This is a genomic window from bacterium 336/3 (assembly GCA_001281695.1).
Classification (GTDB): Bacteria; Bacteroidota; Bacteroidia; order Cytophagales; family Thermonemataceae; genus Raineya.
In genome coordinates this window covers 57,672-115,342 of the sequence record LJIE01000003.1, presented here as the reverse complement: position 1 = coordinate 115,342, position 57,671 = coordinate 57,672, and the positions used below count along the sequence as shown (strand labels likewise).

Annotated in this window: 45 protein-coding genes and 4 pseudogenes (2 of these 49 cut by a window edge); 39 read left to right on the top strand and 10 right to left on the bottom strand. The window is 32.6% G+C overall.

What is annotated here, in order from left to right; translation table 11 throughout:
• The 5 genes from AD998_20585 to AD998_20565 all read left to right on the top strand — a co-directional run.
• On the top strand, positions 1 to 780 hold the end of the coding sequence (locus AD998_20585; GenBank protein ID KOY84584.1) for a multidrug transporter AcrB. Its footprint begins 2,460 nt before the window's first position; the window shows 780 of its 3,240 coding nt (coding positions 2,461–3,240); its start codon lies beyond the left edge, outside the window; it ends in the stop codon at positions 778 to 780.
• Positions 761 to 2,191: an RND transporter gene (locus AD998_20580; GenBank protein ID KOY84583.1), complete on the top strand. Its 1,431-nt coding sequence runs from the start codon at positions 761 to 763 to the stop codon at positions 2,189 to 2,191. The genes AD998_20585 and AD998_20580 overlap by 20 nt, the downstream gene beginning before the upstream one ends.
• A 459-nt stretch (positions 2,192 to 2,650) precedes the next feature.
• A complete protein-coding gene (locus AD998_20575) occupies positions 2,651 to 3,190 on the top strand; it encodes a hypothetical protein (protein ID KOY84582.1) in 540 nt (179 codons plus the stop codon).
• Between the two features lie 69 nt (positions 3,191 to 3,259).
• Positions 3,260 to 4,048, top strand: a complete 789-nt coding sequence (locus tag AD998_20570) for a short-chain dehydrogenase (protein ID KOY84581.1) — start codon at positions 3,260 to 3,262, stop codon at positions 4,046 to 4,048.
• A gap of 519 nt (positions 4,049 to 4,567) precedes the next feature.
• On the top strand, positions 4,568 to 5,998 hold the full coding sequence (locus tag AD998_20565; GenBank protein KOY84580.1) for a hypothetical protein: 1,431 nt from the start codon (positions 4,568 to 4,570) through the stop codon (positions 5,996 to 5,998).
• Positions 5,999 to 6,511: 513 nt separating this feature from the next.
• On the opposite strand, the gene AD998_20560 is transcribed toward AD998_20565, so the two are convergent.
• Entirely contained in the window at positions 6,512 to 6,874 is a 363-nt protein-coding gene (locus AD998_20560; GenBank protein KOY84579.1) for a hypothetical protein, read from the bottom strand.
• Between the two features lie 272 nt (positions 6,875 to 7,146).
• Here AD998_20560 and AD998_20555 point away from each other — a divergent pair.
• From AD998_20555 to AD998_20510, 10 genes and pseudogenes are all read left to right on the top strand, one after another.
• A pseudogene (locus AD998_20555) lies at positions 7,147 to 7,407 on the top strand (hypothetical protein).
• 5 nt (positions 7,408 to 7,412) lie between these two features.
• Complete coding sequence (locus tag AD998_20550; GenBank protein KOY84578.1) at positions 7,413 to 7,970, top strand: hypothetical protein; 558 nt, start codon at positions 7,413 to 7,415, stop codon at positions 7,968 to 7,970.
• A 348-nt stretch (positions 7,971 to 8,318) separates the two neighbouring features.
• Entirely contained in the window at positions 8,319 to 9,662 is a 1,344-nt protein-coding gene (locus AD998_20545) for a chemotaxis protein CheY (GenBank protein ID KOY84577.1), read from the top strand.
• A gap of 163 nt (positions 9,663 to 9,825) precedes the next feature.
• Positions 9,826 to 10,107: a hypothetical protein gene (locus AD998_20540; protein ID KOY84594.1), complete on the top strand. Its 282-nt coding sequence runs from the start codon at positions 9,826 to 9,828 to the stop codon at positions 10,105 to 10,107.
• A gap of 168 nt (positions 10,108 to 10,275) precedes the next feature.
• The gene (locus AD998_20535; GenBank protein KOY84576.1) at positions 10,276 to 11,976 is read left to right on the top strand and encodes a K+-transporting ATPase subunit A; all 1,701 of its coding nucleotides are present in this window, start codon (positions 10,276 to 10,278) and stop codon (positions 11,974 to 11,976) included.
• A gap of 17 nt (positions 11,977 to 11,993) precedes the next feature.
• Complete coding sequence (locus AD998_20530) at positions 11,994 to 14,054, top strand: potassium transporter KtrB (GenBank protein ID KOY84575.1); 2,061 nt, start codon at positions 11,994 to 11,996, stop codon at positions 14,052 to 14,054.
• A gap of 58 nt (positions 14,055 to 14,112) precedes the next feature.
• Positions 14,113 to 14,670 carry a potassium-transporting ATPase subunit C gene (locus AD998_20525; protein KOY84574.1) on the top strand — a complete coding sequence of 186 codons (558 nt, stop codon included), beginning with the start codon at positions 14,113 to 14,115 and terminating at the stop codon, positions 14,668 to 14,670.
• An 81-nt stretch (positions 14,671 to 14,751) separates the two neighbouring features.
• Positions 14,752 to 15,801, top strand: coding sequence for a hypothetical protein (locus tag AD998_20520; GenBank protein ID KOY84593.1), 1,050 nt, complete (start codon positions 14,752 to 14,754; stop codon positions 15,799 to 15,801).
• 49 nt (positions 15,802 to 15,850) lie between these two features.
• Positions 15,851 to 16,978, top strand: coding sequence for a histidine kinase (locus tag AD998_20515; protein KOY84573.1), 1,128 nt, complete (start codon positions 15,851 to 15,853; stop codon positions 16,976 to 16,978).
• Positions 16,975 to 18,669, top strand: a complete 1,695-nt coding sequence (locus tag AD998_20510) for a histidine kinase (protein KOY84572.1) — start codon at positions 16,975 to 16,977, stop codon at positions 18,667 to 18,669. The genes AD998_20515 and AD998_20510 overlap by 4 nt, the downstream gene beginning before the upstream one ends.
• A gap of 229 nt (positions 18,670 to 18,898) precedes the next feature.
• Here AD998_20510 and AD998_20505 read toward each other — a convergent pair whose 3' ends face one another.
• From AD998_20505 to AD998_20490, 4 genes are all read right to left on the bottom strand, one after another.
• Positions 18,899 to 21,565, bottom strand: coding sequence for a hypothetical protein (locus AD998_20505; GenBank protein ID KOY84571.1), 2,667 nt, complete (start codon positions 21,563 to 21,565; stop codon positions 18,899 to 18,901).
• Positions 21,566 to 22,289: 724 nt separating this feature from the next.
• On the bottom strand, positions 22,290 to 22,607 hold the full coding sequence (locus AD998_20500) for a hypothetical protein (GenBank protein ID KOY84570.1): 318 nt from the start codon (positions 22,605 to 22,607) through the stop codon (positions 22,290 to 22,292).
• Between the two features lie 293 nt (positions 22,608 to 22,900).
• Positions 22,901 to 23,293, bottom strand: a complete 393-nt coding sequence (locus AD998_20495) for a hypothetical protein (protein KOY84592.1) — start codon at positions 23,291 to 23,293, stop codon at positions 22,901 to 22,903.
• Positions 23,294 to 24,102: 809 nt separating this feature from the next.
• The gene (locus AD998_20490) at positions 24,103 to 26,259 is read right to left on the bottom strand and encodes a hypothetical protein (GenBank protein ID KOY84569.1); all 2,157 of its coding nucleotides are present in this window, start codon (positions 26,257 to 26,259) and stop codon (positions 24,103 to 24,105) included.
• Between the two features lie 707 nt (positions 26,260 to 26,966).
• On the opposite strand from AD998_20490, the gene AD998_20485 reads away from it, so the two are divergent.
• From AD998_20485 to AD998_20445, 9 genes and pseudogenes are all read left to right on the top strand, one after another.
• On the top strand, positions 26,967 to 27,545 hold the full coding sequence (locus AD998_20485) for an NADPH-quinone reductase (protein ID KOY84568.1): 579 nt from the start codon (positions 26,967 to 26,969) through the stop codon (positions 27,543 to 27,545).
• Between the two features lie 250 nt (positions 27,546 to 27,795).
• Positions 27,796 to 28,275 carry a hypothetical protein gene (locus AD998_20480; protein KOY84567.1) on the top strand — a complete coding sequence of 160 codons (480 nt, stop codon included), beginning with the start codon at positions 27,796 to 27,798 and terminating at the stop codon, positions 28,273 to 28,275.
• Between the two features lie 311 nt (positions 28,276 to 28,586).
• Positions 28,587 to 29,112 (top strand): annotated as a pseudogene (locus AD998_20475) (hypothetical protein).
• Positions 29,113 to 29,135: 23 nt separating this feature from the next.
• Positions 29,136 to 29,408, top strand: coding sequence for a hypothetical protein (locus tag AD998_20470; protein KOY84566.1), 273 nt, complete (start codon positions 29,136 to 29,138; stop codon positions 29,406 to 29,408).
• Between the two features lie 7 nt (positions 29,409 to 29,415).
• Positions 29,416 to 30,597, top strand: a complete 1,182-nt coding sequence (locus AD998_20465; GenBank protein ID KOY84565.1) for a hypothetical protein — start codon at positions 29,416 to 29,418, stop codon at positions 30,595 to 30,597.
• Positions 30,598 to 31,294: 697 nt separating this feature from the next.
• Positions 31,295 to 32,192, top strand: a pseudogene (locus AD998_20460) (manganese catalase).
• An 89-nt stretch (positions 32,193 to 32,281) separates the two neighbouring features.
• Positions 32,282 to 32,878, top strand: coding sequence for a hypothetical protein (locus tag AD998_20455; protein KOY84564.1), 597 nt, complete (start codon positions 32,282 to 32,284; stop codon positions 32,876 to 32,878).
• Positions 32,879 to 33,700: 822 nt separating this feature from the next.
• Positions 33,701 to 34,516, top strand: coding sequence for a transposase (locus tag AD998_20450; protein KOY84591.1), 816 nt, complete (start codon positions 33,701 to 33,703; stop codon positions 34,514 to 34,516).
• Between the two features lie 261 nt (positions 34,517 to 34,777).
• Complete coding sequence (locus tag AD998_20445; protein ID KOY84563.1) at positions 34,778 to 34,999, top strand: hypothetical protein; 222 nt, start codon at positions 34,778 to 34,780, stop codon at positions 34,997 to 34,999.
• A gap of 55 nt (positions 35,000 to 35,054) precedes the next feature.
• Here the strand turns inward: AD998_20445 and AD998_20440 are convergent, their stop codons facing one another.
• Positions 35,055 to 35,615, bottom strand: a complete 561-nt coding sequence (locus AD998_20440) for an AraC family transcriptional regulator (GenBank protein KOY84562.1) — start codon at positions 35,613 to 35,615, stop codon at positions 35,055 to 35,057.
• A gap of 133 nt (positions 35,616 to 35,748) precedes the next feature.
• Entirely contained in the window at positions 35,749 to 36,102 is a 354-nt protein-coding gene (locus tag AD998_20435) for a cupin (GenBank protein ID KOY84590.1), read from the bottom strand.
• A gap of 280 nt (positions 36,103 to 36,382) precedes the next feature.
• On the opposite strand from AD998_20435, the gene AD998_20430 reads away from it, so the two are divergent.
• The 9 genes from AD998_20430 (at position 36,383) to AD998_20390 (ending at position 45,604) form a co-directional block, all read left to right on the top strand.
• Positions 36,383 to 37,057: an ornithine aminotransferase gene (locus AD998_20430; protein KOY84561.1), complete on the top strand. Its 675-nt coding sequence runs from the start codon at positions 36,383 to 36,385 to the stop codon at positions 37,055 to 37,057.
• Between the two features lie 129 nt (positions 37,058 to 37,186).
• The gene (locus AD998_20425) at positions 37,187 to 37,669 is read left to right on the top strand and encodes a hypothetical protein (protein KOY84589.1); all 483 of its coding nucleotides are present in this window, start codon (positions 37,187 to 37,189) and stop codon (positions 37,667 to 37,669) included.
• 10 nt (positions 37,670 to 37,679) lie between these two features.
• Complete coding sequence (locus AD998_20420; GenBank protein KOY84560.1) at positions 37,680 to 38,270, top strand: hypothetical protein; 591 nt, start codon at positions 37,680 to 37,682, stop codon at positions 38,268 to 38,270.
• Positions 38,271 to 38,901: 631 nt separating this feature from the next.
• Positions 38,902 to 39,459 (top strand): hypothetical protein, encoded by a 558-nt coding sequence (locus AD998_20415; GenBank protein KOY84559.1) that lies wholly within the window; start codon positions 38,902 to 38,904, stop codon positions 39,457 to 39,459.
• A 166-nt stretch (positions 39,460 to 39,625) separates the two neighbouring features.
• Complete coding sequence (locus tag AD998_20410; protein ID KOY84558.1) at positions 39,626 to 42,307, top strand: ATPase; 2,682 nt, start codon at positions 39,626 to 39,628, stop codon at positions 42,305 to 42,307.
• 1,145 nt (positions 42,308 to 43,452) lie between these two features.
• Positions 43,453 to 43,962, top strand: coding sequence for a hypothetical protein (locus AD998_20405; protein ID KOY84557.1), 510 nt, complete (start codon positions 43,453 to 43,455; stop codon positions 43,960 to 43,962).
• A gap of 28 nt (positions 43,963 to 43,990) precedes the next feature.
• Positions 43,991 to 44,863 (top strand): arylesterase, encoded by an 873-nt coding sequence (locus AD998_20400; protein KOY84556.1) that lies wholly within the window; start codon positions 43,991 to 43,993, stop codon positions 44,861 to 44,863.
• 25 nt (positions 44,864 to 44,888) lie between these two features.
• Positions 44,889 to 45,347: a hypothetical protein gene (locus tag AD998_20395; GenBank protein KOY84555.1), complete on the top strand. Its 459-nt coding sequence runs from the start codon at positions 44,889 to 44,891 to the stop codon at positions 45,345 to 45,347.
• 44 nt (positions 45,348 to 45,391) lie between these two features.
• Positions 45,392 to 45,604, top strand: coding sequence for a hypothetical protein (locus AD998_20390; protein ID KOY84554.1), 213 nt, complete (start codon positions 45,392 to 45,394; stop codon positions 45,602 to 45,604).
• A gap of 120 nt (positions 45,605 to 45,724) precedes the next feature.
• Here AD998_20390 and AD998_20385 read toward each other — a convergent pair whose 3' ends face one another.
• The gene (locus AD998_20385) at positions 45,725 to 45,913 is read right to left on the bottom strand and encodes a hypothetical protein (protein ID KOY84553.1); all 189 of its coding nucleotides are present in this window, start codon (positions 45,911 to 45,913) and stop codon (positions 45,725 to 45,727) included.
• Positions 45,914 to 46,089: 176 nt separating this feature from the next.
• Here AD998_20385 and AD998_20380 point away from each other — a divergent pair, with 176 nt between their 5' ends.
• Positions 46,090 to 49,008, top strand: coding sequence for a hypothetical protein (locus tag AD998_20380; protein KOY84552.1), 2,919 nt, complete (start codon positions 46,090 to 46,092; stop codon positions 49,006 to 49,008).
• 103 nt (positions 49,009 to 49,111) lie between these two features.
• On the opposite strand, the gene AD998_20375 is transcribed toward AD998_20380, so the two are convergent.
• The gene (locus tag AD998_20375) at positions 49,112 to 49,414 is read right to left on the bottom strand and encodes a hypothetical protein (GenBank protein KOY84551.1); all 303 of its coding nucleotides are present in this window, start codon (positions 49,412 to 49,414) and stop codon (positions 49,112 to 49,114) included.
• Positions 49,415 to 49,962: 548 nt separating this feature from the next.
• Here AD998_20375 and AD998_20370 point away from each other — a divergent pair.
• Positions 49,963 to 50,337, top strand: a complete 375-nt coding sequence (locus AD998_20370; protein ID KOY84550.1) for a hypothetical protein — start codon at positions 49,963 to 49,965, stop codon at positions 50,335 to 50,337.
• A gap of 41 nt (positions 50,338 to 50,378) precedes the next feature.
• On the opposite strand, the gene AD998_20365 is transcribed toward AD998_20370, so the two are convergent.
• The gene (locus AD998_20365; protein KOY84549.1) at positions 50,379 to 50,957 is read right to left on the bottom strand and encodes a hypothetical protein; all 579 of its coding nucleotides are present in this window, start codon (positions 50,955 to 50,957) and stop codon (positions 50,379 to 50,381) included.
• Between the two features lie 550 nt (positions 50,958 to 51,507).
• On the opposite strand from AD998_20365, the gene AD998_20360 reads away from it, so the two are divergent.
• From AD998_20360 to AD998_20345, 4 genes and pseudogenes are all read left to right on the top strand, one after another.
• A complete protein-coding gene (locus AD998_20360; GenBank protein KOY84548.1) occupies positions 51,508 to 51,735 on the top strand; it encodes a hypothetical protein in 228 nt (75 codons plus the stop codon).
• Positions 51,736 to 51,740: 5 nt separating this feature from the next.
• Positions 51,741 to 52,778, top strand: coding sequence for a hypothetical protein (locus AD998_20355; protein KOY84547.1), 1,038 nt, complete (start codon positions 51,741 to 51,743; stop codon positions 52,776 to 52,778).
• Positions 52,779 to 53,220: 442 nt separating this feature from the next.
• Positions 53,221 to 54,930 (top strand): annotated as a pseudogene (locus tag AD998_20350) (hypothetical protein).
• 8 nt (positions 54,931 to 54,938) lie between these two features.
• Positions 54,939 to 57,671 carry the 5' portion of a hypothetical protein gene (locus AD998_20345; protein KOY84546.1) on the top strand. Its footprint extends 1,992 nt past the window's final position, so 2,733 of the gene's 4,725 nt are visible here — the first part of the coding sequence; its start codon is at positions 54,939 to 54,941; its stop codon lies beyond the right edge, outside the window.

Here is a 57,671-nt window from a genome sequence, read left to right as displayed (position 1 = left end):
ACCTCATCTGCCATTCGAGGGGTACCAGCAGCAGGTTATACGACTGGTGATGCCATTGATGCTATCAGGGAAGTAGCCAAGCAGGTATTACCTCAAGGTTATGACATTGCTTGGGAAGGACTTTCTTACGAAGAGGCTGGACGAGGAAATGAAGCTGTATATGTCTTTATTATGGTATTAGTCTTTGTGTATTTGGTATTAGCATCTCAGTATGAAAGCTTTATTATTCCATTAGCTGTTATATTTTCTTTACCTATCGGGGTTTTTGGTTCTTTTGCCTTCTTAAAGGTTATGGGTTTGTCTAATGATATTTATGCTCAAATTGGATTGATTATGTTGGTTGGTTTATTGGGTAAAAATGCTGTATTGATTGTAGAATTTGCTGTTCAGAAACATCAAGAAGGGGCATCTTTGGTGGACGCTGCTATTGAAGGTGCAAAAGTACGTTTTCGCCCTATTCTGATGACCTCTTTTGCCTTTATTGCAGGGTTGATACCTCTTGTAAGAGCTACGGGGGCAGGAGCCATTGGCAATCGTACGATTGGCTCATCAGCAATGGGTGGAATGATGTTAGGTACAATTATAGGGGTTCTCGTTATCCCTGGCTTGTATTACATCTTTGCAAAATTTGCAGGTAACAAAAAACTTATCAAAGATGAAGATGAAACGCCTCTTACAGAAGATTTTGTGGAAAATAATATGACTGAAAATCGTCTTCTAAAAAGATTCAAAAAGTTATTCAATAAAAATATTAAACAAGATGAAAACGGTAGTATATAATTTTTCGATAATCATTTTGATGATTGCTGTGGGTACTTCTTGTAAAGTACCCCAGTATACTGTCAAAACAAAATCTCAAGCTATACCTGATAGTTATAACAATAGCATATCAGATACAAATAATATTGCAAGAATTAAATGGAAAGACTATTTTAAAGATCAGAACCTAGTTGCTCTGATTGATACTGCCTTACAAAACAATCAGGAACTTCTTATTGTACAACAAGAAATAGCCATCAGCCTTAATGAAGTGAAAGCTCGTAGAGGGGAATATATGCCTTTTGTGGGCATTCGTGGAGGAACTGGTTTAGATAGAGCAGGTAGTTTTACTCGTTTGGGAGCTTTGGAAAAAAATGTAAGTATTGAACCTAATAAACCTTTTCCATCACCTCTTACTGATTTTTTAGTAGGCTTTAATAGTTCTTGGGAAATAGATGTTTGGAAGAAGCTCAGAAATGCTAAAAAATCAGCTTTTTCGAGGTATATGGCAACCCAAGAAGCTAAAAACTTCTTAACTACAAGACTTATTGCAGAAATTGCTAACTCTTATTATGAACTGATGGCTTTGGACAATTTACTGGAGATTGTTCAAAAAAATATAGAACTCCAAACCAATGCCTTGCAAATTGTAAAACAAGAGAAAGAATCTGCTAAAGTTTCTCAATTAGCTGTCAATCGTTTTGAAGCCCAATTGCTTAACACCACCAATTTACAGTATGAAATTCAACAGAGAATTGTAGAAACAGAAAATAGAATTCATTTTTTAATTGGAGGTTTTCCTAAAACTATTGCTCGAAATTCATCATCTTTTACCACCTTGTCAACAGATTCGTTATTTGTGGGTATTCCTAAACAACTTTTACAGAATCGACCTGATATACGCCAAGCTGAGTGGGAGTTGCAGGCAACAGGCTTGGATATTAAATCTGCAAAAGCTAATTTTTATCCAGCTTTTAGACTCAATGGATTTATTGGTATGCAGGCTTTTCAACCTCATTTACTCTTTAATCCTGAATCCTTGGTTCTTTCTTTATTTGGTGATGCTTTAGCACCTTTAATTAATAAAAATGCTATTCAGGCTAATTATTACAAATCATATCACAAACAGGCTCAAGCAAGGTATAAATATCAACAAACCATTCTAAATGCTTATTTAGAAGTAATGAATCAAACTTCTGCTATAAAGAATTACTCTGGTAGCTATCAGACTAAACAGAAAGAATCTGATATTCTTTCACAATCTGTTGATATTTCTAATGACTTATTTAAGTATGCCAGAGCAGATTATATGGAGGTCTTACTTACTCAAAGAGAAGCTTTGAACACAAAAATGGAACTTACTGAAATCAAATTAAAGCAATTAGTGACAAAAGTAAATATTTATAAAAGTTTAGGAGGAGGGTGGTATTAAGCTTTTTAGTGGTTAAGAAAAAACTTTCTTAAAATTTTAACCTTATGGAAATGTTAAGAAAGTTTTTCCAATACTCTTAATTTATTTAACAGTAGATTCCTAAGTCAAATAACTTGATGAAAATAGACTTTTTTATATTTTCTACAATTCCATAAGCAATTGTATATCCAAAGTGTAATTATGAAGTACTTTTTATAATTTACTATATTTAACTTTCGATTTATCATTACCAACAAAGTGTTATTTTCTCTCTTTTACTTTACTCTTCTAAAGAGCTTAAAAATGAATTTTCCAAACTGCCATTTTTTTTCTTTTGCAACGAGAACCTCTTTTATACTATATTTGAGCTGACGTTTTCAATTCTCCACTTCATCAATACCCAAAACGTTATCGGCAACCCTAAACGACAAATAAACAGAAATCGTGGACAACACTAATCTCATATCCCTTTTAAAAACAATGGTTGACATTAATGGTAACGACATTCAACTGATTGACAATTTATTTGAAAAAACAACAGCTAATAAGAATGAAATTTTAGTTGACTACAACAAGACAGCAAAACATTTATACTTTGTTGTTTCAGGATACATTAGAGTTTTTCATTACGAAAAGGGACAAGAAATAACTAATCATTTAGCTTCTGAAGATTATTTTGTAACAGCCTACAACAGTTTTACAACAAAAACACCATCAGAAGAAGTTATGCAAACTATTAGTGATTGTGAATTGCTGAAAATAACAAAAGACAATCTTGATTTTCTTTATAGAAAAAGTCATAATATGGCACTATTTGGAATTCTTATGTCAGATAAATATTTAGTATTCAATAATCAAAGGTCAAAAGACCTTATTACACTTAATGCAGAAGAAAAATATCTCAAACTCTTAAAAGAAGAGCCTCACATTTTACAGAATGTTCCTTTACAATACATATCATCTTATATAGGTATTGAACCACAGACATTGAGTAGAATTAGACGAAAAATAATTACTTAACTTTTGTTCAGTGGATTAGATTTTAAGTTAATGACCTTTACATCGTAATCAAAAATAAAAACAGATACGATGAAAAATTTAAAAAACAAAACAGCACTTATCACTGGTGCATCATCAGGCATTGGAGAAGCATTCGCTTACGAATTAGCCAAGCAAGGTGCTAATTTAATTATTACAGCTCGTTCAGCCCAAAAATTGGAAACTATTGCAACTTTAATAAGAAAAGCATACGATGTTAAAGTGTCAATCTTTATTGAAAATCTTGCTATTGGTGGAAGTGCGGAACAACTATTCAATGCAATTAAAAAGGAAAATTTGAACATTGACCTTTTGGTAAACAATGCAGGTTTTGGAAAATGGACGAATTTCTTAGACCAAAGTATTTCAACGTATGAAGAAATGATAGAACTTAATATAACATCATTAACAACATTAAGTCAACTTGTTATTCCAGAAATGCTACAAAGAAAAGAAGGTGGCATTATCAATGTAGCATCGACAGGTGCCTTCCAGCCTTGTCCTTACATTACAACTTATTGTGCATCAAAAGCATTCGTGCTTAGCTTTTCAGAAGGTTTGTACGGAGAATTTTATAAAAAAGGAATTACGATTACGGCATTATGCCCTGGAAATACAGCTACAGGATTTCAATCAACTGCAAAAGCAAACACAAAAGGTATGAGAGCTGACAGCTCTGAAACAGTAGCCAAAGAAGGAATAAAGGCTTTATTGAAAGGGAAAAGTTATAAAGTAGTTGGTACTGACAATTATATAACAACTTTACTACCTCGTTTTTTGACAAGGAAAGCCATTATAAACTTAGTAGCTAAAATGATGGGAAGTAAAGTAAATAACTGATAGTAGTCTGTCATCTCTACCCAATTCTATACTTTCAGGGAAAGTGGGATGAAACAAAGAGCAATGTTCACCTTCCTAAAAGGTTATTTCAAGGTTATAATCATGTGGAAATGTTAATAAAATGGTATTGGCTCAAAATATTTATTTAATCAGCTTAAGAAAAAAATAACGTATTTAAGAGAGTTATAGGTATTTCAGGATTCAAACTAGTCTAGAAAAATGTGCAATTTTTAAATTGAAGAATTATATTTCAATAAGGAACAGATATTCGTTTGATTCAAACATTGTTAGGGTATAAGGATTTGAGAACAACTTTCCAATACACTCATGTGAGTGAAAAAAGTATCAAAAAGATAAAAAGTTCGGTAGATAATTTATAAAAGTGTATCACATTGTTTTCAATATAAAGTACTGATAAACAAATTTATATATTGATGTGATTTTTTTAAAGAATATGTATATTTAAGATTGAAATGCCTACACATTCTGCTCATTAGTGGCTATTTAACTAGAAAATAGATGAAAAGAGTTACTTGTTTTTTATTTCTATTAATTTTTACAAGCTCTGTATTTGCCCAAAAGACAAGCAAAAAAATTGAAAATTTGCTTGAAGTTTATGCCCAAAACGGTAAACTAAATGGTTCAGTTTTGGTGGCAGACAGCAAAGATGTTTTGTTCAAAAAAGGCTTTGGAATGGCAGATTTTGACTGGCAGCAGCCCAATACGCCACAAACCAAATTTCGTATTGCGTCTATCAGTAAGCAATTTACGGCTTTGATGATTTTACAATTAGTACAAGAAGGTAAATTGAAATTGGAAGATAAAATTTCGACTTTTATTCCTGAATACCCCAAAGAAAAAGCCGAAAAAATCACGATTCATCATTTGCTTTCACATACATCAGGCATTGTGCATTATTTCCCTGATTTTTATCAAAAATTTAGTAAAAATAACTACACGCCCAACGAGTTGATGCACTTGTTCTGGGACATTGATTTGTTATTTGATCCCTCAACACAATTTCGTTATAGCAGTTTTGGTTATGTGGTTTTGGGGGTCATTTTGGAAAGAGTAACAGGCAAGAATTATGAAAGTAATTTGCGGGAACGAATTTGTAAGCCTTTAAAAATGAATAACACAGGCATAGACAATGACCTCAATATTATTCCGCAAAAAGCAAAAGGATACTTGGCTGCAGGCAATTTATTGAACTGCGAATACCGAAATATGACTACTGTTTTTGCAACAGGGCAAATTTATTCAACTGTTGAAGATTTGTACCTTTGGCATAAAGCATTGAACTCCGATTTATTATTGAGTGAAAAGTATAAAAAATTGCTTTTTACACCCAATAAAAATAATTATGGTTATGGTTGGCTGATGACTTCGCAAGAGCTTTCAAAAGATAAAAAAGTGAATACCATTTGGCATACAGGTGGTTACAATGGTTTTAATGCCATTATTTTGAGAGAAGAAAACGGCTATTTTATTACAATTTTGGCAAATGCCGAACCTACAGAAGTAGAAAATATTGCCAAAAGTATTTTGCAAATTTTGCACAATATACCCTCTGAAATTCCTAAAAAATCTCTTGCTCAAACCTTAGCAAAAATTATTGATAGTCAAAATATTAAGGTAGGTTTAGAGGAATACAAAAAACTGCAAAAAACCTCTGCAAATGAATACGACTTTGCAGAGGGGGCTTTGATTGGGCTCAGTGAATATTATGGTTTGCTCAAAAAAACAGATATAGTCATTCAACTTTTGGAATTTAATGCAATACAATATCCAAACTCGTCCTGGACATATTCCAATTTGGGTAGCATTTATGCACAATTAGGTAATGAACAAAAGGCAGTGGAATATTACGAAAAAACCTTAGCTCTTTTTCCACACGACAGTGTAGCCAAAACCTATTTGGAAAATGTGAAAAAGAGACAGGGAAAATAAACAGCTACCAACATTATATTTGCGAAAAAGTGGGTAGATGTGTTAATTTAGGCTTTTGTGCTTTTTATAAACTTTGTGTGTAGGGCAAGGAAAGTGATGTTATATGTCACACTCCGCAAACATTTTTCCGTTATGCCTATGCTGGAACAACCATAAACAAAATTGAAAACTAAAAATAGACATATCATAACAACAACTGGTTCAACAATTGATATAAACGGTAGAGCTGAAATTATTTGGGATAATATAACCAATGTAAAAATTGAGCAATTTTTTAAACTGTTTTGAAAAAAACTTTGCAATACACTCAGTGAAAAAATTATCAAAAAGAATAAAAGTCATTGGATAATTTATGAAAATATGTTGTGTATTCTGTATTGGTTAAAAGAAATTATATATCTATGTTTACCTATTCAGGCAATTATTCGCCCAGTTGCGGTTTGGCGAAATTACAAAAAAGATTGCTCCCTATGTTCGCTTTTTTGTAACTTCGCTACGACCATATGCGTCATGTTAACCCATGTCTTGCACTGAAAGATTACTATCCACAAACTGCTTTCCCCATTCGCAAATTTTATCCAATATTGGTAGGACAGACTTCCCAAAATCAGTCAATGAATATTCAACCCGTAACGGAACTTCATCAAACTGATTACGGACAATAAGACCATCATCAGCTAACTCCTTTAATTGCTGAGATAAGACTTTTTTAGAAATCATTGGTACAATGGCTGCTAACTTGCCAAACCTTTTTTTCCCGTTAGACAAATAGAATAGAATAATGGGCTTCCAACGACCACCAATTTTATCCACCGCTGCCGTTAGTGGACAATTATATGGGTTTCCTGTGTTCTTCTTTTTTTGAGTGGTTACCATGTGGTAAGTAGTTTATAGTGGTTTCGTTATGATACCAATACGCAAATTTATACCTTTGATTTATGATAACAACAATGAAAAACAGAATTTTTTCTTTGGTTGCTGTTCTACTCATTAGTATGACAACTTTTGCACAAACCAAAGGAATACGGAAATCCAATTCCGCTAATAAAAAACTCATGCTCTATATTGTGGACAATCTGTTCAACAAAGGCGATACTACATTTGCTGACAAATATTTTGTACCAGAATTTGCTAAAGAAGAAAAAGCATTTACCCAACAAATACGTACAGCATTTCCTGACTTGATAATCATCGTGGATATTATGGTTGCAGAGAATGGAATGGTTGCAGCAAGATGGATAGCCACTGGCACACATAAGGGTATATTTCTTGGCATAAGCCCAACCAACAAAAAAGTATCATGGAAAGGTTCATGGTTTTGGACTTTTAAAAATGGAATAGTTACAGATGGTATGGGTAAAGGCTCATGGGACGCATTAGGCTTAATTAAACAACTTCAAGCAAAATAATAATTATGAACAATATATATTCTTTAATAGACAGGACGTCAAAAAAAACTTTCATTTTTATTTTGGTAGTATTGTTAGTTGTATTCAATATTTTAATGAATACACCAGGTTTACCAACCAGTACCCCATCAATGCAAAAGATTTCACCAACATTTACACCCTTTGACTTACAGGCGAAAGGTTATAATGTTGAAAGTTTTACCAGCGACTTGGACAAATTAGGAACGAAAGGCAGGAGTTTTTATAAAAATTTTATGCTTTGTGATATTTTCTTTCCTACTATTTACGCCTTGACATTTTCATCACTTATTTTTTTAGTGTTTCATAACAGAAAAAATTGGTTGAAGTGGTTGTTTCTAATTCCGCTTCTCACAGGATTTGCGGATTATATAGAGAATATTTTTATTACTATATCATTTTCACGTTATCCTTCTTCTGACCATTTAGCTGTTACATTAGCAAGCATTGCGACACAGACAAAAATGTTATTTAATGCCTTATTGATTTTATCTTTGCTGTTGACACTTGGCACATGGATAGCAACTTTGTTCAAAAAGAAATAAACACGAATACACAACTCAGACTTAAGCATGGCAAATAGCAAAACTTAGAAAAATTTCTTTTCTATTCAGCTCTTTTAAAAGAGCTGAATTTTTTATAGATGAAAAATGAGTATAGAAAAAGGTGGTTTTTGACCTTATATAACTTTTATTCAGAGAAATCTATTACATGATTTTATTTTCTTTAATAGGTTATTGAATGAAAAAAAATTATATGAAAAGTTGTTGGCTGTTCATACTTCATACCATATAACAAAAATAAAATATTTTACGGATAGTTTTGTTTAGAGTTATATAATAGTCAACTTGAATTGATGATTATTATGTATGATTGTATAAAATGATATTCAAGTGCAAAAAACAGTTTTAATTGTAGATGATGAGGTAAAACTCAAAACATTACTAGCTCGTATCATTGAACTAGAAGGCTTTGAAGTAATAGAAGCTTCTGATTGTAAAAATGCTCTTAAAAAATTAGAGCAGAATCATATAGATGTCGTTTTATGTGATGTAAAATTACCAGATGGAAATGGTATAGAACTCAGTAAAACCATCAAACAAAAATATATTTCCATAGAAATTATTTTGCTAACAGCCTATGGTAATATTGCAGATGGTGTACAAGCCATTAAAAACGGAGCATTTGATTATATCACGAAAGGAGATGATAATCAGAAGATTATACCACTACTCTACAAGGCAATAGAAAAAGTAAATCTGAATAAAAAAGTTGATTGGTTAGAAAAAAGATTACATGATAAGGTATCTTTTTCTACCATTATAGGACATTCAAAGCCTATTCAGAAAGCTATCGATTTAGCACAAAAAGTATCTGTAATGGATACAACTGTACTACTAACGGGTGAAACAGGCACAGGTAAAGAAGTTTTTGCTCAGGCTATTCATCAGGCAAGTAAACGACATAAACAGAATTTTTTAGCTGTGAATTGTGCTGCTTTTAGCAAAGATTTACTAGAAAGTGAGCTTTTTGGACATAAAGCAGGAGCTTTTACAGGAGCCACCAAGGATCAAAAAGGAATTTTAGAGGAAGTCAATCATGGAACTATTTTTTTGGATGAAATAGGAGAAATGCATTTGGATTTGCAAGCAAAATTACTTAGAGTGCTGGAAAATGGTGAGTTTATCAAAATAGGAGAAAATAGACCTACTCAAATAGATGTAAGAGTTATTGCTGCTACCAATCGAAATTTAGAAAAAGAAATTGAGCAGGGACGTTTCAGAGAAGATTTGTATTATAGGATTTCTGTTTTTCAGATAGCTTTGCCCTCACTAAGAGAGAGAGTTATGGATATTGAAGACCTAACACATCATTTTGTAGATATTTTTGCATCAAAAATGAATAAAAAAGTTAAAAATATTACCAATAAATTTATACAAGCCCTTGAGCAACATACTTGGAAAGGTAATATCAGAGAGCTCAAAAATGTCATAGAAAGGAGCCTCATTTTAATGGAGCAAGATAATTTAGAACTCGAACATTTGCCTATAGATTTACAAATACATAACCCAACCAAAATTACTGCTTCTTCATCATTTGATTTGGCTCAAGTAGAAAAGGCACATATTCAAAAAGTATTGAATTATACTGGAGGTAATAAAACAGAAACTGCCAAGTTGCTAAACATTGCAGTGACCACTCTTTATCGAAAACTCACAGAATACCAAATCCAATAAAAGTATTTCAAAATGCTACACCAACCCTTTCATTTTGAAAGGGTTTTTTATTGGCTTATTTTCAAGGATTAAAATTAAAAACCTGCTAAACAATATCTTATAAAATACTTTTAAAAAAGGAACAAGAGTTGGGTATATGTTCATCAACCAACATTTTCTACCCATGAAAAACCAAAATGTAAGCATTTATACAAAAATGCAAAGGCTCACAAATGTTACCAAAAACTTAATTGTATCTGGTAAGTTACAAAGAGCTAAAAAATGCTTGAAAATAGCTGAATTCCTTTTCAAATATGGCAATACAGAAATTAAGAATGCTATTTCTAATGTGTTTGTTTTTTCCATCACATCTTTCTTAGAAGTAAAGCATTTGGAAGTGGGTAAAATATTGCCTCAGAACCTCCTAAAAGAATATCAACAACAAATTAACTCCAGTGGAATATGATAACTCTTGTTCTTACAACCATGGGCATTGCTTTTTATGGAATCTTTTCAAAATCTATTGATTGGTTTAAAAAAATCTAAAATTATGTTAGCTCTTTTTATTTTATCTATTGCAGTCTTTGGCTATATGTGCTATGTACTGCTCAAACCTGAAAAATTTTAAAACTTTATGAATACTGAAATTTTGGGAATAGTTTCGATGTATCTCATCACTATTCTAATAACCATTCCTCTAGGGCGTTATATTGGTAAGGTATTCAATGGAGAGAAAACCCTGACAGATAGGATTTTCAATCCATTAGATAGAATTTTTTATAAGTTAAGTGGAATCAATCCTCATCATGAAATGACATGGAAAGAGCATTTATTGGCTCTTTTGGTAATTAATGCATTTTGGTTTCTGATTTCTATGTGTGTACTCACTAATATGAGTTGGTTACCACTAAATCCAGACAATAATCCTTCTATGAATGCAGATTTGGCGTTTAATACATCTGTAAGTTTTGTCACCAATACAAATTTACAACACTATTCAGGTGAGAGTGGATTGTCTTATTTAGGACAGCTAATTTTAATGCTTTGGCAGTTTATCAGTGCTGCTACAGGGATGGCTATTGCAGGCGTTGTTTTTATAGCCATGAGGGAAAAAACAACCAGTAAGTTAGGAAATTTCTATTTTTTATTTGTACGTAGTGCAACACGCATTTTATTGCCTTTAGCTTTAATGGTTGCCACTATTTTGGTTTTAAACGGCATGCCCATGACCTTTGAAGGAAAAGATAAAATCATCACTCTAGAAGGTAATGAACAATGGGTTAGTAGAGGTTTTGTAGCTGCATTTGTAGCCATTAAACAACTTGGAACCAATGGCGGAGGCTTTTTTGGTGTAAACTCTGCTCATCCGTTTGAAAACGTAAGCTATCTTACAAATATGGTAGAAACCATTTCTATTGTTCTGATTCCAATAGCCATGATATTTGCAATGGGGTATATCATTAAACGTTCTAAACTAGCTTGGATGATTTATGGAGTCATGACAGCAGGTTTTCTACTTTTACTCATTCCTTCCATCTATTATGAAATACAAGGAAATCCTGCTATTGCTAAAATGGGAATTATGCAAACAATGGGAAGTATGGAAGGAAAAGAGGTTCGTTTTGGTTCTGCTGCTTCTGCTTACTGGGCTATTAGTACTACTTCTACTAGTAATGGTTCTGTCAATGCCATGCATGATAGCCTTACGCCTCTTACAGGGATGTTCACTTTACTTGGAATGATGGTAAATGCATTTTATGGAGGTGTAGGCGTTGGGTTTCTCAATTTCTATGTTTTTATCATTCTAACTGTTTTTGTAAGTGGCTTGATGGTTGGCAGAACACCTGAATTTTTAGGTAAAAAAATTGAGGCCAAAGAAATGAAAATAGCCATGATAGTTGCTCTGTTGCATCCTGTTCTTATTCTGGTAGGAACAGCCCTTGCAACATATTTACATGCTTCTTATCCAGTATTATATGCTTCATGGTTAGCCAATCCAAGTTATCATGGTTTTAGTGAAATGCTATACGAATTCACATCTTCTTCTGCTAACAATGGAAGTGGTTTTGAAGGTCTAGGAGATAACACTCCCTTTTGGAATATTGCCTGTGGAGTTGTAATGCTACTAGCTCGTTACATTCCTATTATAGCTCCTGTAGCGATTGCAGGTATTTTAGCTGAAAAGAAATATATTCCTGAAAGTGCTGGAACACTCAAAACAGATACCAAAATATTCGGATTAATGATATTTGCCATCATTGCTATTATTGCAGCTCTTTCATTTTTTCCAGTTTTGGCTTTAGGTCCTATTGCAGAATACTTTTCATTGTATTAATTCAAAAAATAAACCAAATGAAATCTCATCAAAATTCTTTGTTTCAAAAAGATTTGATTCAAGAAGCATTTATAGAATCGTTTAAAAAGTTACATCCTAAACAGATGTTTCGTAATCCAGTAATGTTTACTGTAGAAGTTGGCACATTTGTGATGCTTGTAGTTTGTATATGGGTATTGTCAGGAGAGACTACACAGGGTAGTTTTATGTATAACTTTTTCGTTTTCTTGATTTTATTATTTACTTTATTGTTTGCCAATTTTGCCGAAGCCATTGCAGAGGCAAGGGGTAAAGCACAAGCCGATAGTCTCAGAAAAACAAGAGAGGAGACACCTGCCAAACTTGTTTCTTATCCACCCAAAGGCAATTTTACACACCCTCCACAATCTGATGAAGGAAAGCCCATGATGATTTCCTCATCAAAATTAAGAAAAGGTGACATTATACTTTGTGAAACAGGAGATATTATCCCTAGTGATGGAGAAATAATAGAGGGAATCGCAACTATTGACGAAAGTGCCATTACAGGTGAGTCAGCTCCTGTAATTCGTGAAGCAGGAGGAGATAAAAGTTCAGTGACAGGTGGAACAAAAATACTTTCAGATAGAGTAAAAATATTGGTAACAACCAATCCAGGGGAAAGTTTTTTAGATAAAATGATTTCTCTTGTAGAAGGTGCTTCTCGACAAAAAACACCTAACGAAATAGCCCTAACAATTTTACTGGCAGGTTTTACATTGGTATTCATTATAGTAACAGTCACTTTAAAACCATTTGCAGATTACGCACAAACACCTATTACCATTGCAGCCTTCATTTCTTTATTTGTTTGTCTAATACCCACTACGATTGGAGGATTGCTTTCTGCCATTGGAATAGCAGGTATGGATAGAGCTTTGAGAGCTAATGTAATTACCAAAAGTGGTAAGGCTGTAGAAACAGCAGGTGACATAGATGTGTTGCTATTAGATAAAACAGGTACAATTACTATTGGAAATAGAAAAGCGACTCATTTTTACCCAGTTGGAGTAGAAGAAGCCTATTTTATCAAATTGGCTGTCATGAGTTCTCTTGCCGATGAAACTCCAGAAGGAAAGTCTATTATTGAACTTGCTGGAATCTCTACTCAACAATTTGATATTGCAAATGCACAATTTATCAAATTTTCTGCTGAAACCAGAACTTCAGGAATAGATATAGATGCTTTACGTATTCGAAAAGGGGCTTCTGATGCTATTAAAAAATTAGTTGAAAATGCAGGCAATAGTTATCCCGCTGAAATCATAACATTGGTTACCAAAATATCAAGTAATGGAGGAACGCCTTTGGTAGTAGCTGAAAATGAACAAGTAGTGGGAGTCATAGAATTGCAAGATATTATTAAACCAGGTATTCAGGAACGTTTTGAAAGACTCAGAAAAATGGGAATCAAAACGGTGATGGTAACAGGAGATAACCCACTTACAGCCAAATACATTGCTGAAAAAGCAGGTGTGGATGATTTCATTGCAGAAGCACGCCCTGAGGATAAACTTAATTATATTAAAATAGAACAACAACAAGGCAGACTGGTAGCTATGATGGGTGATGGAACCAATGATGCCCCAGCTTTAGCTCAGGCAGATGTAGGGGTTGCCATGAATAGTGGAACACAGGCAGCCAAAGAAGCTGGTAATATGGTTGATTTGGATAATGATCCCACCAAACTTATTGAAGTGGTAGAAATTGGAAAGCAATTACTCATGACACGAGGAACCCTGACAACTTTCTCCATTGCCAATGATGTAGCCAAGTACTTTGCTATTATTCCTGCTTTATTTATAACAGCTATTCCTGCATTACAGGGTCTCAATATCATGAACCTCCATAGCCCTGAAAGTGCTATTATTTCAGCTATTATATTCAACGCCATTATTATTCCTCTATTAATTCCCTTAGCTTTAAAAGGTGTGGCTTACAAACCTATTGGAGCAAGTGCTTTACTACAAAGAAATTTACTTTTGTATGGCTTGGGAGGTATCATAGTGCCATTTATTGGAATCAAGTTGATAGATATGCTGGTCACTTTCTTTATCTAATCTTCTATGATTTTACTAATCATTCTCATTATCATTTTACAATTTAAAATACACAATCATGAAAAATAATATTTTACCTGCCATTAGATTGACTCTGGTCTGCATGGTCTTTTTCTGTGGTATCTATACTTTTAGTATTTGGTTGATAGCTCAAACAACCCAGCATCAAGGGAAAGGAGAAACCATTACACATCAGGGAAAAAAGTATTATACCAATATTGGACAAAACTTTACACAAAATAAGTATTTCTGGTCAAGACCTTCGGCAGTCAGCTACAATGCAGCGGGTTCAGGAGGAAGCAATAAAAGTTGTTCTAATCCAGATTATTTAAAAGAAGTACAAGCCAGAATAGATACTTTTTTACTCAAGAATCCTACTATCCAAAAAGAGGATATTCCTTCTGACATCGTAACAGCTAGTGGAAGTGGCTTAGACCCTCATATATCTGTTCAGGCAGCTAAGATACAAGTAAATAGAATTGCAAAAGTTCGTAATATTTCTGAAAAGAAAGTTCATGAAATTATTGAAAATCACATAGAAGAGCCTCTATTAGGTATTGGGGGAACTGAAAAAATAAATGTACTCAAACTTAATTTAGCTCTTGATAAAATTTAATTCAAAACCAAAATAGAAAGTAAGATGAAAAGAAATTATATAAAAATACTTTTAGTAGTGATGATTTGCTTGCCTAAAAGCATTCAAGCCCAACTTTATAGTGATAGTGTTGGAAAATGGAAAATAGAAACGTCTGCCTATATAGAAGCCTACTATGCTTTTGATTTTGCAAAGCCAGACAATAATGAACGTGCTAATTATATTTTTAATCATCGTAGGCATAATGAGTTCAATGTAAATCATGGTATTATTGAAACAACCATTAAATCAGAAAATATAAGAGGACATATTGCTTTGATGATTGGCACATATTCACAATATAACTTAATTGGTGAACAAGAACTAATTCGCAATATCTATGAAGGAAATGCAGGTTTTAAACCTTTCAAGAAGCATAATTTTTGGATTGATGCTGGAATTTTTGCCTCACATATTGGTTTTGAGAGTGCTATCTCAAAAAATTGTTGGACACTTTCAAGAAGTTTATTAGCAGATAACACACCCTATTATGAAGCAGGTGTAAAAGGGACATATACTTCAGATAACGAAAAATGGGTGATAACAGGACTTGTTTTAAATGGTTGGCAACGAATTAGAAAATTGCCTAGCAATTCGATGCCTTCCTTTGGAACACAAGTACAATACAAACCCAGTAAAAGAGTTTTACTTAATTCAAGTACATACATTGGCAATGAGGGAACAGATAGTTTGAAACAAATGCGTTATTTTCATAATTTTTATGGACAATTTGATTTGAATGAAAAATGGGGACTTATTACAGGTTTTGACATGGGCTGGCAAACTAATGAAGCCACCAATCAAACTCGTTCATGGAATTCTTCTTCTGTAATGCTTCGTTATAAGATCAATAATTTATGGACTATTTGTGGAAGGGGGGAGCATTATTGGGATAAAGAAAGTGTAGTGATCATTCCTGACCCTAATAATGTTAATCCAAGTGGATTTAGGGCTTTTGGATATTCCTTAAATGTAGATTATGCTCCTGCTGAAAATATGCTCATTAGACTTGAGGGGAAAGGTTTAGGTAGTCCTGATGAAATATTTATTTTAAATAAAAAAACTAGCAAGCAAAACTATGTAATTACATCTTCTATAGCTGTTGCTTTTTAAAAACATAAGAGCCTTCAAAAGCTCTTATGTTGTAAAATAAAATAAATTTATGACTGAAAAAGATAAAACAGTCCAACATTTTTTAGATTTGATTAAAAAGTCTAAAAGAGGAAAATTTAAAATATACATAGGCATGAGTGCAGGAGTAGGCAAAACCTATCGAATGCTTCAAGAGGCTCACAGTTTACTTAAAAATGGGATAGATGTTAAAATAGGTTATATCGAAACACACAATCGGGTAGAAACCCATGCTTTACTTACAGGGATTCCTATAATTCCTCGAAAAAAGATGTTCTATAAAGGGAAAGAATTAGATGAAATGGATTTACAGGCTGTCTTGCAAAGTCGTCCAGAAGTAGTGATTGTAGATGAATTGGCTCATACCAACATAGAAGGTTCAAAAAACGAAAAAAGATGGCAAGATGTAATAGATATTCTTGAAATGGGTATCAATGTGATTTCAGCTATCAATATTCAACATATTGAAAGTTTAAATGAGCAGGTAAAACAAATTACGGGCATTGAAGTAAAAGAAAGAGTTCCTGATAATATTATTGCTCAAGCTGATGAGGTAGTCAATATTGACCTAACGGCTGACGAGCTAATTCTCAGGCTTAAAGAAGGGAAAATTTACCATCCTGATAAGGTTCAAACGGCTCTCAGTAATTTCTTTCAGAAAGATCATATTCTACAACTCCGAGAACTTGCTTTAAAAGAGGTAGCTTCACAGGTTGAACGAAAAGTCGAAACAGAGATTCATCCTGAAAAAGCGTTCAAGCATGAACGTTTTCTTGCCTGTATCAGTACCAATGAGAAATCTTCTAAATATATTTTAAGAAAAACAGCTCGTTTGGCAAGCTATTATAATGCTAAATGGTATGCTTTGTATGTTCAGACAGCAAAAGAGTCACCTGATAAAATTAATTTGGCAGACCAAAGGCATCTGATTCATAGCTTTAATTTAGTTTTAGAGTTAGGAGGGGAGTTAATCAAGGTTAAAAATGACGACATTGCTGATGCTATTTTAGAAGTAGTAGAACAACAAAAAATAACCACCATTTGTATGGGAAAGCCTACTTTTAGCTGGTGGAAGATTTTGGTGGGTAGAAATCTTTTTATCCAACTATCAAACAAACTATCTCCTTTTCAAGTAGATCTAATCATTTTATCACAATGAAAATAAAAACCAAACTTAATCTTGGAGTTGGATTGCTATTTCTATTAATTATCCTTTTGGGGATAGTGGGCGTAAAATATATTCATGAACTGAAAGAAGATACCAAGAATATCCTTGTAGCAAATCATAATACTTTGGAGTATTCTAAAAATATGCTCATTGCTCTAGATGAAAAAAAGTTGATTGATTTTGAAAAAAACCTTCAAAAACAAGAAAAGAATATTACAGAAGTTGGAGAATATCAAGCAACAAGAAGATTAAGACAGTATTTTAATCAATATAAAGCTCAGAAACCAAATCAAGAAGAATATATTAGAAAAGAAATTTTTCAGATTATGGAGATGAATATGCAGGCTATTGAGAAAAAAGGAAAGTTTGCTCAGAATACAGCTAATACTGCTACGTTTTGGGTTGTAGGCACAGCTACTTTGTGTTTTTTAATTGCCTTTACACTGCTCATTAATTTACCCTCACATATTGCCAACCCTATTCAGGAGTTATCTGAAAGTATCAAGCAAATAGCCTCTAAAAATTACTCTCAAAGGGTCTATTTTGGAAATCATGATGAGTTTGGTGATTTAGCAACCTCGTTTAATACAATGGCTCAAAAGTTAGAGGAATACAACCATAGTAATGTAGCCACTCTGATGATGGAAAAGAAAAGAATAGAAGCTTTAATCAACACCATGCATGACCCCGTAATTGGATTAGACGAGAACTATTGTATTCTTTTTATCAATCAAGAGGCAAGTAAAATTATTGGGATACCTGAAAAAGATATTCTAGGCAAATCAGCTCAAGAGGTGGCTATTTATAATGACCTCATACGTTCTTTATTGCAGAGTTTTACACAGAAAAAAGAAGAAAAAAATATTAAAATATATTTAGATGGGAAAGAAAATTACTTTGAAAAAGACATATTAGACATTACTATTATACCTACGGGTGAGAAAATAGAAAAAATAGTCGGTTATGTTTTGATTTTAAGAAATGTTACTACTTACAAAGAACTAGACATCGCTAAAACCAATTTTATAGCTACTGTTTCTCATGAGTTCAAGACTCCTATATCTTCTATGAAAATGAGTCTACAATTACTTGAAAATGAGAAAATAGGCTATTTGAATGAAGAACAGAAAAATTTGCTTCATAGCATAGATGAAGATACACAAAGGCTTCTTAAAATAACAGCAGAGTTACTTCATATTACTCAAGTAGAAAGTGGTAATATCCAGCTCAATATTGCACAAGCAAACCTTTCTGAAATAATTGCTTATGCCATTGATGCCACAAAAATACAAGCAGAACAAAAAAATATTACATTAGAAGTAGATATGCCTACATCTATTCCCTCTCCTTTAGTGGATAGTGAAAAAACAGCATGGGTCTTAACTAATTTGATTTCAAATGCCATCAGGTATTCTTATGAAAACACAAAAGTATATTTAAAAACGACCATCGAAAAAGAATATCTTAAAATAACCGTTCAGGATACAGGACAAGGCATTGCACATCAGTACAAAGAAAAAATTTTTGAACGCTATTTCAGAGTTCCTAATACAAAAAAAGAAGGTACTGGATTAGGATTAGCAATCAGTAAAGAATTTATAGAAGCACAAGGAGGCTATATAGAGGTTGTTAGCGAGTTAGGAGAAGGAAGTTCTTTTATGGTTTATTTAAAATATAACTAAATGTTTGATGATTAGGGATTAATAAATTCATTTGATTTTTTTATCAGTCTAGAAAAATGTGACATTTCTTGATCTACTTTTTAAGTTCTTAAATAATTTTTTGTAAGCATTTAGTGTTAAATGCTTTTTTTTTATATATTGATTATAGAAGAAAAACGTTAGTTGTTATCCGAAACAATAAATCTCAATATTTGCTGGTTGGAAAATCAAAGGCTTTATGAAGCACCACTCATTCTCCAATTAGCACAAAAGCACCCCAATAATAGGGCTGTGGATATTTCTTTTGTAGTTCTGTTTGGGCCAACACAAAAGCCTCTCTTTTATTCATACCTTTTGTAAGCATATTTTCATAGAAAAGACTCATCATTTTTTGTGTTGCCTCATCATCCACTTTCCACAAGCTCATTACTATGTTTCTTGCTCCTGCTTCTTGAAAAGCTCTTTGTAGGCCATAAACCCCTTCACCGTTTCGAATCTCTCCCAAACCAGTTTCACAAGCAGAAAGTACCACTAAGTCTGTTCCATACAAATCCATATTCATCACTTCCTGAGCTGTCAATATTCCGTCCTCTGTTCCTGATATTTTGCCCTGCAATGCCAACTCAGCATTTGTCAGCAATAATCCCGAACGCAATAAAGGGTTTTCAAATTTTGTACTTTCTTTGTCAGTTTCCACATCCGATTCAAAAAAACCATGAGTAGCAATGTGCAAGATGTGAACATCTTGAATATTTTTAAGAGTCTCTTCATTTGCCAAGCTCCCCAAATATGTTTTTACTTTGATTCCTTTACTTTTGGCTTTAGTTGAAATATTCACAATCTCTGTTTTTGTACCTGGCAAAACACTTACTGTACCAAAACCATCCAAAAAACGCTGTTTTTTACTTATTTTAATAGTAGTGTTCATAGAATCTCTATCTTTTGCTGGTGTGGATTTTTGTGTGCTACCAGCATAATCAGGATAACCAAACAAATGTAATTGATAGTTTTTGTAATTAACTTGTTTCTTAGCAGTAAAATAAATCAAATCTCTGGTACTGCTGACTAAATGAATACTCACTTCATCTTTAATATATTTTTCTGTTTGAGACTCTGTAAGTGTTTCCAGATTAATTTGATGATAAATACCATCTGGTGCTATGTATATTTTTTGAGCATTACCAATTTTATCCTTCAAAGGTTTCCAAAATAAACCATAAGATTCTTTGTCCTTCTTTTTAGCTTTAATGCAGTTAGTGTAGTATGTGATGGCTGTTGTTTCTAATTCTTTGCCATTGTGTAAAACCACCATTTCGGGAGCATTCTGGGTCTGAGGTGTAACAATAAGAGCCACATACAAAATACTATCTGTGAATATCTCCTTTTTTGTATTATAATACCTTACCCGATTGATTTCAATAGCTACTTCATGCGATTTTAGTTTCTTTTGAATATCTTTCCATTGATAATTGTGTTGCTTGAAGATACTCCCAATAGCCTCAGATTGCACACTCAAGCGTTTTTCTAAAATATTTGCTTTTTCTTCTTCGGCTTTCTGATTAATTTGTTGTTTCTGCTTTTCTCCAAGGCTCATCATCATTATTTTTGTCAAACGTTCTCTTTGAGCCAACCACTCTACAAAAAGTTTCTTTATTTCAGGGTTATTGCTTTTTTTGACAATATTTCGAATATTTTGAGAACTGGCAAATAGAACAGCTTTAGCCACAAGTATATTGTTGTAAAGCCAAGCAGAAGAAGAAGTTTGTTTATTTTCTATAGCAAAAGAATAAACTACCTCAAAATTATTCTTAAATCCATTAAAGAACTGTTCTTTCTCTTTTTCTGAGAGATGGGCGAAATTAGTTTGTATTTGGTTTACAAATATTTGAGAATTTTCCTGAAACTGCATATCTGCCTTTTCGTAGTTCTGTAAACGCCAATACAGAAAAGCTAAATTACTACAAGAAAGAGCATAGTCAGGATGTTGTTTTCCCAAAGTTTTCCCATGGATTTCCTTTGCTTCTAAATACAAAGGCTCTGCTTTGGAATATAGCTGTTGATTTTTATATAATCCTGCTAAATTATTACAGACATGTGCATACAAAGGATGTTCTTTTCCTAAAGTTGTAACCCTAATCTCTTTGGCCTCCAAATACAAAGGTTCTGCTTTAGAATACAAACCTTGATAATCATATAAAGCTGCCAAATTATTACAAGACTGAGCATAGTCAGGGTGTTGTTTCCCCAAAGCAATGGCTCTGATTTCTTTTGCTTCTAGATATAAAGGCTCTGCTTTGGAATACATTTTTAGCTCGTAGTACAATCCTGCTAGATTATTACAAGACTGGGCATAGTCAGGGTGTCGTTTTCCCAAAGCAATGGCTCTGATTTCTTTTGCTTCCAGATACAAAGCTTCTGCTTTGGAGTACGAACCCTGAGACAGATAAAGCATCGCTAAATTATTACAGTCAGTTGCATAATTGGGATGTTTTACACCTAGTGTTTTGGCATCTATTTCCTTTGCCTCCAGAAACAAGGGTTCTGCCTTGGAATACAAACCTTGAGATAGATACAGCATAGCCAAATTATTGCAGTCCGTGGCATATTCAGAATGCTCTTTTCCGAATATTTTCGTATCAATTTCCTTAACTTCCAGAAACAAAGTTTCTGCCTTAGAATACAAACCTTGAGCTTGATACATCATAGCCAAGTTGCCAGAAAAAGCAGTATAGTTTTTATGATTCTTTCCAAATTGTTTCTCTGCCTCAGGAACAGCTCTTTCAAATATCTCAATTGCTTTTAGGTAATTCCCTTCACTATAGTATTTCATGCCTTGTTGGTATAGCTCTTTTAAGCTTTGGGCAGAAATTAAATGAGCAGAGAAAAAATATATAAAAAGTAAGATGCTTTTTCTCATAAAGTAAATGTTTCTGTTATGTCTTTGAATCTTTCAGGGAATTGGTAAAATATTTTATGGTGAAGAAAAATCTTTTTTCAAAGAAAAAAAATACGCTAAATGACGTATTTCTTTTCTTTACTCATTTTGAATCTCAACTTTTTCAAAGAAGAAATAGTTTATTGCTAAATTGTTTAATATATGAATATTTATTTTTGTATAATATGCTCATTTATAGATGTATTTATAGAAAACTGTCACTTTTGTAGAAAGAACCTCACTATGAATTAAAAAAACGACCTGATTCATCTCTTGTAGATATAGCTTTTAATACTAAGCAATTTTTATCAGACATTCATGAAAGATTAAATTAATTGGAAAAAGTTATTCTGAAAGACTATATTGCTTTTTTGGAAGTGCTAACTTAGAATGGAGAAAGAGTTAAGGGCGTAAATCAAAAACTCTTACTTTGGAAAATGAAACAGAAATCTATCCGAAAAGTATATGATACAGCCTTCAAGATGAAAGTTGTAGAACTGAGTTGTGCAACAGTTACCCATGTTGTATGCTGTCATTTTTTCGTTTAAAAGTTCGTTATTTAGCACCAAAGTTTTTAGTTTTTTTTAAACCTAAAAATCAGTTTTCAGTTTCAAAATATTGGTTTTTCATTCAAAAGTTTGCACATTTTCAGTTCTAAATTTCTATTTTTCATTCAGTTATCAAACTTATTCATTATTTGATAAAACTAAAAAAACAACCGACCAATAACCCAAGCAAGAGGTAATAACAAAAATAAAAGAGCTACCCACATCAAAGGTGCACAGGCGTAATATAAGGAAAACTTTAAGTTGTTAGCGGAATAATACTTCCAAGAACAATATTGTGCAATCGCAATTACCACAGGAAAAAGAGCAACCATAATCATCGCCAACATACCAATAGGCATTTCTCTCCTATCTCGAGTAGCTGAAGCCATTATCATAGGCGACATCACTGCTGCACCTAAAGAAGGTAAGAAGCACAATATAAAAATGATATTAATAAAAATGATGTAAATTTTCATTTCTTTGAGTTTATAAATTTAGTTTTTTAATGATTTATATGAGATTATAACACACAACGGGGCGGAGATTTGCGAAGTTCCAAAAACTTCTTCGCTTCGCTCAGATTTTTGGAACTTCAGCAAATCTCTTGTGCTTGTTGCACAACTACAAATTTAAATAAATTAAAACAAAATTTGAAATATCTGTATTTTTAGTTTGTTGATTTTCAATTATCAGTAGATTTAAAATTTAGTAAAAAAAGTTTATTTTATTTTTCTAGTTGTGCAACAGCCACCCTTATTAGTGGCTGTTTTTATTGTTTGTCATAATATTCATATGATTCTTTCAACTTGTATTTTTGTCTTGTTTCCGATTCCCAAGCGAGATATTCTTCTTCAAACTCGTTAAAGTCGCTTGGAATTCCTTTTGTCCAATACATATGTCCGTGAACTAATAACATAGCCCAATGAAATTCCAATTCGTGTGTCATTAATACGACATTATTAATTGTTCTCGGTGCTTTTGTCAAATATGAATTATTCAATTTTTCAGTTGCTAATTTGCGGTCTAACTTTCCATATTTTACCATTATGTTTCTTATAAGTTCGCAAAATGAAAAATGATTAAATATCACCCCTGATTCAACATCCCCAAATTGAAGACCATCTGCTAATTTTTCTGATTTCTGCTCGTCCCAAACTCTCATTTCAGGACTACACCAACCTGTAACAATGTCAAGTATATCGTATACCCTGTCTTGTAAAACTTCATTCCCTGAAAAGTCAACTACTAATTGTTCCATAATTTTTTTGGCGGTTTCCTGTTGTCCACCCGAAATTTTGTAGTCAACTAAAATATCCCGAACCTGTTTATTAAAACAGTTGCCCCGTTCTATTTTTTCTGTTAATATTTCTTGTAGTTCATTACTTGTCATTCCTTGTACGGTGTTTTAGTAAAATTGCAGCTAACGTCAGTCTGTAAAAAAACTAAGTATTTATTATTCAAATGTAGATAAAAAAGAGTTTGCAAAGAAGGTTTTAAATCTGTATTTTTAAAGTATATTAAAACCTATAAAAATGGCTTATATTTCTCCTAAGGACAGATGTCAAATATACTTTACTTCTTTAGAAGAAGGTATATCCAAAGACCATCCCGTTCATTTTGTAGATGTATTAGAACTTTCTAAATTGAGTTTTATAGTTGGGGATGTCAAAACTTAAGGACGTCATGCATTTGATTCTAAGGTACTTTTAAAGCTTTTTTTGTGGTTATCTCAATGGCTTACGAAGTTCTCAAAAGTTAGGAAAAGAATGTATTAGAAATATTGATTATAAATATTTTACAACCCTCAACTCGAAAATTTCCCTAAATGTTGAGAAATACCCCAAGTACGTCCTCAGAGGGAGAGATGGTGATTGCAACAGTAGAACCAGAACTTTTAGATGAAGTATTCTAAGTAAAGAATAGACAAAAAATAAAACCCACTGAAATGTGGGTTTTATTTAACATCAATAATTATTCTTTAGAAAATCTCTTTGTAACTATTCTTCCGTCTTCAGTTTTTAACTGGAAAATATACAATCCTTTCTCCCACAAATCAACGGGCAATTCTAGAGATAGAATACCTTTCGGATATGTTTGTTTAAAAATAAGTTTTCCATAAGTATTTGTGACCATGATTTCATGAAGTGCTATTTCACTTGAAATATTGGTTTGTACTTTACTTGGATTGGGATATATATTAATAGTATTTTTTATCTCTTTTTTAACAGGATCCTCTATAGGAGATGTCTGAGGACATTTTATAGTAAACATTTTTTGTGTAAGACAATAAGAAGTGGCATTGTATGGGTTTGCTACATACACTGTATATTCACCTTGTGGTAAATATACAATCGTTTGATTATCTAAAGCTGGAAGAGGACCATTTAAGTTATCTGACCAAGCAATTTGATAACCAGATGGGTAACTATTCAATAAAGATACCTTTGTTAATCCATTACAAGCCTCTAGAACCTTGAAAGAAACAATAGGTGCTTGAGGAGTACATGCAATTTGAAAGGTATTTGATAAAAATGTTTTTTTGTAAATAGCTGTTCCTCCAAGAGATGAGTAAGGAGCACATAAACTTGTCGCTTCGATTTGAATTTGATATAAACCACTTCCACAAGTAATTTGACTTAAATTAGATAATTGAATATAATCATTTGCTCCTCCAAGAATAGTATCTACTCGTATACCATTTTTAAATAGAATTAAGCGATAACTTTCTATATCATTAGGAATCTGTATATTTAGATATTGCTGACATACTGTTCCTGTTAAATGACTCAAATCTACTTGATTTGAAATCATTTGTGGATTAGCCTCTTCTCCATCTATTTGATCAGGAAGGCTATAAATATCACTATCACTTGGCTGTGAATAATATCTAGCCTTAGTTTGATTAAATGGAAAATATGAATTTACAGCATATTGATTCACTTGCTTATTTTGAAGATTTAACTCCATCAAATAATTAGCTGAAGCTGCATATAAATGAGGTATTCCATTTTTATAAGCAGATTCAAGATGGGACCTAAAGAAGTTTTCTGTGCCATTCACAAAAGAATATTTGGCTTGTTGAAAATTATAAGCAAAGACTCCCGCAAAATTAATGTTTGTAATTTTACGACCTACATATAAATCTTTGCCATCTGGAGAAAATTCAATTCCTGCTAACTTTATATTAGTTCCACCTCTAATAATCTGGCTTGAAACTAAATTGCCACTATAATTTAAGTTGAGAACATGAATATTTGAATGTCTTTTATCTGACCAAGCTAATTTTTTTCCATCATAGGATAGTTCTAGTTCAATAGGATCAATCTCTGATTCAGCTGTATAAATAGTTTCATAACTACCATAAGGAAGACTATTAGGATGACCAGATGGAGGATTATGTAAAATAACTCTTTCATTTTGCTTATCATATCTAATGGTTACTTTTCTAATTTCTTTTCCATGTGTGAAATATAAATATCTTAAACGATATGAATCAATAGTTCTATTATAAGTATTTTCATTATATCTAACCCTTGTAGTTGCTATTTCATGTTTATAAAAACCTTCTTCATCAGGAACTCCACCAGGGACATAATAAGATGAAGATAAAATTCCACCAGTTTGTGAAATAGTAACAATATTAAACTTAAGCATACTAAGAACACATGTGCCTTGTGGGTTGTAATATTGTAAATCATAAACAATTAAAAATTGGTTATTACTATTACAGATATAAGGTATAATGTTTAATTCCCTGCCTAAACGAACAGAATAATAAGGATCAGGATCAGTAAGTGGTATACTACCAATCAAAGCTGGTGTTCCATTTGAAACGTGAATTACATCTAATTGATTAAGAGGTTGATTATAGGCAGTATAAAAATATACTTGACTATTGAATCTATAACCATTAGACGTTTCAGCAAAATAGCCATAACCTGTCCCTGTTTGGATGGGGTAAGCCTGAGGAAGAGAACTTATAGTTGGAGCATTTGGTGTTGAAAAATCAACAGTTGATTCATTTAAAAACCATTGCTTTTGTTGTAAATTTACATTTTGTGCTTGTAGAGTTTTAGTAAACCCTGTCAATAAAAATAGCCATAGTGTTAGTGTCAAAATTTGTTTCATACAATTTAATGTTGAGTTAAAAATGAGCTCAAAACTATTTTAAAATAATTTGTTTATACTCTTAGAATTTATCAATCACACTTGTTTTTTTATGAAACACTTATATTCTTTTATTATTACCACCTTTCATAATCATAAAGTGCAGTTTATTTCTATTAATGGTAAAATAGATGAATTTAAATAAAATAAGAATGAAAGATTTGCATTTTTCAATTTGCAAATACATTACTGAAGGAATTATTATTTGTAATATTTAGAGCGAACGATCTTTAGTAATTTCAACAGACATACCTTCAATTAAACACCCGCTGACTAGCAGATAAATTGTTATCAAGTTGTTGGGGTTAACATTCTCTGGGTAGAAATCTGCATGCTCTAAAGGGAAATAATTCCCTGCTGGTTTGAAAAAAGCTTCATTTTCATAATTTCACTTTTTCAAAGTATTGGCGTTACTCTTCACTAAAGATATTCTTTTGGTAAGTTGTTTGTTGGGTATAGATAAGAGGAGGTTGGTTTCATATAACAAACTTCTACTTATACCTGTGTTTTGCTAAACCATAAGCTGACACAAAAACGCTACATTTAATTTTGCCTATCCGCACAATGACATTCTGCCTGAGGACAAAGTGAGAATAATGTAAATCAAACACTTAATTGTATAACAAATTAGACTTAGTGCTATATTAACTTTGCTAAAAGTTAATATAGTGAAAAAAATACTCATCATCAACGGACATCCAGATAAAGAAAGTTTTTGCTTTGCTTTAGCAGAAAGCTATAGAAATGGTGCATTAATATCTGGCACAACTTGCAAAGTCACTAACTTAATTGATCTAACATTCAATCCCATTTTGACTTCTGGGTATAGAAAAATATCAGAGTTAGAACCCGATTTGTTACAAGCACAAAAAGATATTTTAGAAGCCAATCATTTGGTATTTGTTTATCCCAATTGGTGGAGCACCTATCCTGCTTTGCTTAAGGGATTTATTGACAGAATATTTCTTCCAAATTTTGCATTTAAATATCATGAGAGAGGACCATTATGGGATAAATTATTAACAGGAAAAACAGCCCAGCTTCTTGTTACAATGGATACACCTTGTTGGTATTATTGGCTAATAAATAAAAGACCTGGACATAATTCAATGAAGATAGGAATTTTAGAATTTAGTGGAATTAAGCCTGTTAAAATTAATATGTTTGCTCCAATAAAATCATCTGATGAGAAAAAGAGAAAGCAATGGTTGAAAGAGGTTGAACTATTAGGAAAAGTACAAGGTTAAAATCACATATTTAATTCATAAAAGTGAGAAATATAAAATACATTTTTACATTCATTTAATTAACAGCTTTAAATAGCTCAAAACAGGCTTTTTTTAAACCGCCGTTTTTTTCCCTTTTGCCACGAAAACCTCCTAATCATTACGACTTTTCATTAACAGAAAGAAAAAAAATTATCGTATTTAAATAACTCATTGCTTAATATGATTTCTATCAAAATATAGTTACAATCTTTGACTAAAATAAATTAAAATGAACCAAACACATATTCATTTACTCATTACATATCTTCCGATTATTGGCTCAATTTTAGGGGCACTTGTGCTTTTACATGGTATTGGGATAAAAAGTAATCAGACCATTATAGCTGCTTACTATATTTTTGTATTGGATTCAATTATTGCTGTAATTGCTTATCTGACAGGTGAAGGTGCACAAGAAACAGTAGAAAATATCCAAGGCGTTGTTGAAACAACCATTAAGATACACAGAAACTTTGCAATATTTGCATTAATATCGTTAATTATTTTAGGACTTGCTTCTGTTTTAGGTTTATTCTTGACTTGGAGAAATTCACCGTTCACAAGAGCAACAGCCTTTATTATTTTATTTTTATCACTAATCAGTTTTGGATTAGCAGAAAGAACAGGCTATTTAGGTAGTCAAATCAGACATACCGAAATTTCAAATGGTGACAGTTCCAACACAGAATTCAGAAAACGAAAAAGATGACTAAAATACTCTACTTTTAAGAACTGCAATAACAAATCTTAGTCAATTATAGCTATCTGCAACGATGCCTGATAATTAGTTCGACATAAACGGTTTAGATAATAAAGAAGTAATTCTTGCAAGGGAGAATTTGGTGAAAACAAATTAACCTTTAAAAAAGAAAACCATTTCGGAATGACAACTCAATTAATTCAACGAAAACTAACAGGTTTTTCAATAATTGGATTTTTGATAGGAACAGGATTACATGTTATTGTTACAATTCTATGACAGGAAATTCGACAAACCACTAATAAACGATATTGTGAATAATGGATAAACGAATTTTTATAAGACAAGAAACGCAAGACGATTTCAAAGAAGTATTTGAAATTAATCAAGTTGCTTTTAGGCAAGACAATGAAGCAAGATTAGTAAACGCTTTAAGAAATAATCAAGACGCTTTTATTCCTGAACTTTCAATAGTAGCAATCAACAACTACAACAAAATTGTTGGACACATTTTGTTTACAAAAATTAAAATTGTTCAAGAAACCGAAACTGAAAGTTTGGCACTTGCACCAATGGCAATACGACCAGAATTTCAGCGTATAGAATTGGAGGACAACTAATTAAAAGGGGCTTGAAAAAGCAAAAGAATTAAAATACAATTCAGTTATTGTTTTAGGACACAAACATTACTATCCTAAATTTGATTTTGTTCCTGCTAATAAATGGAATATCATATCCCCTTATGATGTTCCAACTACTCACTTTATGGCAATTGAGTTAGTAAAAGATGGGCTAAAAAACGTAAGTGGACTTGTGAAATATGCGAAAGAATTTGAAAATCTATAAAAATTAGAAATACAACGAAACTAATGGAGAAATTTAAACAAGATAATATTACTATAAAACGAGGGCAACTAAAAAATTTGTCAGAAATAAAAAATATATTCGTTGAAACCATAAAGTCTGTTTGTATTGCTGATTATAATGAACAAAAAATAAAAATTTGGACTACAAGTGTTAACGATAAACAGCGTTGGAATGATATTATGTCAAATCAAATCATATTTATCGCTCAGATTGATAAAAAAATTGTACTGATAATTCCCTCACTTCGCCAAGCCCAAATCGTCAGGCGTAATTAAAAAAACAATGACAACAAAAAGAGAGATAAAAAGAATAGAAACACTAAGGAAGTATGACATCTTGGATACTCCACCAGATGGAATATACGACCGTATAGTAAAATTAGCAGCAAAGTTATTAAAAGTACCAATTGCTATTGTATCTTTAGTAGATATTGACAGAATTTGGTTTAAGTCAGCATTTGGCTTGAATGTTAAGCAAATACCAAGAGAAGAAGGACTATGTGCATCAGCGATTTTTTCTAAGGATTTTTATATGGTAGAAAATGCTCTAAAAGACCCCAGAACACTTCGAAATTCATTAGTAACAAGTGAATTTGGATTAAGATTTTATGCAGCAGTCCCTTTAACAACCTCTGACGGTTTCAACTTGGGGACGCTTTGCGTTCTTGACAAAAAGCCAAGAATCCTAAATATTACAGAACAACAGATATTAGAAGATTTAGCCCATGTTGTGATTGAGCAGTTAGAATTGCGTCTAATGGCTCGTTTGGTAATAAATTCACAAAATAAAATGGCTTATATGATAACTCACGATGTCCGTAATGCAGTTTGCAACATACCAACTTTAGTAGATATAATAAAAGAGCAAAAAGGAAATCCTGATGAGATAGAACAAGTGTGGGATATGATAAAATGTGCAGCAGATAAAAGCATGCAGGCAGTAGATAGTTTTTTAACGTATGCTAAAAATTTGTCAGTAGATATAATTTATAGATTTGAGCCTTTTGATTTTTCTGAACTTACTAACAGGGTAGTATCAACTAATAAGGTATTAGCATCAAAAAAACAGCAGAAAATAGAAAGTTCAGTAGAAGCGAATATACATGTTAATGGAGATAAAACAAGGTTATTAGAATTGATAGATAATTTTTTAAGTAATGCTATCAAATATTCGCCAAGAGGCAAAAACATTACTGTAATTTTAGAGAAAAAGGGAGAAAAGGTGATTTTAGAAGTAAAAGATAAAGGTCAAGGAATGACGATTGAGGATATGAATAATGCTTTTAAGCGGTTTAGTAAGTTAAGTGCCATACCAACAGGTAATGAAGTGTCTACAGGACTTGGTTTATGGATAGCCAAAGAAATTGCAGAAAGTCACGGAGGAAACGTAAAAGTAAAAAGTAAAGGTAAAGACAAAGGAACAATATTTACGATTGAGTTGCCAATGTTTGAAAATAGAAAGTAGAAATAATAAATAACTACGCCTAACTCTACCTTAATAATGTGCTGTTGAAGCATAGAGAAATTGCCAATCAATATGAGCAGATAGTTTTCTATAAAAGTTCTCTGGAGGAACTAATGACTCCAAGGATACTTGATAAAACTTCTTAGGGTGTAATTCTTGATGTCCTTGCATAAGTGAATATAATGAATATCAAATATTTATACAAGTATTTACATGTTTTTATAAAATTTGTTTTTTTCTATTATATTTGAGTTGTGCAACAAGCACATCGGCTTGGCAATATGGCTGAAGTGCTTCTATGAAACATTTGTGCTAAAAATTCGTCACATCTCCAAGCACTAAACATCAACATTCGTGCTGACAACAGACGACAAATTGCCAACGCTTCGCCAAATAAAAAGAGAAGCAACGCCACCCACTAACCCAAGTTGCTTCACATTTTATTTTGCCCAAACACACTACTCCTTCGTTTGAGCTTTTGAACCATAATTTCCCTTTTCTTTTCCCATTTCGTACAAACAATTTCCCATAGTAATTATTACTTCTCTCTATTAAATTGTAAGGCACAGGACTTTCCTAACCACCCACAATAAATACAAAGTGGAAGTGGGAAAGATATAATTAGTTCCTATAATTCTGTAATACTACTGGTAAATTTTCTATTCATCTTTGTATTATAATAATAAAATCTAAAATAATGTTCCATCATGTAAAAGAATTACAATTCAACGCATAAGTTTCTAAACCCGATGTTCGTTTTGCCAAACTTCTTCTAGAACAATTTGGTGGACCAAATGGAGAATTAAAAGCAGCCATGCAATATTTTGTTCAGGCTTTTGGTTGCCGAAAAGCATACCCTGACAAATATGATATGCTGATGGATATTGCAACCGAAGAATTCAGTCATCTTGAAATTGTTGGTGTAAATAGCGAATTAAAAAATGCAGCAGATGAATCTGACCTAACAAAAATGTTAGACGGGAAATCCACAAAGGAAAATTACATACATGAAGCTATGATTAACCCACACTTCTTTATAGTGAGTGGTGGCACACCTACACTAATAGCGTTGGTAATTTGTGGAGTGCAACATACATAATGGGAATGGGGGATTTAACGGTGACCTTCGTTTAAATATTGGTGCAGAGACCAGTGGTAAAATGGTTTACGAAAACCTGATGAAATTTACTGATGATGTTTTAGTAAAAGAATCATTACGCTATTTAATGATAAGAGAAGTTGCACACTTCCAAATATTTCAAGTGGCATTAGACAGTAATCAGCCAAACTTTCCACTAGGCATTTTGCAAAGCGACCCAAAGTTTAGCAACAAATATTTCAACATGTCAAAAGGCAAAGATTTTAAAGGCGGTTGGAACGAAGGCAAAAGCCCATTATTAAGCGAAGAATGGCAATTCATTGAAGATACAATGGAACATATTATTGAAACAAATGGCTCGCAAAGTGAAAAAGCAGAAGGCACAGATAAATCCGTTCAAAAAAATAATAAGTCATTGAGTGCAGAAGGCAAAGCGGAAGTGGATGAAGCCACTCTACCTGAAAATGGTATAATGAGTTGGAGTGTTTATGAGGATGGTTTAGAAGCAGAAATGAATAGCATAAAACAAACAGTAAAAGTAAAAACGGTAATAAATAATTCTCAAACAATTAAAATCAAAAGAAAATGGATAATTCAAAAACAGCTAGTGGCTCCAACAAAAGCAGCACCAAAAGTAAAAGCAGTTCTAACGGAACTCCAAAAGAAAATTCCAATAATGGAATGCAATCTTCACAACTTATGAAATTGTTTGAAGATGAGTTGAAGGACATTTATTGGGCGGAAAAAGCATTGACAAAAGCAATTCCTAAAATGATTAAGAACGCAACGTCACAGGAATTGATTGATGCACTTACAGCACATCTTGGAGAAACTGAAGAACAAGTTAGTCGTGTTGAACAAGTATTTGAATCAATAGGGAAAAAAGCCGTAGCAAAAAAATGTCAGGCAATGGAAGGTTTAATGAAAGAGGCAGAAGAAATTATGCAAGATTGTGAGGAGGGTGCAATGCGTGATGCAGGAATTATTTCGGCAGGACAAAAAGTGGAGCATTACGAAATTGCATCTTACGGAACACTTCGCCAGTTTGCCGAAACGCTTGGTTTGAATGATGCAGTAGATTTACTGCAAGCAACGCTTGACGAAGAAAAAGCGGCTGACGAAAAATTAAGTGAAGTTGCAGTGAGTGCAATTAATGTTAAAGCTGCAGAAGAAGAAGCATAAATCAAATTTCTATGAACAATATTTTTAAAGGACTAATTGCAGGTTACGGAGCAAAAAAATTAGGTGGTGGTTGTTTAGGCACTATTGTAGTTTTTGTAATAATCTGGGTGCTGCTTGGACAATGTAGCTAAACTTTAAAATCAAAATTTGGAAGTGGTTCGAAAGTAAACAACTCCAAAAGTAAAAACAGTTTAAAGCTACTCAGAGAGGAAATTTCAATAACTTAATGCATCATTCACAACCTATGAATTTATTTGAAGATGAGTTAAAAGACATTTACGTGCTAAAACAGGAGCTAACAAAAAATTAAAAGTAGTTTCAGTGTGACTAATCAATGTTCACGCAGTAGCATAGGAAGAAGAAACAGAAATATCTTCTCAAAGATAACTTTCAACTTCTTAATTTTAGCAGGTTCTTTCTTGGGTAAACCAATGAAGAGCCTGTTTGAATTTAATATCATTCGTATTTCCAAATTAAAATCAAACCAATTCATTTGCAAGCACATTTTATTTTTTCTCATCGCACAAAAGTAATCCCAGAAAAAATTAAAAGAGCTTGCAGGCCATTGCACAGTGACAGTGCAATTTGACAAGACAGACCTTCGACCTAAAAGAACCACTACCCATAACAGCACATTTGCAATAGGCGGGGTTTCGTGCTCCTAAAAAAGTTTGGGGTTCGGACTTGTCCTGAAAAAAGTTTACAAATAAAAATTAAAACTATTATTATAAATTAATATAGAAGTTGTCTAAGGTTATAATACTATAAACAAAGATGCTCAAAAAAGTATACTATTGTAGTGCAAACAAACAAAATTACTTTATGAGCATCTTGAGCAAAGATAGAATAAAAAAGCTAATATTACCTCATTTAAGTGTTGGAAGACGAGGACTAAGTATTTCAGAGAAAAAAAGGGTTGGTATTCTTTCAGCAATTTTATATAGACTAAAAACAGGTTGTCAGTGGAGAGAACTTCCTACAGAACGTTTTTTTGAAGAAAAATATAGTTATCAAAGTGTATTTTATCATTTCAAACGCTGGTGTGAGGATGGTTCATGGGAAAAATTGTGGGTTTATTTGTTGAAGCACTATAAAAAGTATTTGGATATGTCTAGTATTCAGATAGATGGTTCAAAAACAAGAGCCAACAGAGGTGGACAAGCAGTGGGATTTAATCATAAACATTCCAAAGCAAGTACTAATTTAGTATATTTATGTGATAATCAGGGGATATTAATAGCTATTTCAGAACCTGTTAGTGGAAATCATCATGACATGTTTCATTTCTCACAACATTTTAAACAACTGATAGTTTGGCTTGAAAAAGCTGATATTTCCATAGAAGGTTTGTTCTTGAATGCTGATGCTGGATTTGATAATGATATTTGTAGAAAAACTTGTGAAAAGTATCAAATAGAAACTAATATTGATTTTAATAAAAGAAATACACAAAATAATCAACTTTGTCATCATTTTGATGAAGTGCTATATCAAAGAAGATTTGTTATTGAAAGAACTTTTGCTTGGATGGATGCTTTCAAAGCTCTTTTGATTAGATATGAATACCTTGCTAAACATTGGTTCTGTTTTAATATTTTAGCTATGATTGTTATTTTTTCTAGATTCATTAAATGTTAAACAAGTTCATAATCAAAAATTCCCAAGTCAAAACTAAATAAAAATCTTTAGTAAAATAGAGAGGTCTCATACTCTCTATTTGATGTTAGAGTAAAAACAGTATTAAAAAATACTGTTTTTTGTATTTCTAAGAATATATAATGGTAAGAATACTTGTAAGTATGATATACATAAGTTTATCAAGAATAGATGTAAGAACTTATTCCAAAAAGAAGTATAGGTTTGTAAATAATAATTTCACATTTTAAATTTTTAGAAATCATGGCTCTATCAAGTAAAACAAACAAAGATTTCAAAATTACAGGAAACTGGGAAGTATTATCAAAAGAGCTTCAGAAAAAATTTCCACAACTGACAGAAACTGACTTAAAGTTTGAGGCAACAAAAGACGAAGAGTTGTTAAAACGAATAGAAACAAGGCTTGGTAAAAAAAGAGAAGATGTGATAAGTATCCTTACCAAGATGCAAACAGAAGCAAAATAAGAACTCATCATGAATAAACCACAAGACAGCACTAAAAATGCTGTCTTACTTATTACTAAACATTTTCAAGGTTTTTATTTCTTTTCTTTTTGAGTTTTTTGTAGTAAGAGGGAGATAATCCTGTTACTTTTTTGAATTGATTAGACAGATGGGCAACACTGCTATAATGCATTTTATAGGAAATTTCTGTTAGATTGAGTTCATCATACAAAAGAAGTTCTTTGACCTTTTCAATCTTATGTATAATAATGTACTGTTGTATGGTGATGCCTTTCACCTCCGAAAAAATGTTAGCAAGATAAACATAATCATAATCTAATTTTTCACTGATGTACTCAGAGTAATTCATCTTCGGAATTTCATCCAAATAGTGAATCATTTCAATAATTACATTTTTGATTTTTTCAATTAGAATACTTTTTTTGTCTTCCAACAACTCTAAACCATATTTGAGTAGATTTACTTTGAATTGCTCTCGCTGATCAAAAGATATATCCTCAAATATTTCTGCTACTCCTAAATCAACTGAAATGAATTGGAGTCCTAATTTTTCAAGTTCGGATTTTACAACCATCTTGCAACGGAGGCTTACCATATATTTTACATGTAATTTCATGAAGCTAAAAAATAAAACGCTTGAACTATAATACTTGACTTTTTCACAGAAATAGCCTTATTATCAAGGAATAAAATAAGTTTTATTCAATAGTGTTTCAATTTTATAAATGTATGAGTTTTCAAATAAGTCCTTAATCTTCATAACCACTTTTAATGGTGGTAGCAATCATTTTGAACTGCTCCTCAGCATTAAACTGATGTTTTGCATGAGCTAGAATAATAATTCCTTCGCCTAAAGTAAGTGTATAATTTTTGTCCTGAATGGTAATAGAGGCTACTCCATCAATAATTTGAATATAGGTGTCAAAGGGTGAGATTTTTTCTTCCATTTCCTCACCCACATCGAAAGAGACTATAGCAATATTTCCTGTTGTTTTTTTAATAATCGTTCTACTCACTACAGTTTTGGGTAAATACTCAATTAGCTCAATGATAATATGTGCTTTGGATTTTTCGATATCAGTATTATTATTGATTTTACTCATAGAAATATGAAAATGAAGTATTTGTATGAAAAATATTAAAAAATTTCTGACACTGCAATTTGGGAGTATTTCATTTCTCATGTATTACATAAATAAATTTAAATGTTTTATAAGTCATACCTTTAGTTCAATTTCTCATTTCCTATAAAATCCTTCTCTAATTGCTGAAAACAAATGAATTATATAATTATTGTTGAGAATAGTGTAATACTTATCACAGTCAAACAATCTACCTTTGTGATATTGTAGAAATCTATTTACAATATTTAATGTATCAACCATGAAAAATAACGAGGAATTACAAAGAAGAGTAACCAATGCTATTAAATGGGAGCCTCTCTTAAGTTCATCAGAGATTGAAGTTACAGTTGAAGATAGCATTGTATCATTATTAGGAGTAGTTGATAGTTATGCTAAAAAAATAGAAGCAGAGAATGCAGCAAAGAGAGTTAATGGGGTAAGGGCTGTGGTGCAGAAAATCCAAGTAAAATTACCTGATTCTTGGATCAAAACCAATCTTGAAATTGCAGGTCAAGCTTTGAATGCTTTAAAAACTAACTGGTCTGTACCTGATGAAAAAATAGTTATCAAAGTGGAAGATGGCTGGATTACACTAGAGGGAGAATTGCCTTGGAACTACCAAAAAGAAGCTGCTAAAAATGCACTTAACTATCTTAAAGGTATTAGGGGGGTATTCAACAACATCCAAATCAAACCTGAAATCCATGATAATATTGAACAAAAAGATGTTGAGAACGCTCTAAATCTAAGTTGGTCCATTGACGATACTAGTATTTATGTAAAGGTATCAGGTACAACAGTAGTACTTACAGGAACTGTGAATTCATGGTATCAAAAAGAAGAAGCAGAACGCATTGCTTGGAATACACCTGACATACGACATATAAACAATGACCTATCTATTGATTCTATTTGCTTGATAGCAGATGAATAATCAAGTATCCGCTAATTTTATCTATTTGATTGTATGTAAATTAAAACCTCTTATTTTTTCAAAAAACTCAAAACTATTTAACCTATTTAAATTATGAAAAATAAAATTATAATATCAGTTAAAATATTCATTCTATTGTTATTTATTACAACAAATGTCAATGCCCAGGAACTACAACCAGTATATAGTGTAAACTTAAATCTATATGCAGGAACTTGGTACGAAATAGCATCTTTTCCAAAAAGATTTCAAAAGAACTGTGAATATACAACAGCAAACTATACAATTACTAGCAAAGGATATATGCTAGTAGAGAACAGGTGTACAAAAAATAAAAAATTATTCTATATCAAAGGAAAAGCTTTTAGCAAGAAGAACTCAGGTAATGCAAAATTGAAAGTTCAGTTCCTTTGGCCCTTTAGAACAAAATATTGGATTATTGATTTAGCTCAAGACTATAGTTATGCAGTAGTCAGTCACCCCAACAAAAAAAGCTTATGGATACTTTCAAGAACCTCTACAATTAATGAAGAAGTTTATCAGGAAATTCTTTCTCAACTAAAAGAAAAAGGTTTTGATATAAATAAATTAAAGAAAACTAAACAAATTTAAAAATAAAGCAATGAAAACAGTTTTAATTGGAGCAGGAGTATTGATTGGTATATTCGTTATTTTTCAAATTTACCTCATCATTATTACCAATCCATCTGAAAGTTACAATTTAGTTAAATCTAAAGAAACGTTTGAAATACGATATTATCCATTAATAACTACAGCAGTAATTAGCTCTTCCACAAAATCTTATAAAGATTTAGGCAGTATAGGCTTTAGCAAACTTGCCAATTATATATCTGGAGCAAATAAAGAAAATGTACACATAGCTATGAATGCTCCTATTTATATGGATATAGGAGAATCAACATCAACCATGAGTTTTATAATGCCTACTAAATATACTAAAGAAGATATACCTACACCCAATGATACAAACATTGTCATCAAAGTAACTGCTGGAGAACATGTGGCAGCCATCAGATTTGCGGGTTTTGCCTCTGATGAAAAAATTAGACAGAAAATTAAAATCTTCAAAAACATCCTACAAAAGCAAGGTTATAGTTATTATGGTAATTTTCGTTTTTTAAGTTATAATCGACCCTATCAGTTATTTAACAGAAGGAATGAGATTATTGTATCAGTAGGAAGTTGGAATTAGAAACAATGAATCACATAAAATCATGAAAACTGAAATATGTATAACCAACACCAATCACCAAATTGTTGCCCAAGAGTTATCAAAAATTTTAGCAGATGAAAACTAAAAATGCTCATTGAAATATTGAAGGGACCGATTTCTACGATAAACACAAACTTTTTGAAATACAATTCCAAGAATTAGATGGCTTTATTGATAAAGTTGCTGAACGTATTCGTTCAATAGGACATTATGCCCCAGCAACTTTAAAATCATTTTTAGCTTTAACATATTTAACAGAACAAAACAAATAAATTAATAGTAGTGAAGGCTTTATAAAAGCTTTGCTAACAAACCATGAAAGTATTATTATTTATTTAAGTAAGAATATTAAACGTTTTACAGAAGAATTTCATGATTTAGGAACAAGTTTAATGGAGAAGCATGAAAAAATGGCTTGGATATTATTTACGTTCACATCTCACATAATAATGACCCTTTAAACTTCAATAGTATCAAAAATTATTATATCAAGCCTTTATGATAAATGAATTATATAACTTTTTTTAAAAATTGCGTAAGGCTTTAGAAGGCTATAAAATGTAACTTTATATGTTGTAAAAATGTATTCACAATCTCATATCATACTACTATGAAAAAATACGCTCCATTATTCATATATGGTTTCATGATTATTTCTGCAGGATTATTGATGATATTTTTAAGAAATAGTTTACTCATGTCTTTAAAATTAACATTAGGAATTATTTTAGCCATTGGGGCTGTTTTTGCTTTTGTTACAGCTCTCTCACGTAGAAAAAAGCTTGTTCAATTTGCATATCATGAAATGCATGCCATAGCAATGATAAGTTATTCAATTGCTATCTTGTTTTTTTGTCAAACTTTTGAAACATTAAACTATTATACCACATTTTTATTCATTTTTTATGCTTTTTCAGAAATACTATTTTGTAATTGGATATTTAACTTAGGTCAAAATATCATTTACAAAATAGTACTTGTAAGAGTCATGATAGCATTATTTACAGGTATAGGCACAGTAGTTGTTACATCTTATGCCAATACAAACCAAGAAATGATTTATATAGGTCATGGTGTCATTTTCATCATTCTTGGAATTAATATACTGCTCTATACTCCTATAATGAAAAATATAGATGAATTAAAAAGCACACCTATTTCAATATAAATTAGGTTGACACAACATTTCTCTAAAAAAATTATGTAAGCTGAGGCTCTTTCAAGCTCAAAAACTTTACTTCAAGAAATTGTACAATTTATGGTATAGGCAAGTATACTCTAAAACCCAAACAATAATTAACTAAAATGACATTTCAATAACCAAAACTCCACAAATGAAAATCAAATACCCGATAGCAGATCCTCATGCCTTTTCAGTAGAAGAAATTTTGCTTGCATTTCAAACAGACCCTATAGCGGGGCTAAACCAAACTGAAGCACAAAAACGAACTGCAGAGTTCGGATCTAATATTTATCATACTCAAAAACAAAAAAGCATTTTTATGATGATGCTTCTACAATTCAGAAGCCCTATCGTTTATTTGTTGTTCTTTGCAGTGGTAGTAACATTTTACTTTCAAAATGTCATCGAAGCCATTGCCATTTTGGTGGTCATTTTTATAAATGCACTTATTGGTTTTCTAATGGAGTTGCAAGCACGCAATTCGATGAATGCTCTAAAAGAAATGGATGTGGTACTTTCAAAAGCGATTCGCAATGGAAAAATTCAGGAGATACCCTCTGAAAAGATTGTTCCTGGAGATATTATATTTTTGGAAGCTGGGGACGTGATTTCAGGAGATGCACATCTGATAGAATCCAATCAGTTGCAATGCGATGAATCTTCCCTTACAGGAGAATCACTTCCTTCAGAAAAGAATACAGAAAAACTCCCAAAAGACACTGCTCTTGGAGATCAATTCAACATGATTTTTAAAGGCACTTCGGTGATAAATGGCAACGGAAAAGCAGTCATTACTGGCATTGCTCAACATACGCAATTGGGTACAATCACATCATTAGTAGAAAATTCAGAAGAAAAAGAAACACCACTTGATAAAAAAATCCGAGTTCTAAGTAAAAAACTGATATGGATAACCTTGAGTATGACAACCATTTTTGCCATTACTGGATTTATTCAAGGCAAAGACTTGCTATTAATTTTAGAAACCTCAATTGCTTTAGCAGTAGCTGCTTTCCCAGAAGGACTTCCCATTGTGGCTACTGTGGCGTTGTCTTATGGGATGCTTTTGATGGCCAAACGAAATGCTATTGTTAAAAAATTATCGGCAGTAGAAACATTAGGCAGTACCAATGTGATTTTGACTGATAAAACTGGTACCTTAACAGAGAACAAAATATATGTGGATACGCTTTCGTTTCCTGAAGAAACAGTAAAAGCTAATATCAAAGATAATGCCCTGAATTTTGAGAAAGGAAATATTGAAAAAAGCGAAGTGGCATTTCAAAAATTGAGATTAATTGGTGCTTTATGCAACAATGCTTCCCTAAAAAGTGGCAATGACACAACAGCATTGATAGGTGACCCAATAGAAATTGCATTGGTTCACCTGACAAATGCATCAGGTGCATCTTCCGAAGAACTAAAACTACAATATGAAAGGATTGGCGAGGTGCCTTTTAGTTCAGATACCAAAATAATGGCTACCTTCCACAAAAGCCCAAGTGGTAATTTTGTAGCAGCCAAAGGCTCAGTGGAGCAATTATTGGAAAAATGCAACAAGTTGCAAACAGGAACAACCATTAAAGAACTTAGTGATGAAGAGAGAAAAAAAATAGTATCAGATTCAGAAAAAATGGCCATGGATGGTCTTCGCGTATTGGCATTTGCCTTTCGTGAAGAAGCTGAAATTAACAAAGACGATTATTTGAATTCATTAATCTATGTAGCTATGATTGGTTTCTTAGATCCACCTCGATTAGATATTAAAGATGCTATGCTTACTTGCAGAAAGGCTGGTATCAAAATTGTAATGATTACGGGCGACCATCCTCTAACCGCTCTTAATATTGCTAAAAAAGTAGGATTGGTAGATGAAGGGGAACAAAATGCAATTACAGGAATCGAAATGCCTGCTATGGAGTCACTTTCGGATGAATGGAATAAAAAAATACTTTCAACAGCAGTATTTGCTCGTACCACTCCTAAACAAAAATTAGAAATTGTAGATATTTATCAAAAAGCTGGCAATATTGTAGCTATGACTGGTGATGGTGTAAATGATGCACCTGCACTTAAAAAAGCAGATATTGGTATTACTATGGGAATGAGAGGTACTCAAGTAGCCAAAGAGACTGCAAGTATTGTGTTAAAGGATGATTCGTTTACATCCATTGCACAAGCAGTAGCTCATGGAAGGGAGATATTTCAGAATATACAAAAATTCGTGATATACCTCGTTTCCTGCAATTTAAGTGAAATATTCATTGTGACCACTTTGGGTTTTCTTGCCCCTGCTTCTGTTTTACTTCCATTACAAATCTTGTTTTTAAACATGGTAACGGACATATTTCCAGCATTGGCTCTTGGCTTAGGCAAAGGCGATAAAACCGTAATGGACAGACCACCAAGAGATCCAAAAAATCTAATTGTATCAAATAAAAATTGGATTACGATTTCTCTCTATGCTACTACCATAACCATTGGTGTAATTATAGCTATCGTTTATTGCAAACAGGTAATTTCTAATGATGCCAAAATTGCAAACAACGTGGCTTTTATCACACTTGCATTTGCACAACTTTTTCATGTTTTCAATATGTCATCAGCACATACAAGTTTTTTTGTGAATGACATAACTAAAAACAAATTTGTATGGATAGCCCTTTTAATGTGCACCACTTTTATGGTGTTAGTTTATGCTATACCTCAAATGCGTTTAGTGTTAGGTTTGGAAGTTCTTTCTGCTAGAGTTTGGCTGGTATCCATTTTAGCTGGACTGATTCCGTTGGTATTAGTTCAGGTATATAAAATTATTCGATTTTCTAAACACTAGTAAGAACGAAAGTCAATAAGCTTAAAAAAATATTTTTTCAAAAACCCATATTTAGAGAATTTTCTGACTTTTTTATTTTTCTTTTTATCAGCAATGACATCTTTTTTCTTTACGTTTAGGTAATAAGCCTTCTATACCTTTTGATCCATAGGCTTTTCGCCACTTGATAATCAATGATTCACTACAAATATCAAACTTTATATATAGGCTGAACGCAAAGATAGACTTTCTTACTCCATTACTGATAATACTTTCAATTTAAAGGCTTTATTATCATGACGATTTTTTCTAGCCTTTAGACCTCTCCATTGTTTGTAAAAACCTATCCACAAGCGAAAATTGGAATATACTACCTTTTTTTCAGTGAACCTGCTTTTGATAATATCCATTTTACGCAAGATAGTTTGAATTTAAAATTTGTTTCGTTTTTTCAGAAAATGCCCCCAATTAGTGTCTAACTTTTTTGGGACTGTCCATTTCATCACTACTTTTTTGTGTTCTATGATTCTATTATACTAAGGCAATGACCAATACTTTTCCTTATCCCAAAAGTGTAAATCTTGTAATTCTTTTGAAATATTGTGTAACAGACACGTTAACAAATAGTCGCACTTTTGTATCATACAAAATATACTAAATCAAATGAGGAATAATAAACTTAAAGTGTATAATCATTTATACTTATAACTGTAATCATTAGCACATCATCATGTATGAACAATACCCCAAAAATACAAAAGATGCTGTATAAGAATACAATGAAGCAAAACTTGATAAAAGCGAAAATGAAAAAGATGCATAGTTTTTTGTCAACGCTACGGAAATTAACATGAAAGAAGTTAGTTTAGGACACTAGCAGAACAAAAAATATATCACTTCCAACATCGCAAACCGAAAACGGAAAAGATGCTTACAAAAAGCTAAACGAAAAATCAGTCAACGATTTTGGAAAAGAATATAGTAGCATGTGAACAGACATAGAAAAGCTATTGAACTTTTTTGAAAAAGCATTTACAAATTGCACAGACCTGACATCTGAGCATTGGCAACCGCAATACTTCCAGCACTAAGAACACATCTTAACCAATCATTATTGTGTCAAAAACAATGTGAGAAAATGTAATTATCATTAAATAAAAAGCAAAATGAGCAACACTGAAAATTTGAATAACAAAGAAGCCATTGACAAACTAAAAAGTCTGGTAAATGATATAATGGTTTGCCTTTTTTGTACCGACTTAAAAACAGACGATGGCTCTACATGCCGACCTATGAATGCAATAAAAGTTTGCGATAAAGGAAACATTTTGTTTTTCAGTGAAAAGAGCAGCGATAAAAACAAAGCCATTGCAACAGATAAAGATGTGCAACTCTTTTTTTCGCATCCAGGAAAAAGTACCTATTTAGTTTTAAATGGAGAAGCAGAAATAATTTTAGACAAAATGATAATTGAAGAACTCTGGACACCTCTTGCAAAAATTTGGTTTAAAAAAGGTAAAGACGACCCGAATATTTCTATCATCAAAGTAACACCAACCACTGCTTATTATTGGGATAATGATGGCAACAGAATGATTAATTTTCTAAAAATGGTTGCCTCAGTTGTTACAGGAACAAATTTAATCACAGACAAAGAAGGTGCAATAACTATTTAAAAATAATCTACTTAAAAAGAAACCCAACATGAGTTTTATAAAATCAAAATCATCAACTACCAATAACTCCGTAAACATTTTTTATCAGGAGTATGGCAAAGGTAAGCCCATAATATTTATTCATGGTTGGCCTCTTAACCACGAAATGTGGGAATACCAGTTAGCAGAACTTCCAAAACATGACCTTCGTTGTATTGCTTACGACCGCAGAGGGTTTGGCAAATCAGATAGACCTTGGGAGAGTTACGATTACAATACACTTGCTGATGATTTGAATGAATTAATTACTCAACTAAATTTATCAGAAGTAACACTTGTTGGCTTTTCAATGGGTGGTGGAGAAATTGCCAGCTATATTGGAAAATATGGCACTGATAAAATTGAGAAAGTTGCTTTTATTAGCTCTGTAACACCATTCAGACTAAAAACAGAAGACAATCCTGATGGAACAGAAAAAGAAATATTTGATGATACAATAGAGAAAATTTCGGCAGACCGTCCAGCTTTTATTGCTGAATTTGGTAAGAAGTTTTACGGTTTAACAATGCAAAATCAAACTGTAAGCCAACCATTATTGGAATGGAATCAGATGTTATGCTTAATGAGTTCTTCAAAAGCAACAGTTGATTGTGTGCGTTCTTTTTCCGAAACTGATTTTAGAAGTGATTTGACAAAAATAAACATTCCAGTTTTAATTATTCATGGTGATGCTGATGACATTGTCCCAATAAATGTATCAGGAGACAAAACAGCGGCTCTTATCCCACATGCCAAATACATTGTCTATAAAAATGCTCCACATGGATTATTTATCACTGAAAAAGAAAAACTAAATGCTGACTTACTAAATTTTATTTCAGCAGAGGATTCAGCTTATCAATCAATAGAACAAAAAAAATAAATTAAAAATTAAATAATCAAACAAAATGGAAAAAGAAAAAACAATTGAAGTGTTAAACACACTCATCACTATCAACAACGATAGAATTGAAGGTTATGAAACAGCAACGAAAGAAACTGAAGAGCAAGATTTAAAAACCTTATTTGCACAGTTCTCTGCTACCAGCCTAAAATGCAAAACAGAATTAAAAATTGAAGTGAGCAAACTAGGTGGCACATCTGCTGAAGGCACAACGACATCAGGAAAATTCTTTCGTGTATGGATGGATGTAAAAGCTGCACTCACAGGCAAAGACCGTAAAGCTATTCTCAACTCTTGCGAATATGGTGAAGACATGGCAAAAGACACTTATGAAAAAGCATTGAAAAACGATGCAGAAAATTTAAGTGCTGAACAACAAACCATGATTAAAGAACAGCACACTTTGCTTGTAGCAGACCACGACAGAGTAAAATCTATGCGTGATGCTTTGGTAACAGTATAAAAACACCATGCTACAGCATTTATAGGATTTGCTATTAAACATAGTTGATTTCAAAAGCAGTAGGTGAAATTAAAGATTTTATAGAAACTGTAATGGCAAAAGTAAAAGCACTAATTGATAAAACAGATAAACTGAATTATCTTTTAGTGCTTGAAACTTCGGTAAAAAACTTCACCATTGGAGCGTGGATGAAAGATGGTATTTCTAAACATTTAGGGAAATTTTCGAGCATATATATACATAACACTTATATTTAATACTTTATATTAAATAAATGCTTCAATTAAGACTAATCTATTCTTTGATATCAAAATTTATAGTATTCTAGAATTCAAAATCTGGATAATAATCTATGAAATAGTAATTCTTCTTGCCATTTAAAGAGTTCTAAAATTTTTGACACTAAACCAGACACAATATGCTGATATTTTAAAATTAAATGTTTCATTATCAGTGTATTGTGTTTTTTGATACTGGAGTGGAGGAGACTCGAACTTTGACTTTTTACCTTTAAGAGTATTCATTAAAACTCTTATATTCTTTTCTTGGTCAATATAAAACTGCAAAAATTTTGAGATTACCAACTCAAAAAGTGATTACCCATATTGTTTTATTACGCTCACTCATTCATTATTGTTTTTTCCTCTATGATGCTTACCAATTACTCATTTCAGATTGTATTTGCTTTTGAGGGCTATTACTTTTACTCAAATTATTGTCAAACTCAAAACAAAACTATCTTATGAGTATTTTTCATTCCAAAACAAAATGGCTATTTGCTACAATGATGCTTATAGCAAATCATATTATGGGACAGAATATGACCTCTTGTGGTTCTACAACAATCAATCAACCAACTAGACGTTATCAATCTGTTACATTTCACAATGGATCATTGTATGTTTCAGAGTCTAATCCAAGTACAGTAGCAATGGGTACAGTTTTTAGAATAGTTCCAGGTACAGGGACTATTCTGGCTACCAATAACAATGCATTAGATTTTCCTACTGGAGTAGCTGTTCATCCAACAAGTGGGAGAGTTTATGTAAATCAAAGAGGATTTGCAAATCCTGCTAACAACAACATACAAATATACAATAACAATTTAGGAACTCCCATTGCAAGTCTCCAAGCTTCTGGAGTTAATGAAATGTCAGATGCTTTATTGATAGATGACAGAGGCAGATTATTTGTAAATATTATTACTAATATTGGTGGTATTGTTACAGGTCAGATAAGAGTCTATGATATTAATGGGGGAACACCAACCCTAATAAATATTAATGGGAGTAATAATTTTTTTACTGCTAATCGTTATCACTCAATGGCTTTTAGAAGGGTAGATGCAAATACCATTCAACTATATGCTACAAACTTTGGTAATAATACAGTTAGTATTTTTACTATTACTGATAACAACATCATGACGAATGAAAGAACTTTTCCTACTAATAATGGTGGCAATAACACCGCAGGAATTACGGTTACTAATGATGGATTTATTCATGTAGGAACAGGTGGGTTAACAAACCATAGTATTAGGACATTTTGTGAAGATGGAACTTTAGTAAATACTTTGCCTATATTAGTTCAAGCAAATGGACGTTTGAATGGGTTAACAAGAGATGGGAATACTATATATGTAGCAGAAGATATAAATGCTTTTACTACTAATCAAAGAATATTTTGTTATAATTTCATACCTCCTCAATCTCAGCTTTCAGTAAGTGCTCGTAATATTTATTGCAACAATGAAAGTTTCATCACGCTTAATTTAAACCTATTACCTTGTTCATCAACAAATAGTTATACTGTAGAAATATATCAAAATAATATTTTAATAAATACTATTTCACCAACAGTCATCAATAATACAACACTTCAAATTCCTATGCTTGCCTCAGGTTCCTATCAGGTTAGAGTGATAGGTGCAAATCCTGCAGTAACCAGTTCTTTTAGTAATATATTTTCTATTTTTCCTTCTTATCAAGCAACTTTAAATGGTAATATTACCACCACTATAGGCAATTCTATTGATATACCTGTTAATATTATAGGAACAACGCCTTCTCCAAGTAATCCTATTGGAGTTACATTAATTAGAACAGATATGAGTGGGGCATCTGTAAGCATACCTGTTAATATTACATCAGTACCTTTTATCTATACTGATAATACAATTTCTTCTGTAGGGACATACAATTACACTATACAAAATACGGGTTCCTCTTGTTCTACTAATTCAGGGAATTTCATAGCAACTCTAATAAATACAACTCCTTGTACTACTGGGGATCTTTGGGGAAAAGATACTTCTTTTGATACTGGTGATGAATCTATTTCATGTAATAATGGTGCTCCAGCTTGGCAGAGTCCAGATATTTGGTTAAGTCCTTCTGCATCTGCATACAACGATGATACAGATAGAGCCCCCATACCAGGAGCAACTAATTATGTATATGTAAGAGTAAGAAATAGAGGAAACAATGCTGATACTGGAAAACTCAGATTATATTGGGCTGCTGCATCAACAGGGCTGTATTGGTCCAATAGTTGGATAGGTCTTGATCAGTGTAGTGGAATACCTTTAGGAGGAGAAATTTTGGGTAATGTTGTTGATGAAAATGGCAATATTGTGACTAATAATGACATCAACCATATGCCTAATCAAACAAGAATATATCGTTTTGCTTGGGTTGTCCCTAACCCTAATGATTATGTAAATTGTTTTTTCAATGGTTTGCCTATAGACAGACATCATTTTTGCTTGTTAGCTCGTATAGAGCAAGATGCAACAAATTGTAGACCTGCTCAACCAGCTAATGAGACAACTTCTACTTATCTGAATGCTACCTGTAATAATAATATTTTCTGGCAGAATGTTATGATAATTGAAAAAGATGCTAAAGGTGGTTTTTCAAGTGGAGTTGGAGTAAAAGGCAGATGTATATTGAATAGTGTTCCTAAAACAACAGGAGTATCTGTTATAAATCCTGAATTTATTGGCTGCAAACCATCAAGAACAAAATTGACATGGATGTCTGTCATGGAAAATAAAGAATATCCCATTAACTTTTGGGATTTTGGGCAGTTATTCATCCAAATAGATAATGTTGCCTATAACAATTGGTTAAATAGTGGAGCACAGGGAACAGGTATTTTAGATATGAGTGGAGGATTATTCCAAATATTAGAACCCAATGCTTCTATGTCTTTTGATTTGAGTAATGGACAAAGTATAGGTATTAATCATTACTTTATTCCTTTAACAAGAAAATGTATCAATGTAGATGTTGATTTAAAGCAAGAAAATTGTATTGTCTCTACAGGAACATGCTCTATAATAGGAGGAGAAAGATTTTCTTTGAGAGGTTTTTGTACCCCTAATAATACTGGTTTTGAGCCTCAAAGACAATCAAATATTGTAAATGTATATCCTAGCCCTGCTCAAGATAATCTTACAATTGAATTTACAGAAGAGCAGGAGAAAATAAGCTTCTACATTACAGACACACAGGGAAGAGTTATTAAGGAAAAAGCCCTCTTTAATAATTCTCAGAAAGTAAATGTAAATGTTGCAAAAATTCCTTCAGGCATTTACTTAATTCATATACAAAATGGTAAAGGTGAAACATCCGTACAACGTTTTGTAAGACAATAATTATTCAAAGTTCAGCAATAGGCTCAAAATTAAAATCATTTTGAGCCTACATTATAACCTAAAATATCAACAAGCATACAAATGTTAGTTATTAATCTATCAACTATTTTTTTCCCTGAATTTCTTTGATATAAAGCTCTAGATTGGAAATTTTCTCCTGATAAAATGCGATTTTCTTTTTGGAAAGTTCATGATTGGGGTTAGAGGCTAAAATACTTTCCACCTCTTTTTTCCTTTTCCCTAACATTGTTTTCTGACTCATCAAAAAATTGGAAGTATAGACCTCTTCCAAAACTTTCTGAATAGACTCACTGATACTTATTTCATGAATCTCAGCAAGGTCTGAAAGTATATGATGATACAAAGGTGAAATTTTGGCTCCTATTTGTATTTTTTTAGGCTTCATATCCAAAGATTTTTTTAGAAAATAACGGAAAACTTTTAGACATCTAATGTACAAATATTATTGCAACCATCCAAAAAACAGCTATTTTTTGTGAATTTTTGAGTGTATATATTACACACTACACGTCATATAAACACCCCTGTATTTAATAATTTCAATGATTTATACCTTATAAATATCTATTTTCTACACTTATTTTACACATCTAAAAAAAGCATGAAAAGAGGAGTGATTTTTTTACACTTTTTCTAGAGAAGACTCAAGTTTCTCTAAAATCGAAAAATAACTAATTATCTAATTATCAATGGTTTATAAAATCGACTTAAAAATCCTTTCTTTTTTGTGAGCAATTCTTTGGAAAAGTGGATAAAAGTTTCTAAATTCTAGTAGAATAATAGTAATATTGATTTTCGTAAAACACTGAAATAGAATATGATGAAACAAAAAAAGGTAGAAAGAAGGAATATAGCAATGTTAAAATCACCAAAGAGTTCAAAGCTGATTTAGATTCCATTGCTAAAAGCTTTGGTTTGAAGGTGGGAGAAGTAATGGAGGCTATGATTGCCTATTTCAAATACACTAAACAAAACCCTATCACTCAGAAAAACATGATGAATGAGCTTGAGGGTTTCAAAGAAGAAATACAGGAAGGGGTGATTGCAAGAAGTAGGGAAATGGTAGAAACCTTCTTAAAGAAACAGAAAGAAGAACACTTCAAGGCTTTGAATGAAGTACTTGAAAAAGTAGAGGAAAAGGAAAGGATATTTTCTAATGAAAAGGCATTAGAGTTATGGAATACCTTTAGAAAAGAACTGCCCATAAGTCTATCATCTCTTGATAAATACCAAAATGCCTTTGAAATATTAGGAAAAACGGTAGAAAAACCTGTTAAAGTAAAAAATGATTTGCTTGATTTAAAATAATTTACAATTATATATTGGTAGAATTCTTATAAAAAGTGTTTTTAACTTTTATGGAGTAGTTTTTTAGATTTCTGAAGGGTTTCTTCTTCTAGTTTATACGAAAAAGTTCGTTGAGTTATCTTTGAAAGTGTTTTTAAAATATTTTCAAAATTTTGAAGAAAGTATGCAATCATCTCATATTCAGGATACTTTTTATTGAGTTCTTGCTTCTCTGATTCTATCAAATCCTCTATCCATCGCTCCATATCTGCTATTTTCTCTTGAAAAAACTTTTTGGGAAGCTTTTGATTGCTTTCTTTTAAAATAGATTGAAGAATTTTCTCAAAATTGGTTTGTAGACGCTTTGGTAACATTCTAGGAGTTTGTTCTACAGCCAATTTTCTTAGCTCTATTTCCAAAAGTTTCATTTTTTCTTCATGAGCTTGTTTCTCTTGTTGAATTTGTTGTTCCAATTTCAAGGCTGTGATGACTGGAGTTTCTTTTAAATCTTTTTTGAGAGGAATTCCCTGATTTCTTTGTTCAAAAAAGAAATCAAGTTTACACTTCTCAGAACAATAAATTTTATTCTTTCTTCCTTCAAAGAAAGTATGACAATAAGGACATTGTTTTTGCTCAGACATCTTCATTTTTTATACGTATTTTTTGATAAAAAATTGAGTTATAACGGTTATAATACACTATTTTATTTTCAAAACAACCTTTCTATTACAAAAAGTTCTATTATTCACTTTTGTGGTGCATTTCTCAATAAAAATCACTTTTTCTGCTATTTTTTGCCCCAATATTTTTAAAGAAATGCTGTGTATAAATATTTAAAAACACATTTATAACGGTTATAATGATGTTTTTAAATAGTGATATAGAGAATTTATCCTCCAAAATACTTATCTTTGACAACATAGTGTTCAATTTTTGTTTAATCTGGAAAAGACTCTACTTTTGGTAGAGTCTTTTTTAATGTGAAAACTTGTAAATATCTTTAGATTTTAGTATCTTCGATGGTGATGCAGGTTACTTGTAAGAACTTGTTAAAAATTTGAAAAGGATGCAGACTTCTCCAAGCATCTTTTTTTGTGTGGTATGATTTCATTATTTTTCTACCAAAAATACAGCTTACAAAATAGAGTAAATAAGTTTCTTCTCATTTTAGTTCAAAACATTACTTCTAAAATGGTTATATACGATTGTGAGCGAATAGATTATCAAGTCAAGAAAACCAATTACTTCACTTTATATAGATTATTTTATGTAAATTTACTTATGGAAAAGGTAGAATACCTCAAAGAACCTAAAGGGATAAACTTTGTGATTAAAAGTGTATCCCTAACAAAAAAAGAAAAAAGAGAGATAAGTCTGTTCATAACTAAATATAAAGCCACAGTGAAAAAGACTGTTTAAAACTTATGAAGAATCTAATTAATCAAAATACAGATTATGAAAACTTTCTTGGAGAGGTAAAAAATCGTATTCATCAGGCTCAATATGAAGCTTTCAAAGCTGTCAATAAAGAACTGATACAACTTTATTGGGATTTGGGACAAATGATTGTAGAAAAACAATCTCAAAGTGAATGGGGGAAATCTGTTGTGGAGCAAATAGCTAAAGATTTACAAACTGAATTTCCAAAATTGAGTGGTTTTTCTGTTGGAAATCTATGGCGTATGCGTAATTTTTATATAAGCTATTCTGCCCATGAAAAACTCGCACCATTGGTGCGAGAAATTGGATGGTCTCATAATGTGGTAATTATGGAGAAATGTAAAGATGATTTACAAAAAGAATTTTACCTCCTGATGACCAAAAAATTTGGTTGGACTAAAAATGTGTTGATTCATCAAATAGAAAACAAAACTTATGAAAAGTATCTGTTAAACCAGCAAAATTTTGAACAAGCCTATCCTGAAAAATACAAAAATCAAGCTATTTTGGCTTTGAAAGATGAATACCAATTTGATTTTTTAGAACTTTCTCAAGAGCATTCTGAATATGAACTTGAAATGACACTCATTAAAAATATTAGAGCCTTTTTGACAGAAATGGGTGGATATTTTTCTTTTATAGGTAGCCAATATAAATTAGAAGTTGGTGGAAATGAGTATTTCATTGATTTGCTCCTTTTTCACAGAAAATTAAAATGTTTGGTTGCTATTGAGCTTAAAATAGGGGATTTTACTCCTGAAATGGTGGGTAAGATGCAGTTTTATTTGAGTGTACTTAATGATACAGTCAAAGAAGAAGGAGAAAATGATGCCATAGGTATCATCATTTGTAAATCTAAAAACAGAACCATTGTAGAATATGCCCTCAAAGATACCACAAAGCCCATAGGAGTAGCCACTTACACCATAGATACCAACCTACCTGAAGAACTTAAACAATTTTTGCCAAGCCCCAAACAATTGGAGAAACATTTAAAACTGATTGAAACCCTAAAATCTTAAATTTTTAAACTACCATAGTGACAGTTATCAAAAACAAGGAAAAAGTGGAGTTTAAAGTGTTGCAACAGCTTGATAAAAACTTGATTTGAGATCAAACTCATTAATAGTATTTTATTCAGACTTGTGGATTATTTCTTTATACCCACTTTCTCTATACTTGTCATATACTTTTGATCGAAATGAGGATGTTTGTTTGGACTTATAAAATAGAAACGGGAAGTTTTAGAAAAGTAGAAAAGCTGTCCAAATCTTACAAGCTTTTGAAAAGCATTGGAGCCTAGTTGTGCTTTTGATTTCAACGTTTGAATAATTTTTGATAGAACTCTTGAATATATCCCATCTTTTTTTTATTTTTCTTGACTTATTATCTTACTTGATAAGGACTTATCTAAAATATTTTTGTTAATTTTGTGCCTTGAACAACTATGCAAAACTAATCTTTATGAAAAGAACTTTATCTTTCTTTTTACTTTTTCTATGTTTCTTGCCCTTGTTTTCCCAAAATCTTGATCAGGTTGGAAAAGACAAAAAGGTCGTCAAACTCAATGGAGGTATTTCCACTTCTCATATATTCTATGCAGCCTCTGGACTAGAAAACCGTAGAAATCCCTATGATTACTTTGTCACAGGAAATATTGGGCTTGATATATATGGCTGGAGTGCCCCTTTTTCTTTTACCTTCTCTAACCAACAAGTTAATTTCCAACAACCTTTCAATCAATATGGCTTGCATCCTACTTACAAATGGATTAAAACCCATTTGGGCTGGAACTCGATGAGTTTTTCTCCTTACACCCTTGCAGGACATTTGTATAATGGTGTAGGTTTTGAACTCACCCCCACTGAGAACTGGAATGTGAGTGTGATGTATGGGAGACTTCAAAAGGCGGTTGCCCTTGACACCCTTCAAGCAAACAACCTGCCTGCTTTTAGAAGAATGGGCACTGGTTTGAAGGTAGGCTATAAACGCCAAAAAGACGGTGTGGAACTCATTGCTTTTAGAGCTTGGGACAAAGAAAATTCGATTGGGATTTTGCCAGACAGTATTGGACTTGCCCCACAAGAAAACTTGGTTTTAAGCATTCATGCTACCAAAAGCTTTTTAGAAAAAGCCCTCTTGGATGTTGAATTTGCTTCCTCAGCCATCACAGAAGATTTGAGGTCAGGCTTTTTAGGAGATTCTTCTTCTAAGAAAAATATTTACACCAGTTTAGGAGATATTTTTAGACCCAGAACCTCCACTGCTGTCTATCATGCTTTCAAAAGTTCACTTTCTTATCCACTTAAGTTTATGACCATAGGAGCCACTTATGAAAGAGTAGAGCCAGGGTATAGAACATTGGGGGCTTACTTTTTTAACAATGATTTAGAAAATATTACCCTCAATCTTTCCACCAAGATTTTCAAAAAGGTGAGTCTCTCAAGCAATCTAGGAACACAAAGAAATGATTTGTATAACCAAAAAGCCTCTCAGATGAGAAGGTTTGTAGGCTCCGTGAACGCCTCTGCTGCTTTGAATAAAAAAATGAATCTAACGGCTTCTTATTCTAATTTCCAAAGTTATACCAATGTTCGTTCTGTTTTTGACCAAATCAATCAAACCACTCCTTTTCAAAATTTAGATACCCTTCGTTATCGTCAGATTTCTCAGAATGCAAGTCTTTCTTTCAATTATGCCCTTTCTAAAACACAGGCAAGTAGTCAAATGTTACTTGCAAGCCTTGTCTATCAAACATCCAAAGATGAACAAGGAGGTAAAGACAGAAATACTGGTGTGCAGTTTTACAATATGAATGTAGCTCACAATTTAAGCCTTTCTTCCTCAGGAGCTTCTATTGCTACTTCTTTTGCTTTCAATCACAACGAAACACTGGGACAGGCTTCCACTACTTTTGGACCTAATGTTGCTTTTTCAAGACCTTTTTTCAAAAAACAGCTCAAAGCAAGTCTTTCGAGTGCGTTTAACAATGCCTATAGAGCAGGATCTTTGGCCAGCAGTGTGTTAAACCTGAGACTATCAGGTCAATACACACTTTTGAAAAAACATAATTTCTCAGCTTCTTCGATTCTCTTGAGAAAAAATACTCGAAACACTTTGAATGCTAATACCTTCAACGAACTCACTGCTACTTTTGCTTATAGCTACAATTTTTAGAGCCTATGAAACATTTGCCTAATATATTACAACATGTATCTTTTTTCCTGATGTGTTCTTTACTCCTTGTGAGCAGTGTCTATGCAGGAGAAGATACCACTACTTTTAAAAAGCCCCAAAATAACAAGCTCTATCAAGTAGGACAAAACAGGGATTTTAAAAACGTGGATGAAGCTTTGAATTATGATGACTTCGCTCAAAAAGATGCCCTCATCGCCAACCCCCTTGACTCAGGAAGTCTCACAGAACAAGCAAGGGCTTATATCAGAAGAGCAAGAGCTACCATGGCTCAAATCAAAAGCTCACAGGCATTTACCACGATTACCAGTGTCAATCAGATTGCCAGTCTTCCCATGGGAATTCATAAGAAAATTGGCACTACTGATTACTCGATTGGCATTGATAGCATTGTCTTTACACCTAGTTACTCGTATGTGGTGGCTTATATGATTATCAAGAATCCACAAGATGGTTCTGAACTTTATTTTGTGGCTAAAAATGTAAGAATCAATCAGGCAGGAGGATTTGTAGGAACAGCCAAGCTAGAACTGATGGCAGATTATCGTTTCAATTTGGGAGGAAATCCTCAAAGTGGAACTACTCAAATTACTTTTAAAGCAGGAAAGACTTTTGCTGAGTGGGATTGTGGAGGTTTTAAAAGGCTTTCTGTGGATGCAGAAGTGCTATTTTCAAGAGATTTGTTACTTGTGGAAAACAATCAAGGGCAAATTGATTCGACTCAGAGAGTCAAAGGCACTTTCAAAGCTCAAATGGAAGATTGGAGTGATTTAATTGCCACAGTCAATTTTACAACTCCCTTTCAAGCCAGAAGACTCAAAGGGGTAGGATTTGTGGTGAAAGAAGCAAGTCTTGATTTGAGTGAAATTCATAATCCTAGTTCAGTAAATTTTCCAGCAAATTATCATAGTGAATCAGCCACGAGCATTGAACTCTGGAAAGGCTTTTATTTGAAACGAGCAGAGGTGAGATTACCTCGGCAGTTTAAAAAGAAAAATGGAGTGAACACTCCTGTAAACCCCAGCGATAGAATCACCTTTATCACAGAAGACGTCTTGATTGATGAATATGGCTTCTCAGGAAAAATTACAGTCTTAAAGCTGATTGCTCCTAAAGAAGGGAGTATGAGTAAATGGAGCTATTCCTTAGATTCACTAGGAATCACCCTTACTAAAAATCAACTCATTTCTGCTGGTTTTAAAGGAGAAATTGTGCTTCCAATCGCAAAAGAAGAAACCCCTCTTGCCTATACTTGTCTCATTGATCCCTTGAACCAAGAATATGTGCTCTCTGTTAAAAACAGAGAAGATTTGGTGTTTCCTTTGTGGGGAGCAGGAAAGGTAAAAATTTATGAAAATTCACTACTTGAAGTCAAAGTGGTAGAAGGAAACTTTCGCCCCAGAGCTCTTTTGAATGGGAATATGACGATTGAAGTAGGTTTGAAGCCAGGAACATCTCTTTCTAGTTCTGACAAAGAGAAAGTGAAGCTCGCTGATATTGATTTTGAAGCTTTGGAAGTGAAAAGTGTCAAACCCTATGTCACAGTAGGCAATTTTTCCTTTGGTTCAGACGTCAATCAAGTGAAAGTCGCTGGTTTTCCTTGTTCACTTGAGAACATTGAAGGAAAAAACTATCAAAATGGCATAGCCTTAGAAATGGATGTGGTGGTAAACTTTGTGGGAAAATCAGCAGGTTCCCCCCCATCAGCCTCTGCCAATAGTTTTGGAGCAGAAGCTCATCTTGTATTATTAGGTGAACCCAAAGATACAACCGCTACACTTTCCTATCGTTTCAAGGGTGTTGAAATCACAAGAGCCAGCATTGATATTGACCAAGGAGCTTTTTCCTTGAAAGGAGAGCTAGCTTTCTTCAAAGAAGATGCTACTTATGGCAATGGTTTTCAAGGAAACTTAGAAGCAAGGTTTCCAGCTGTAGAGAAAGTAAGAGTATCTGCTTTGTTTGGTACGACACTCGAAGGCATGCGTTATTGGTATGCTGATGCCTTGCTTACACTCTCCACAGGTATTCCACTAGGAGCTATTGAAATCAAAGGTTTTACTGGGGGAGCTTATTATCAAATGAAACAAGCCCCACAAGGACAAACTGCTAGCAGTTCTGGATTAGGCACAACTCCCTCAGGCATTAGTTATGTGCCTGATGAAAAAACACATTTTGGTATCAGAGCAGGGATTGAAATCAACACAGCTAAATCTCCTCAAGCCTTCAATGGCTCAGTAACCCTTGAAGTGGCCTTTTTCAAAACAGGAGGGGTCAGTAGAGTCATGCTTTCAGGAGAAGGGAATTTTGTTACTCCAGCTTTCTCCTTCGGGGTAGATAAACTCAAAGCCAAAGCAGCCAAAATTGCTCGTTATGCGGGTGATTTGGACGTTGCGATGGGTAAGATTCCAGGTACCAATTTTCAGCCTGAAGCAGTGAAAAGAATCAACGAAAGTATTCATAAATTAGAAGGAGCAGAGAATGCTCAAGGAGCCGTGAGAGCAACGGTGATGATTGATTATGATGTAGCAGCCAAAACTTTGCATGGGAATTTTCAAATCTTTGTAAATGTGGCTGGTGGGCTTATTCAAGGCATTGGAGCAAACGGCATGGCAGGGGAAGCTGTATTCCATGTTGCTCCTAGTAAATGGTATATTCATTTAGGAAATCCAAGCCAGAGAATGGGCTTACAACTCGCTGGACTGGCTAGAACAGGTTCTTAT

Bases quoted from the DNA above. Each gene is read 5' to 3' on its own strand.
- AD998_20500 (KOY84570.1), bottom strand. From the start codon at position 22,607: ATGAAAATTTACATCATTTTTATTAATATCATTTTTATATTGTGCTTC.
- AD998_20490 (KOY84569.1), bottom strand. From the start codon at position 26,259: ATGAAACAAATTTTGACACTAACACTATGGCTATTTTTATTGACAGGG.
- AD998_20575 (KOY84582.1), top strand. From the start codon at position 2,651: ATGGTTGACATTAATGGTAACGACATTCAACTGATTGACAATTTATTT.
- AD998_20435 (KOY84590.1), bottom strand. From the start codon at position 36,102: ATGAGTAAAATCAATAATAATACTGATATCGAAAAATCCAAAGCACAT.
- AD998_20445 (KOY84563.1), top strand. From the start codon at position 34,778: ATGGCTCTATCAAGTAAAACAAACAAAGATTTCAAAATTACAGGAAAC.
- AD998_20465 (KOY84565.1), top strand. From the start codon at position 29,416: ATGACAACAAAAAGAGAGATAAAAAGAATAGAAACACTAAGGAAGTAT.
- AD998_20360 (KOY84548.1), top strand. From the start codon at position 51,508: ATGGTTATATACGATTGTGAGCGAATAGATTATCAAGTCAAGAAAACC.
- AD998_20530 (KOY84575.1), top strand. From the start codon at position 11,994: ATGAAATCTCATCAAAATTCTTTGTTTCAAAAAGATTTGATTCAAGAA.
- AD998_20525 (KOY84574.1), top strand. From the start codon at position 14,113: ATGAAAAATAATATTTTACCTGCCATTAGATTGACTCTGGTCTGCATG.
- AD998_20405 (KOY84557.1), top strand. From the start codon at position 43,453: ATGAGCAACACTGAAAATTTGAATAACAAAGAAGCCATTGACAAACTA.
- AD998_20580 (KOY84583.1), top strand. From the start codon at position 761: ATGAAAACGGTAGTATATAATTTTTCGATAATCATTTTGATGATTGCT.
- AD998_20430 (KOY84561.1), top strand. From the start codon at position 36,383: ATGAAAAATAACGAGGAATTACAAAGAAGAGTAACCAATGCTATTAAA.
- AD998_20355 (KOY84547.1), top strand. From the start codon at position 51,741: ATGAAGAATCTAATTAATCAAAATACAGATTATGAAAACTTTCTTGGA.
- AD998_20505 (KOY84571.1), bottom strand. From the start codon at position 21,565: ATGAGAAAAAGCATCTTACTTTTTATATATTTTTTCTCTGCTCATTTA.
- AD998_20365 (KOY84549.1), bottom strand. From the start codon at position 50,957: ATGTCTGAGCAAAAACAATGTCCTTATTGTCATACTTTCTTTGAAGGA.
- AD998_20550 (KOY84578.1), top strand. From the start codon at position 7,413: ATGAACAATATATATTCTTTAATAGACAGGACGTCAAAAAAAACTTTC.
- AD998_20380 (KOY84552.1), top strand. From the start codon at position 46,090: ATGAGTATTTTTCATTCCAAAACAAAATGGCTATTTGCTACAATGATG.
- AD998_20540 (KOY84594.1), top strand. From the start codon at position 9,826: ATGAAAAACCAAAATGTAAGCATTTATACAAAAATGCAAAGGCTCACA.
- AD998_20450 (KOY84591.1), top strand. From the start codon at position 33,701: ATGAGCATCTTGAGCAAAGATAGAATAAAAAAGCTAATATTACCTCAT.
- AD998_20535 (KOY84576.1), top strand. From the start codon at position 10,276: ATGAATACTGAAATTTTGGGAATAGTTTCGATGTATCTCATCACTATT.
- AD998_20470 (KOY84566.1), top strand. From the start codon at position 29,136: ATGGAGAAATTTAAACAAGATAATATTACTATAAAACGAGGGCAACTA.
- AD998_20570 (KOY84581.1), top strand. From the start codon at position 3,260: ATGAAAAATTTAAAAAACAAAACAGCACTTATCACTGGTGCATCATCA.
- AD998_20395 (KOY84555.1), top strand. From the start codon at position 44,889: ATGGAAAAAGAAAAAACAATTGAAGTGTTAAACACACTCATCACTATC.
- AD998_20440 (KOY84562.1), bottom strand. From the start codon at position 35,615: ATGAAATTACATGTAAAATATATGGTAAGCCTCCGTTGCAAGATGGTT.
- AD998_20415 (KOY84559.1), top strand. From the start codon at position 38,902: ATGAAAAAATACGCTCCATTATTCATATATGGTTTCATGATTATTTCT.
- AD998_20370 (KOY84550.1), top strand. From the start codon at position 49,963: ATGGAGGCTATGATTGCCTATTTCAAATACACTAAACAAAACCCTATC.
- AD998_20495 (KOY84592.1), bottom strand. From the start codon at position 23,293: ATGAGAGTTTGGGACGAGCAGAAATCAGAAAAATTAGCAGATGGTCTT.
- AD998_20510 (KOY84572.1), top strand. From the start codon at position 16,975: ATGAAAATAAAAACCAAACTTAATCTTGGAGTTGGATTGCTATTTCTA.
- AD998_20560 (KOY84579.1), bottom strand. From the start codon at position 6,874: ATGGTAACCACTCAAAAAAAGAAGAACACAGGAAACCCATATAATTGT.
- AD998_20455 (KOY84564.1), top strand. From the start codon at position 32,282: ATGGATAATTCAAAAACAGCTAGTGGCTCCAACAAAAGCAGCACCAAA.
- AD998_20480 (KOY84567.1), top strand. From the start codon at position 27,796: ATGAACCAAACACATATTCATTTACTCATTACATATCTTCCGATTATT.
- AD998_20400 (KOY84556.1), top strand. From the start codon at position 43,991: ATGAGTTTTATAAAATCAAAATCATCAACTACCAATAACTCCGTAAAC.
- AD998_20420 (KOY84560.1), top strand. From the start codon at position 37,680: ATGAAAACAGTTTTAATTGGAGCAGGAGTATTGATTGGTATATTCGTT.
- AD998_20375 (KOY84551.1), bottom strand. From the start codon at position 49,414: ATGAAGCCTAAAAAAATACAAATAGGAGCCAAAATTTCACCTTTGTAT.
- AD998_20515 (KOY84573.1), top strand. From the start codon at position 15,851: ATGACTGAAAAAGATAAAACAGTCCAACATTTTTTAGATTTGATTAAA.
- AD998_20565 (KOY84580.1), top strand. From the start codon at position 4,568: ATGAAAAGAGTTACTTGTTTTTTATTTCTATTAATTTTTACAAGCTCT.
- AD998_20410 (KOY84558.1), top strand. From the start codon at position 39,626: ATGAAAATCAAATACCCGATAGCAGATCCTCATGCCTTTTCAGTAGAA.